The sequence below is a fragment of the Sporolactobacillus caesalpiniae genome, assembly GCF_040513385.1.
In the GTDB taxonomy this organism is placed as follows: domain Bacteria; phylum Bacillota; class Bacilli; order Bacillales; family Sporolactobacillaceae; genus Sporolactobacillus.
Genome location: NZ_JBEVCB010000001.1, coordinates 1 through 57671, shown reverse-complemented (window position 1 = coordinate 57671; position 57671 = coordinate 1). Strand labels below are relative to the sequence as shown.

The 57671-nt window shown below is 43.1% G+C and carries 42 protein-coding genes, 14 tRNA genes and 2 other annotated features (1 of these 58 running past the window's edge); of the genes, 18 read left to right on the top strand and 38 right to left on the bottom strand.

Annotated features, from left to right (window positions below; all coding sequences use genetic code 11):
- The 5 genes from ABWW58_RS00280 to ABWW58_RS00260 form a co-directional block, all read left to right on the top strand.
- Window positions 1-879: the 3' portion of a permease gene (locus ABWW58_RS00280; protein ID WP_353867308.1), read on the top strand. Its footprint begins 168 nt before the window's first position; only the last 879 of its 1047 coding nucleotides appear in the window; the start codon falls outside the window, past its left edge; it ends in the stop codon at window positions 877-879.
- Between the two features lie 12 nt (window positions 880-891).
- A complete protein-coding gene (locus tag ABWW58_RS00275) occupies window positions 892-1752 on the top strand; it encodes a TIGR03943 family putative permease subunit (RefSeq protein WP_353867307.1) in 861 nt (286 codons plus the stop codon).
- A gap of 103 nt (window positions 1753-1855) precedes the next feature.
- Window positions 1856-2326, top strand: coding sequence for an RpiB/LacA/LacB family sugar-phosphate isomerase (locus ABWW58_RS00270; protein ID WP_093673045.1), 471 nt, complete (start codon window positions 1856-1858; stop codon window positions 2324-2326).
- Between the two features lie 459 nt (window positions 2327-2785).
- On the top strand, window positions 2786-3778 hold the full coding sequence (locus ABWW58_RS00265; protein ID WP_353867306.1) for an acyltransferase family protein: 993 nt from the start codon (window positions 2786-2788) through the stop codon (window positions 3776-3778).
- 128 nt (window positions 3779-3906) lie between these two features.
- Window positions 3907-4092, top strand: coding sequence for a DUF4083 family protein (locus tag ABWW58_RS00260; protein WP_353867305.1), 186 nt, complete (start codon window positions 3907-3909; stop codon window positions 4090-4092).
- Window positions 4093-4823: 731 nt separating this feature from the next.
- On the opposite strand, the gene thrS is transcribed toward ABWW58_RS00260, so the two are convergent.
- Window positions 4824-6752: a threonine--tRNA ligase gene (gene thrS / locus ABWW58_RS00255; protein WP_353867304.1), complete on the bottom strand. Its 1929-nt coding sequence runs from the start codon at window positions 6750-6752 to the stop codon at window positions 4824-4826.
- Window positions 6753-6792: 40 nt separating this feature from the next.
- Window positions 6793-7013, bottom strand: a binding site (T-box leader).
- Between the two features lie 322 nt (window positions 7014-7335).
- Between thrS and ABWW58_RS00250 the strand changes: the two genes are divergently transcribed.
- The 3 genes from ABWW58_RS00250 to ABWW58_RS00240 all read left to right on the top strand — a co-directional run bounded on the left by ABWW58_RS00250 (window position 7336) and on the right by ABWW58_RS00240 (window position 11738).
- Entirely contained in the window at window positions 7336-9054 is a 1719-nt protein-coding gene (locus tag ABWW58_RS00250) for an IS1634 family transposase (protein WP_353867303.1), read from the top strand.
- 287 nt (window positions 9055-9341) lie between these two features.
- Window positions 9342-10529 carry a hypothetical protein gene (locus tag ABWW58_RS00245; protein ID WP_353867302.1) on the top strand — a complete coding sequence of 396 codons (1188 nt, stop codon included), beginning with the start codon at window positions 9342-9344 and terminating at the stop codon, window positions 10527-10529.
- A 24-nt stretch (window positions 10530-10553) separates the two neighbouring features.
- Entirely contained in the window at window positions 10554-11738 is a 1185-nt protein-coding gene (locus tag ABWW58_RS00240; protein ID WP_353867301.1) for a metal-dependent hydrolase family protein, read from the top strand.
- Window positions 11739-11822: 84 nt separating this feature from the next.
- Here the strand turns inward: ABWW58_RS00240 and ABWW58_RS00235 are convergent, their stop codons facing one another.
- Window positions 11823-14732 carry a PAS domain S-box protein gene (locus ABWW58_RS00235; RefSeq protein ID WP_353867300.1) on the bottom strand — a complete coding sequence of 970 codons (2910 nt, stop codon included), beginning with the start codon at window positions 14730-14732 and terminating at the stop codon, window positions 11823-11825.
- 223 nt (window positions 14733-14955) lie between these two features.
- Complete coding sequence (locus ABWW58_RS00230; protein ID WP_353867299.1) at window positions 14956-15282, bottom strand: YnfA family protein; 327 nt, start codon at window positions 15280-15282, stop codon at window positions 14956-14958.
- Between the two features lie 150 nt (window positions 15283-15432).
- On the opposite strand from ABWW58_RS00230, the gene hisC reads away from it, so the two are divergent.
- On the top strand, window positions 15433-16491 hold the full coding sequence (gene hisC, locus ABWW58_RS00225) for a histidinol-phosphate transaminase (protein ID WP_353867298.1): 1059 nt from the start codon (window positions 15433-15435) through the stop codon (window positions 16489-16491).
- Between the two features lie 1120 nt (window positions 16492-17611).
- Here hisC and ABWW58_RS00220 read toward each other — a convergent pair.
- From ABWW58_RS00220 to ABWW58_RS00180, 9 genes are all read right to left on the bottom strand, one after another.
- The gene (locus tag ABWW58_RS00220; RefSeq protein ID WP_353867297.1) at window positions 17612-18838 is read right to left on the bottom strand and encodes an aspartate aminotransferase family protein; all 1227 of its coding nucleotides are present in this window, start codon (window positions 18836-18838) and stop codon (window positions 17612-17614) included.
- Between the two features lie 40 nt (window positions 18839-18878).
- Window positions 18879-19604: a D-proline reductase (dithiol) protein PrdB gene (gene prdB / locus ABWW58_RS00215; RefSeq protein ID WP_353867296.1), complete on the bottom strand. Its 726-nt coding sequence runs from the start codon at window positions 19602-19604 to the stop codon at window positions 18879-18881.
- A 66-nt stretch (window positions 19605-19670) separates the two neighbouring features.
- On the bottom strand, window positions 19671-19859 hold the full coding sequence (locus ABWW58_RS00210; RefSeq protein ID WP_353867295.1) for a CBO2463/CBO2479 domain-containing protein: 189 nt from the start codon (window positions 19857-19859) through the stop codon (window positions 19671-19673).
- A gap of 23 nt (window positions 19860-19882) precedes the next feature.
- Window positions 19883-21598, bottom strand: coding sequence for a D-proline reductase (dithiol) proprotein PrdA (gene prdA / locus ABWW58_RS00205; RefSeq protein WP_353867294.1), 1716 nt, complete (start codon window positions 21596-21598; stop codon window positions 19883-19885).
- Between the two features lie 26 nt (window positions 21599-21624).
- On the bottom strand, window positions 21625-22911 hold the full coding sequence (gene prdC, locus ABWW58_RS00200) for a proline reductase-associated electron transfer protein PrdC (RefSeq protein ID WP_353867293.1): 1287 nt from the start codon (window positions 22909-22911) through the stop codon (window positions 21625-21627).
- On the bottom strand, window positions 22895-23938 hold the full coding sequence (locus ABWW58_RS00195; RefSeq protein WP_353867292.1) for a proline racemase family protein: 1044 nt from the start codon (window positions 23936-23938) through the stop codon (window positions 22895-22897). The genes prdC and ABWW58_RS00195 overlap by 17 nt, the downstream gene beginning before the upstream one ends.
- Window positions 23939-24744: 806 nt before the next feature.
- Window positions 24745-26493 (bottom strand): sigma-54 interaction domain-containing protein, encoded by a 1749-nt coding sequence (locus tag ABWW58_RS00190; protein WP_353867291.1) that lies wholly within the window; start codon window positions 26491-26493, stop codon window positions 24745-24747.
- A gap of 396 nt (window positions 26494-26889) precedes the next feature.
- Complete coding sequence (locus tag ABWW58_RS00185; RefSeq protein WP_353867290.1) at window positions 26890-27135, bottom strand: hypothetical protein; 246 nt, start codon at window positions 27133-27135, stop codon at window positions 26890-26892.
- Window positions 27136-27309: 174 nt separating this feature from the next.
- Window positions 27310-27750 carry a hypothetical protein gene (locus ABWW58_RS00180; RefSeq protein WP_353867289.1) on the bottom strand — a complete coding sequence of 147 codons (441 nt, stop codon included), beginning with the start codon at window positions 27748-27750 and terminating at the stop codon, window positions 27310-27312.
- Window positions 27751-27882: 132 nt separating this feature from the next.
- Between ABWW58_RS00180 and ABWW58_RS00175 the strand changes: the two genes are divergently transcribed.
- From ABWW58_RS00175 to ABWW58_RS00160, 4 genes are all read left to right on the top strand, one after another.
- Window positions 27883-28641: an ABC transporter ATP-binding protein gene (locus tag ABWW58_RS00175; protein ID WP_445783400.1), complete on the top strand. Its 759-nt coding sequence runs from the start codon at window positions 27883-27885 to the stop codon at window positions 28639-28641.
- 10 nt (window positions 28642-28651) lie between these two features.
- Entirely contained in the window at window positions 28652-30631 is a 1980-nt protein-coding gene (locus ABWW58_RS00170; RefSeq protein ID WP_353867287.1) for an FtsX-like permease family protein, read from the top strand.
- Between the two features lie 103 nt (window positions 30632-30734).
- The gene (locus tag ABWW58_RS00165) at window positions 30735-31385 is read left to right on the top strand and encodes a response regulator transcription factor (RefSeq protein ID WP_353867286.1); all 651 of its coding nucleotides are present in this window, start codon (window positions 30735-30737) and stop codon (window positions 31383-31385) included.
- Entirely contained in the window at window positions 31372-32310 is a 939-nt protein-coding gene (locus tag ABWW58_RS00160) for a sensor histidine kinase (RefSeq protein ID WP_353867285.1), read from the top strand. The genes ABWW58_RS00165 and ABWW58_RS00160 overlap by 14 nt, the downstream gene beginning before the upstream one ends.
- Before the next feature lie 159 nt (window positions 32311-32469).
- On the opposite strand, the gene ABWW58_RS00155 is transcribed toward ABWW58_RS00160, so the two are convergent.
- A complete protein-coding gene (locus ABWW58_RS00155) occupies window positions 32470-32799 on the bottom strand; it encodes a coiled-coil domain-containing protein (RefSeq protein ID WP_353867284.1) in 330 nt (109 codons plus the stop codon).
- Window positions 32800-33017: 218 nt separating this feature from the next.
- Window positions 33018-33273 (top strand) — a binding site (T-box leader).
- A 62-nt stretch (window positions 33274-33335) separates the two neighbouring features.
- On the opposite strand from ABWW58_RS00155, the gene brnQ reads away from it, so the two are divergent.
- Window positions 33336-34736: a branched-chain amino acid transport system II carrier protein gene (gene brnQ, locus ABWW58_RS00150; RefSeq protein ID WP_353867283.1), complete on the top strand. Its 1401-nt coding sequence runs from the start codon at window positions 33336-33338 to the stop codon at window positions 34734-34736.
- A gap of 51 nt (window positions 34737-34787) precedes the next feature.
- Here the strand turns inward: brnQ and ABWW58_RS00145 are convergent, their stop codons facing one another.
- Window positions 34788-35441 (bottom strand): DUF1801 domain-containing protein, encoded by a 654-nt coding sequence (locus ABWW58_RS00145; RefSeq protein ID WP_353867282.1) that lies wholly within the window; start codon window positions 35439-35441, stop codon window positions 34788-34790.
- Window positions 35442-35908: 467 nt separating this feature from the next.
- Here ABWW58_RS00145 and ABWW58_RS00140 point away from each other — a divergent pair, with 467 nt between their 5' ends.
- The gene (locus ABWW58_RS00140) at window positions 35909-37597 is read left to right on the top strand and encodes a DNA/RNA helicase domain-containing protein (protein WP_353867281.1); all 1689 of its coding nucleotides are present in this window, start codon (window positions 35909-35911) and stop codon (window positions 37595-37597) included.
- Between the two features lie 127 nt (window positions 37598-37724).
- Here the strand turns inward: ABWW58_RS00140 and ABWW58_RS00135 are convergent, their stop codons facing one another.
- Both ABWW58_RS00135 and ABWW58_RS00130 read right to left on the bottom strand, forming a co-directional pair.
- Window positions 37725-37940, bottom strand: a complete 216-nt coding sequence (locus ABWW58_RS00135; protein ID WP_353867280.1) for a hypothetical protein — start codon at window positions 37938-37940, stop codon at window positions 37725-37727.
- A 1066-nt stretch (window positions 37941-39006) separates the two neighbouring features.
- Entirely contained in the window at window positions 39007-39252 is a 246-nt protein-coding gene (locus ABWW58_RS00130; protein ID WP_353867279.1) for a hypothetical protein, read from the bottom strand.
- Between the two features lie 203 nt (window positions 39253-39455).
- Here ABWW58_RS00130 and ABWW58_RS00125 point away from each other — a divergent pair, with 203 nt between their 5' ends.
- On the top strand, window positions 39456-40229 hold the full coding sequence (locus tag ABWW58_RS00125; RefSeq protein ID WP_353867278.1) for a DUF2935 domain-containing protein: 774 nt from the start codon (window positions 39456-39458) through the stop codon (window positions 40227-40229).
- Between the two features lie 670 nt (window positions 40230-40899).
- Here the strand turns inward: ABWW58_RS00125 and ABWW58_RS00120 are convergent.
- From ABWW58_RS00120 to ABWW58_RS00095, 6 genes are all read right to left on the bottom strand, one after another.
- On the bottom strand, window positions 40900-43143 hold the full coding sequence (locus tag ABWW58_RS00120) for a glycoside hydrolase family 15 protein (RefSeq protein WP_353867277.1): 2244 nt from the start codon (window positions 43141-43143) through the stop codon (window positions 40900-40902).
- A 232-nt stretch (window positions 43144-43375) separates the two neighbouring features.
- On the bottom strand, window positions 43376-43543 hold the full coding sequence (locus ABWW58_RS00115) for a hypothetical protein (RefSeq protein ID WP_353867276.1): 168 nt from the start codon (window positions 43541-43543) through the stop codon (window positions 43376-43378).
- Between the two features lie 329 nt (window positions 43544-43872).
- A complete protein-coding gene (locus ABWW58_RS00110; protein ID WP_353867275.1) occupies window positions 43873-43974 on the bottom strand; it encodes a putative holin-like toxin in 102 nt (33 codons plus the stop codon).
- Between the two features lie 363 nt (window positions 43975-44337).
- Window positions 44338-44415 carry a putative holin-like toxin gene (locus tag ABWW58_RS00105; protein WP_353867843.1) on the bottom strand — a complete coding sequence of 26 codons (78 nt, stop codon included), beginning with the start codon at window positions 44413-44415 and terminating at the stop codon, window positions 44338-44340.
- Window positions 44416-44618: 203 nt separating this feature from the next.
- Window positions 44619-47828: a DEAD/DEAH box helicase gene (locus tag ABWW58_RS00100; RefSeq protein WP_353867274.1), complete on the bottom strand. Its 3210-nt coding sequence runs from the start codon at window positions 47826-47828 to the stop codon at window positions 44619-44621.
- Between the two features lie 256 nt (window positions 47829-48084).
- On the bottom strand, window positions 48085-49116 hold the full coding sequence (locus ABWW58_RS00095) for an acyltransferase family protein (RefSeq protein WP_353867273.1): 1032 nt from the start codon (window positions 49114-49116) through the stop codon (window positions 48085-48087).
- Window positions 49117-49446: 330 nt separating this feature from the next.
- On the opposite strand from ABWW58_RS00095, the gene ABWW58_RS00090 reads away from it, so the two are divergent.
- Together ABWW58_RS00090 and ABWW58_RS00085 are read left to right on the top strand one after the other, a co-directional pair.
- Entirely contained in the window at window positions 49447-49530 is an 84-nt protein-coding gene (locus ABWW58_RS00090) for a helix-turn-helix domain-containing protein (RefSeq protein ID WP_353867842.1), read from the top strand.
- A gap of 65 nt (window positions 49531-49595) precedes the next feature.
- Complete coding sequence (locus tag ABWW58_RS00085; RefSeq protein ID WP_353867272.1) at window positions 49596-50000, top strand: DUF1259 domain-containing protein; 405 nt, start codon at window positions 49596-49598, stop codon at window positions 49998-50000.
- Between the two features lie 378 nt (window positions 50001-50378).
- Here the strand turns inward: ABWW58_RS00085 and ABWW58_RS00080 are convergent.
- The 16 genes from ABWW58_RS00080 to ABWW58_RS00005 form a co-directional block, all read right to left on the bottom strand.
- Window positions 50379-50460: transfer RNA gene (locus ABWW58_RS00080), tRNA-Leu, on the bottom strand.
- Between the two features lie 34 nt (window positions 50461-50494).
- Window positions 50495-50568: transfer RNA gene (locus ABWW58_RS00075), tRNA-Cys, on the bottom strand.
- Window positions 50569-50574: 6 nt separating this feature from the next.
- A tRNA-Gly gene (locus ABWW58_RS00070) sits at window positions 50575-50649 on the bottom strand.
- Between the two features lie 6 nt (window positions 50650-50655).
- Window positions 50656-50727, bottom strand: a tRNA-Gln gene (locus ABWW58_RS00065).
- A 7-nt stretch (window positions 50728-50734) separates the two neighbouring features.
- Window positions 50735-50810: transfer RNA gene (locus tag ABWW58_RS00060), tRNA-His, on the bottom strand.
- A gap of 94 nt (window positions 50811-50904) precedes the next feature.
- Window positions 50905-50975 (bottom strand) — tRNA-Trp (locus ABWW58_RS00055).
- A gap of 12 nt (window positions 50976-50987) precedes the next feature.
- Window positions 50988-51069, bottom strand: a tRNA-Tyr gene (locus ABWW58_RS00050).
- Between the two features lie 56 nt (window positions 51070-51125).
- A tRNA-Thr gene (locus ABWW58_RS00045) sits at window positions 51126-51198 on the bottom strand.
- A 9-nt stretch (window positions 51199-51207) separates the two neighbouring features.
- Window positions 51208-51283 (bottom strand) — tRNA-Phe (locus tag ABWW58_RS00040).
- Window positions 51284-51349: 66 nt separating this feature from the next.
- A tRNA-Asp gene (locus ABWW58_RS00035) sits at window positions 51350-51425 on the bottom strand.
- Window positions 51426-51429: 4 nt separating this feature from the next.
- A tRNA-Met gene (locus tag ABWW58_RS00030) sits at window positions 51430-51503 on the bottom strand.
- 6 nt (window positions 51504-51509) lie between these two features.
- A tRNA-Val gene (locus ABWW58_RS00025) sits at window positions 51510-51585 on the bottom strand.
- 74 nt (window positions 51586-51659) lie between these two features.
- Window positions 51660-51731 (bottom strand) — tRNA-Glu (locus tag ABWW58_RS00020).
- A 313-nt stretch (window positions 51732-52044) separates the two neighbouring features.
- Entirely contained in the window at window positions 52045-55113 is a 3069-nt protein-coding gene (locus ABWW58_RS00015; RefSeq protein WP_353867271.1) for an EAL domain-containing protein, read from the bottom strand.
- Between the two features lie 297 nt (window positions 55114-55410).
- The gene (locus tag ABWW58_RS00010; protein ID WP_353867270.1) at window positions 55411-57102 is read right to left on the bottom strand and encodes an ABC transporter ATP-binding protein; all 1692 of its coding nucleotides are present in this window, start codon (window positions 57100-57102) and stop codon (window positions 55411-55413) included.
- 366 nt (window positions 57103-57468) lie between these two features.
- Window positions 57469-57559, bottom strand: a tRNA-Ser gene (locus ABWW58_RS00005).
- Between the last annotated feature and the right edge of the window lie 112 nt (window positions 57560-57671).

Genomic DNA, 57671 nt, shown 5'->3' with positions numbered 1-57671 from the left:
TCTCTCCCCTTTATCTTGATTGGAGTTGTTGTTTCCGTTGTGATTCAAACATTCATTAACGAAGATTTTGTTCAGCGTTTATTTTCGGGTCGCCGACTGATCGCCATGATTCCTGCGGCATTGACTGGGCTTCTTTTCCCTATTTGCGAGTGTGCCATCATTCCGGTCATCCGCAGCCTGATCAAAAAAGGACTGCCTCAGCATCTTGGTATTGTCATGATCACATCGATTCCCATTCTTAACCCAGTCGTTTTTCTATCCACTTTTTACGCCTTCCAGAATAATCCCATGATTTTATATGCCCGCATGTCGGTCGCCCTGCTCGCATCGCTTCTCATCGGCGGTGCTGTATATTTTCTGTTTCGGAATACATCAATAATAAAAGGGGCCGCACGAAATACAAATGATGTCGTCACTTGGCAAGCATTTTATGAACATGCGCATCACCATCATCAACATGATCACGATCACGAACATCCACACATACACGATCTGCTCTTGCACATGAGCAATGAATTCTTTGATACCGCCAAATACTTCATTTTTGGCGCATTAATCGCCAGTTCCTTCCAGACTTTCTTTAATCAGCATTTGCTCACCTCCATCGGCTCAAATCCGGTGCTTGGATCTGCTTCAATGATGGGACTGGCCTATCTTTTGTCTGTGTGCTCTACCTCCGACGCATTTCTTGCCTCTTCATTTACCGGCATGTTTTCACCTGGTGCGGTTACTGCTTTTCTTGTCTTTGGCGCGATGTTGGACATCAAAAATACAATGATGATGCTTGGTTCCTTCAAGTTTCGTTTTGTACTGGTTTTCTTTCTACTAACGACAACAACCGTTTATATTCTAAGCCGACTAATAGATTTTCTCATATGAGGGTGACAAACTATGGATGAACAGCGAAATGCATTTCATCACTATCTGCGAGGTATTGTGCTTGGAGGCATTGCTCTATTTCTCTTTCGACTGGCAATGTATGGCGATCTCAAATATTACTTGTCTCCGAAACTGGTGATCTATACAAATATAAGTATTGTGGCGCTCGCTTTGCTCAGTCTTGTCCATTTTATCGTGCCGCCAGAGAGCAGTCATGATTACTGCAGCGATTGCGGACATGAGCATCCTCTCCCTAAGCGCGGTTTGCACACGCTCATTTTCTTTTGTCTCTTTTTCTTTCCGTTCCTTACAGGATTTGTTTTTCCCAACCACACTTTAGGCAGCGATGTCGCGGCAAATCGTACCTTCAAACAAGCCTCACCAGTAAAAACGCAGGGGCAATCATCAAATTCCGGCAATAGTACAACACCTGCAGGCAGCTTAAGGAATCCGATTAGCCAAAAACAATTTAATTCACTTAAGAAAAAGTTGTTAAAGCAGAAGACGATAACTGTGGACGATTCGCATTACACCTATATTTTAACTATGCTTGAGCAAGATCCTCGTGCTTTCAAAGGCAAACGATTGCTGCTGACCGGATTCGTCTACCGCGACCAGCACGTTGCTTCAGATGAGATCATCACTGCGCGTTTCGATATTTCATGCTGCATAGCCGATGCATCGGTTTATGGTGTCCTGACGAAGGGAAACGTTGCTGCGCTTAAAAAAGACAGCTGGGTGCGTGTCAGCGGCACAATTGATACAGCCAAGCACGCCAGCGCGCACGTTCCGGTACTCACAAATACACAAATTAAGCCGATCAAAGAACCGGATCATCCCTATGTCTATGACAACGGTATCTTGCTCGATTAATTTTTATTTCGGGAGAATGGTCACCTTTTCATTAACTTCACTGAATCATATATTATAATAGGTAAGAATAAAAAAGATAGCTAATCCTCTGGAGGTATGAATCGTGAAAATCGCAATGGCAAGTGACCATGCCGGTTATGAACTTAAAGGTGAAATCAAAGCTTGGCTCGAAAATGAAGGACATGAAGTCATCGATTTCGGAACAGACAGCAAGGAATCATGTGACCTGTCTGATTACATTTACCCTGCATCACTTGCAGTCGCCAAAGGTGAAGCCGATCGCGGTATTTTTGTCGATGGTGTTGGTTACGGAAGCGCGTTAATTGCGAACCGCATCTACGGGTTGAACGCGGCCGTTTGCCAAGACCCGTTCTGCGCGAAGCTTGCGCGTCAGCACACAGACAGCAACGTACTCTGTATCGGTGGAAAAATTATCGGTTCCGGCATCGCACTGGAAATTGTCAATGTCTGGATGCACACGGATGTACTCAGCGGCATCGAAAAATATACGAATCGAATTAAGAAAGTACAAGCTATTTCCGAGAAACACTTGAAAAAGTTGTCCGAAATCTGAAAGCCCTTTAATCAATAAGCCAATCAAAACAGTCTCCTTCACAGGAGGCTGTTTTTTGCTCGTTTGTTCCCCATTTAATTGAAAAAAACCTACAACGTCCCCTTAAAAATGTAACTTAAATTTAATGTTTGCACACATATTGAAAACGCTTTTTAAATGTGTTATAACATATTCTGCTTCTTAATTTCTCTTCGATCCGGAACTGATCCGGAAGCAAAGGCAAGAGATAATCAAGGAGCTTTTTTTGTGTGGAATTTTTGTATAACTCCGCAGATCTGTTAAGCCAAATTTAATAGTCCTGCGTAAGAATAAACGCATAAAAGGTCGATTCATTCGTCTTAATTATTACTGTGTTACATCCTTTTTGCATTCGCATGATTGCTTCATGACAACCACAACTTAATCACGAAAGGGAACGAAAATCCTATGATAACCAGTGAAAAGGGAGAGAAGAAACTTATGACGAAAATCAGAGACAGTTATTTTGATAACGCCAAATTCTTCTTAATCTTGCTTGTTGTTTTCGGACACAGCTTGACAAATCTTAAATCCGACATGCCTGTGATTTATTCACTTTACACGTTCATCTTTATTTTCCATATGCCTGCGTTTATTCTTATTTCCGGTTTTTTCTCCAAGCACTTCAACAAACAAGGTTATGTGAAAAACGCAATTAAAAAGACGATCATTCCCTACATGATCTTTCAAATGATTTATTCTTATTTTTATTACGTGACCGGCTACACCAAAGCTTTTAAAGTCGATTTAGTATCGCCGCATTGGACCTTGTGGTTCTTGATCAGTATCCTGTTTTGGAAGCTGATGATCATACCATTTTCAAAGCTCGGGAAATTCGGTTTTCCCGTTGCGATCTTAATTGGTGTCTGCTCCGGGCTCTTTGACACAATCGGAACGGATTTTAGCGCGTCCCGTACACTCGCTTTCTTCCCTTTCTTCTATCTAGGTTACTTATTGAATAAGGAACAGTTTACGACTATTTTGACACGCACACCGGTCCGAATCGGGGGAATCGCGGTTTTAACCGGCGTCTTCCTTGCCTGCCATTTCATCTTCCCAAAGGATCTTCAAGATTGGGTGCTCTATGATTCATCCTATCAAACCTTTGGGCTAACAGCGGTGCAAGGCAGCCTCGTTCGCCTTGCTGTTTACGGTGTAGCTTTACTGACGATCTTTGCATTCATGTCACTGATTCCGAGAAAACATTTTTCATTTACAGCACTTGGGAAAAACACCTTGTATATCTATCTGCTTCATGGATTTTTCATTAAAACAATTGTTCTGTTCCCGATTTACGACAGCATTCAAGACTTGTATCAATATTCATTTTTGTTCGCCGCATCGCTGGCTCTGTGCTACCTGCTTGCTAGCCGTCCGGTACGCCTATTTACCGAACCGATTATTGAAATTAAGATGCCGCATTTGCAACACTAATAGTGGAAAAATGACCAACTAAGATGATGAAAATATCCGAGCAACATCGGAGATTTTTTATTGTGATTGTGCTAAAAAGTTGATGCTATACTTAGATATCGAACCTTTTGGGTATTGGAGGAATGGATGTGTTGTCTTTTAGTATGGGCAATATTATTTTTCAGCTGATAGTTATGCTTATACTTGTTGGGGTCACAATCTTTATCATCATTTTTTTGATTAAAAACCTGCTCGTCCATTCACCTGAACGAAGAAACAAAGAAATTCTTGAAAAGTTGGATGAGATCAGCAAGAAACTGGATCAACGAAAATAGAGCAAGTTGGAAACGCCGCACCCTTCATTTGCGGCGTTTTTCTTTTGGGAAGAATCCTCGGTCGTTAGCGTGGATAATTTACCCTTCACAGTAAATACAGACCTTGTAGCCTAAGAAAATTCATAACTGGACTCCGCTCGCGCTCTTATTTATGCATTGAGCTCTGATTTTCATGCATTGGACCTTGGTTTTCGTGCATTGATCCCTATTTTTCGTGCATTGAACTTCAGCTTTCGTGCATAGACTCCGCTCGCGCTCACTTTTATGCATTGATCTCTGATTTTCGTGCATTGGACCCGACTTTTCGTGATTGAACTTCAGCTTTCGTGCATGGACTCGACTCGCGCTCTTATTTATGCATTGATCTCTGATTTTCGTGCATTGGAGTTTGATTTTCGTGCATTGGACCCTATTTTTCGTGCATTGAACTTCAGCTTTCGTGCATGGACTCCGCTCGCGCTCTTATTCTGATTCTTCGTTAAGAATTTGAGAGTCCTCGTTACGGTTTGGGACTCCTTCGTTACGAGTTTTGGCTCATTCGTTACGAATTTCGTGCATTGAATGATCAAACTTTCGTTTATGCGCATTCCCTTTTCGTATGCTTTACCTTATCATGCTGCCTGTCCAAGAATTGTGTTATGCATCTTACGTCTGCAAGTTAATTTGATCTAAAAAAAGCAGGTGGAGCGACTCCACCTGCTTTTTTCATCTATTCAATTGATCTGTTTTGGTCAGGATTTCGGAACGGGGGTGACTCTGTTCTTGATTTCTTTCAAAATATCCGCTTTGAACACATCATAGGCGACTGTCTTGGATTCCTGTTCACCATATTTACGCACATTCACAGCATTCTTCTCGATTTCCTGATCACCGATGACGAGCATGTATGGAATCTTGTGCGTCTGTGCGTCGCGGATCTTGTAGCCCAACTTCTCACCGCGCAGATCAGCGTGAGCACGAATACCAACTTTCTTCATGTCGGTCACAAGTCTCTTGACATAGTCAATGTGTACATCGGCAACCGGAATCAGCTGCACTTGAGTCGGTGCCAGCCAAGTTGGAAACGCACCGGCAAAGTGTTCGATCAGGATCGCGAAGAAGCGGTCCAGTGAACCATAAACGGCACGGTGGATAACGACCGGACGTACCTTTTCATTATTTTCATCAATATACGTAAGGTCAAATTTCTCCGGCATCTGGTAGTCGAGTTGAATCGTGGCACATTGATGTTCACGCCCAATGGCATCCTTAATATGGAAGTCGATCTTCGGACCGTAGAATGCGCCGTCGCCTGCGTTGATCGTATACGGCTGATTGATTGCCTCAAGCACGCGTTTCAGACCCGCTTCTGCCTGCTGCCACATTTCCAAGCTGCCCATATGATCTTCAGGCATTGTTGAAAGCTCCACTGTATATTTGAACCCGAATGTTTCGTAAATCTTACCAATCAATTGGAAAATATTCTTGATTTCACTTTCAATCTGATCCGGACGAACAAAAATGTGCGCATCATCCTGGCAGAACGTACGAACACGCAGCATACCATTCAGCGCGCCGCTTAGTTCATGGCGGTGAACCTGGACGAATTCTGCAATACGAATCGGAAGGTCGCGATAGGAATGCAAGGTATCCTTATAGATCAACATGTGACCCGGACAGTTCATCGGCTTGAGTGCATAGTTCACATCATCCACTTTCGTGAAATACATGTTCTCATGATAGTGATCCCAGTGGCCTGAATTTTCCCAGAGTCTCTGATTCATCATCAATGGCGTGCGTACTTCGTCATAATCCACTTGGCGTTGTAGTTCACGCGAGAAGTTTTCCAATTCGGTACGAATGATTTGTCCGTTCGTCAGGTAGAACGGCATGCCTGGTGCTTCTTCAGAGAACATGAACAATTCCAGCTGTTTGCCAAGCTTACGATGATCACGTTTCGCAGCCTCTTCAAGAAAATGGAGATGTGCATCCAGTTCTTTCTGCTTTAAGAAGGCAACTCCGTAAATACGCTGCAGCATTTGATTGTCGCTATTGCCCCGCCAATAAGCTCCGGATACATTCATCAACTTGAACACTTTAATCTTGCCAGTTGACGGCAGATGCGGTCCGCGGCAAAGATCAACATACTCACCTTGTGAATAGATCGTAATCGTCGCGTCTTCCGGCAAATCACGGATCAATTCAAGCTTCAAATGATCATTTAATTTTGTGAAAAGATCAATGGCTTCAGCGCGGCTGACTTCCTTGCGCACGATCGGCAGATTTTCACTAACGATCTTTTTCATTTCTTTTTCGATTTTAGGAAAATCCTCTTTAGAAAGTGAATGTTCCATATCGACATCATAATAAAAACCGTTCTTAATAACAGGACCAATGCCTAATTTAACGTCAGGATAGATACGCTTTAATGCCTGGGCTAATAAGTGTGCGCTGCTGTGGCGCATGATTTCCAAGCCGTCTTCCGAATCCAGCGTAACGATTTCTACAGCCGCGTCTTCCTCAATCGGCCGGGTCAAGTCGTACAGATTGCCGTTGACCTTGCCCGCGACCGCCTTTTTCTTAAGACTTGAACTGATTGATTCTGCAACTTGTTCCGATGTAACGCCTTTTGGAAATTCCCGAACAGAATCATCGGGAAAGGTTAATGAAACAGATGACATAACTTTCACTCCTTTGAAAAATAGAAAACACCCGTCTCCAATAAGAGACGAGTGTTTAAGCTCGTGGTTCCACCCTTGCTTCCGCAACCCGCATGGGGCCACGGCACTTAATCAAATAACGGCTGTGCCGTCAGCAACTACTCTAATTTCATCGCTGAAGCTCGAAGGCGGTAAGTCGCTATACCCCGTTAGGAAGTTCGCAGCAATCCTTCCCTCTCTGGCAACGTTCAAAACGACCCATGTCCTTTTCATGGCTTGTACCTTTTATACTTTTAATGTTTTTATTGTATGCGTTTCGATCAAGAAGTGCAAGTATCCATGTGACGGTATTTATTTAGATGAATGAGTAACCATTTCTGCGTGAATTTTTATTACCTTGAAAAAAATTTATTTGATTTTTATGGTACCTGGTGTTAGTATTCCGTAGTTTTGCAGCACACCTAATTAAAGTCAGTCCGGAATCATTGATAAGATTAATGATTCCGGGTTTTTTTATTTTTATTTTATGTCATATATATGTTATGTTTTATTATGTATTATGATATAATCAGTATATACATACTGATTAATCGGAGGATAAACGATGTTCCTCAAAAAGGCGAAAAATAAAAAGACCGGCCGCACCTATTTGTCGATTGTTCATGGTTATCGTGATCAAGTGACGAAAAAAACGAAGCTCAAAACGATTGAGTCTCTCGGCTATTTAGATGAGCTTGAAAAAGAATACGAAGATCCGATTGCTTTTTTCAATGAAAAAGTCAAACAGATGAACCGCGAACAGGAAGCGGAGAAGTCGACCATGACCTTCCAGATGAGTCGCGATGAACGCCTTCAACCGTACGCGGCTAATCGTAAAAACTTCGGTTATGCCGTTCTGAGTCAGATCTACCATGAACTGGGGATCCATACGTTTCTCCAGAATCGGCAGCGCCATACGCAGGAAGCCTATGATGCCAATACCATCATGAAGCTCCTTGTCTTTTCTCGTCTGCTTTTCCCGGCCTCCAAAAAGAAAACATACGCACAAAAGGAGTCCTTCTTCGAGAAAACCAACTTTTCACTGGACGACCTTTACCGCTGTCTGTCTTTTTTGGCGCAGCGTAAAGAGGCGCTTCAGCTTTGGCTTCATGAACAGATTAAGCAGCGCTATGGGCGTCGGACAGAGCTCGTTTACTATGACGTCACGAATTATTATTTTGAAATTAATGAAGCGGATGATCTCCGTAAAAAAGGCGTCTCTAAAGAACATCGTCCCAATCCGATCGTTCAGATGGGCCTGTTTATGGATACGGATGGCATTCCGATTACCTATGGCTTGCACTCAGGAAATTTACTGGACAAGCAAACCTTTATCCCGATGCTTGGCACGATTCAGCACAATTTTTCACTAGGTCGCATCATTGTGGTTGCGGATAAAGGAATGACCACAGGAGACAACATTTGGTATACGCTTTCCGCCAAAAACGGATATATTCTCAGTTACTCGGTCCGCAGTGCGGATCGAGCTTTTAAAGACTATGTGCTCGACTCGGATGGGTACCGTCCCCAAGGGGACGGATTCAAGATCAAATCCCGGCTTTATCCACGAGAGATCTGGGTGACGACGGAGAGCGGGAAGAAAATCAAGAAACAAGTAGATGAAAAGCAAGTCATCTTTTACAGTGAGAAATACGCGCGTAAAGCTAAGGCGGACCGTGCTCCTGCTTTGGAGAAAGCCAGACGCCTGATTCAAGAGCCTTCCCGCTACAATCGTTCCACCTCCGGTGGCGCGGCTCGATTCGTGAAAAATTTACGTTTTGACCCGAAGACAGGAGAAATCAAAGAATCTGTACAAACTCGGCTGATTTTTGATGAGGAAAAACTAAAAAAGGAAGAAGAACTGGATGGCTATTATGCGATCGTCACCAGTGAATATCAGGAAACGGACGAACAGATTATCAAGCTCTATCGAGGTTTGTGGAAAATCGAAGAGAATTTCAAGGTGACCAAAAGCGATCTCGAAACACGGCCCGTTTATCTGTCGACACAAGAACATATCGAGGCGCATTTTTTGACCTGCTTTGTATCACTGGTGATTGCCCGAATTTTGGAAATCCGTCTCCACGGGACTTACTCAATCTCCACCTTGATCGAAAGTCTGAAAAAAGCATCCTGCAGTCACATTCAGGAAAATTATTACCTGTTTGACTATTATGATGACGTACTCACCGACATCGGCAAAGCATTCGGCATCGATTTTGGGAAAAAATGCCTGCCTCTCCAAGAAATCAAAAAAATTTTAGGACAGGTGAAAAAAGGCTGATTTTCCCTACAACTTTATGACAAATAGAATCAGCCATAAACCGTGTAGCCGTGCGGGTTCATGGCTGATTTTTAGTTCATTTAGCTGCAAAAGTCAGGTTGTATGCGTTTCGATCAAGAAGTGCAAGTATCCATGTGACGGTATTTATTTAGATGAATGAGTAACCATTTCTGCGTGAATTTTTATTACCTTGAAAAAAATTTATTTGATTTTTATGGTACCTGGTGTTAGTATTTACTCACACTTTACTCAAGTGAATTATTATTACATATTCAGGAGGCACAATCATGTCGTTTTTACTTTGCTTTCTGGCAGTCATGCTCTTCATGCTTATTGGGGAATGGGTGTCAACTGCGTCGAAAGCTTATATTCCATCTGTTTTCGTTTCAGCCGTTCTATTTATCCTCGGCTATTGGACCTTTATTCCTAAGGATGTTGTCACTCAAGCATCTTATAATACGGAATTCGTTCAGATTTGCATCGCACTCTTATTAGTACATCTTGGAACACTGATGAATTTGAAACAGCTTATTGCTCAGTGGAAGGCCGTTGCCATCGCTCTTCTCGGCGTCTGTGGAACCATACTTTTAACCTTGACGATCGGCTCTCTAATTTTCGATTGGCATACGGTCGTTGCCGCTGTTCCTCCGCTGACCGGCGGACTTGTTGCCGCACTCTTGATGACGGACGGACTTAAAGCTGCCGGAATCACTACCCTGGTCGCACTTCCAGTTTCCATGTTCATCACGCACAGTCTGATCGGCTACCCGATTACATCGGCCATGCTTAAGAAAGAAAGCCGTCGCCTGCTGAAGAACTTCCGTGACGGCGGCATTAAACTCGATCCCACTCGTCAGCGAATGATGATGCAAGGACCGGGAAGCGCCAGTACTAAACGCATTTTCGGTCTCTCGGATGACTATCAAACTTCTGCATTTATTTTGGTACGTGTCGCACTCGTTGCCATTCTCAGTCTTTACGTTGCTCAGCTGATGCATGGCGTGATCAACTCATTTGTCATCTGTCTGATCTTCGGTGTCATCGCGCATCAATTCGGATTTCTTGAAGACAACGCTTTGAATCGCGCGGGCGTGTTCAACTGGCTGATTTACGGTTTGCTCGCCTACGTCTTCTCGCAACTGAATCTGACAACGCCGGCAATGCTCGGTCATATAATAATTCAGATTGTTGTATTAATTATTCTTGGTATACTAGGTATGTATCTAGCATCTCTTATTCTCGCAAAACCGTTTGGAATGAGTCGGCCTATGGCATTTGCATGCTCACTCACTGCGCTGTTTGGTTTCCCTGCAGACTACATATTAACCACCGAAGTTTGCAAAAACAATTCAAGCACATCGGATGAAGAAGAATACCTTCTCGAAAATATTCTTCCGAAAATGCTCGTTGGCGGTTTCGCAACAGTCTCGATCGCTTCAGTCATCATTGCTTCAATTTTCCTTAAATTAATCTAAAACGTTAAAAGGAGCGAAACATTTATGGCAAAAACACTGTATCAGAACTTTTCACTTTTTGATGGAACGAAAGATCACTTTGAGGCTGACGCTTATTTTGTCGTCGATGATGAAACAGGAAAAATTGTGGAAGCAGGAACAGGCTCATCAGAGGCGGATCGAACCATTGATCTTGAGAACAAATTCGTCATGCCGGGCATGATTAACGCGCATACTCATATCACCTCCGATGTATCCGGAAAACTCGAACCGCTCGGATCACCGAAGCTCACGCCGATTATTGCCACCAAGATCGCACTTGATAATTTGGCAGAACTTGTGAAGCACGGGGTCACCTATATTCGCGATGTCGGTGCTGACTTTGATGTCGACATCGAACTTTCAAAACTTGAAAAAGGCGGGCACATCCTTTCCCCAGGTATCTGCGCGTCCGGACGTCCGCTCGCCATGACCGGCGGCCATTTCTGTACAATCGGCTATGAAGTGGACAGCCCTGATGAAGCCCGAAAAGCGGCGCGTCAAGCGCTGAAAAATGGCGCGGATAATATCAAATTGATGGCAACCGGCGGTGTCTCTTTCGGCGGCGAATCTCCTGACGACGTTCAGTTAACTGAAGACGAGCTGCGTGCCGCAGTTATTGAAGCGCATCATAAAGGAAGAACCGCGAACGCACACGCTCAAGGAACAGAAGGCATAAAAAACGCGGTACGGGCCGGTGTTGATTCGGTGGAACATGCGTTTTATCTCGATGACGAGGCCATTCAAATGTTTCTTGATAAAGGTACATTTATCGTTCCTACCTTAATCGCTGTTTATGGCATTTCCGATCGCGGCGCGGGACAAGTCCCTGATTTCATGCTAGATGTTGCTCGTGAAGTAAAGAAAGCTCATATGGAGAGTATCGGCAGAGCCGCCAAAGCGGGCATTAAGCTTGCAATGGGTACCGATGCCGGAACGCCGAATAACGACTTTAAGAATGACTCTGCGTTCGAACTTGAACTCATGGTTGAAGCCGGATGCACGCCGCTTCAAACGCTGCAGTCAGCAACCATCAATGGCGCGCAGCTGCTGAAGATCGACAACGAATACGGAACTCTTGAACCGGGAAAATACGCGGACTTTATTGTATTAGACAGCAATCCTTTAGACAACATTAAAGTTGTCCAGCAAGATAAGCGCGTCTTTAAAAAGGGAAAAGAAATCAAATAAACAATCAAGAGAAAAAATACAATCATAAAGCCGGAGCATGGAGCGCGTTGCCTCAAATGTTTCGGCTTTTTTGTACAGCTTGGCTCACTCTGTTACAAGAACTTCTGTAACAAACGTATCGACAATGACCGGATCAAACTGAGTTCCAGCATTTTTTTTCAAAATTTCTATGGCTTCCCGCTGCACGACTTTTTTTCGATAAGGCTGGTCGGCGACCATCGCGTCAAAAGCGCCCACGATGCTGATAATCCTAGAAGGCAATGGAATCTGGTCACCTTTTAAACCAAGAGGATATCCGGTGCCGTCGATCCGCTCATGATGGCATAGAATATACTGAGAAATGCTCATAAATTCATTGGACAGTTTTAAGATGTGATACCCCTTTTCAGGATGCAGACGAATTCGTGACCACTCCGCTTCGGTCAGATTCTCCTTTTTGAACAAGCTTTCCTCAATGGCAATCTTGCCAATGTCATGCAGAAGTCCTGCCGTTCTCAGTTCATTCAAATCATTGGCGTCCATGCCAAGCCTTTGACCGATTTCCATACATAATTTGCTGACTCGTCTCGCGTGACGCTCCTCAGAAGGCAGCTTCGCGTATAGTGTGTTCGTAATCATGTTGATCGTTCGGCTTCGCATACTATTTCCTTCGAACAGCTTATGCTGATACATGTTGTTTTCCGCTTCGGTAAAAATATAGGTCATTGTTTCTTTTTTTGATTTTCGCACAGCCCAGCCGAATGAAACAGACAGAATGGTATGATGAACACTTTTGGACGATAGCAAGCGATCGTGGATGTGGTTGATCCGCCGTTCTGTCTGCAGCTCATCATTTCTCGGCCAGATCATAACAAATTCATCGCCGCCAACTCGGGCAATGATATCGCCTTCCTTGCTCTCTTCCCTAAGGATCTGAGAGATGGCAACCAGCAAATCATCACCCGCTTGATGTCCAAACGCGTCATTCGTTAATTTTAGACCATTGACGTCAGCAAGTACCAAAGTCATTGGAAAATTCCCAAAATGTTCGAGCCGCATCAGTTCTTCATCATAGAATCGTCGATTGAACAACCCGGTCAGTTGGTCATGATAACTTAAATAAATGATACTTTCTTCCGATTTTTTTCGTTCCTCAATATTGCGTGACACACCGAAGACCTCATACTCATTTCTATTGTTAAGGCGAAGACGTATTGATGCTTCCGTCCAAACCAAATGCCCATCCGCGCAATACTGCTGCATCTCTTTGATGAATGTGTTCGAACCTTCCCCATTCTCTTGAAGCATTTTAATCTTTTCTTCGACCGTACTTCTCAATAAGTGCAGTGACTCCGGAGCGAATGTCTCTTCAAGGGTCATCCGCTCGGCGCGCTCTGGGGTGAGGTTGCGCAGACTTCTTACCGCGGGACTTATGTAGGCGAAGCGATGGCGCGTATAGTTATAAACCCAAATCACGTCAGAGGCGGATTCAGCGATCAACTGGTATTTCAATTCACTCGCTTCTCTGTCTTGCTCCGCTTTCTTCTGATCCGTTATATCATTAACGAAATATTGCACAGCCATGTGACCTTCCCACGCTACCTTAGCACCAACCGCCTGAGCCCAAATAATTGATCCGTCTTTTCGAACAACGCGAAACTCTATTTTTCCAATTGCCGCTTCGGACCTCAAACGCTCTTGATAGGCTTGAATACATCGAACTCGATCCTCACGAAAAATAACTTGTGAGATGTCCATAGTAAGGAGTTCCGTGAGAGAATAACCCGAATAATGTACCGTCATTGGGTTGGCAATCCGAATGCGATTGTCCTGTATAATGAATATCGCTTCGGCGGCATTTTCAAATATAAATTTAAATTTCTCATCGCTTGATTCCAGAGCTTCTACCATCTGCATTTTTTCAGTAATATCATTGAGAAAATTCAAACTTGCCGGCTTACCTTCCCAGTCAATGCGCACCGATTTCATCTCGATCCACCGCAATTCTCCATCTGCCGTAGTGATGCGGAAACGCGAGAATGAACCACTGCGTTCTCCCCTCATCTGTTTATAATGATTCTTCATCAGACGCTCTCTATCCTGAGGGACAACGATTTCTTCGAAGGGTGTTGAGAACAAATAGGATTCGCTGTATTTGCTGATCTCCCGCACATAGTGATTGCACATTTTAACATAGCCATTCTGTGCGATGACGATTGCTTCCGACACATTGTCGAACAGCAAATGATAGTTTTCTTTGCTTTTGGCGGCGGAATATTCCAATTGTTTCTGCTTGGTAATGTCCTGATGTACAGAAAGAATACACGGGGAATTTCGATAGTCGAAACGCACCGAATCACATTTTGACCAAAATCGTTTACCGCCGCTTGTTTTTAAGCGGACTTCATCGCCTTGGGAAACCTTTTGTGAGTCGATCCGAATAATAAATGTATCAATGTCTTTCGGATCGGCAAAAAAGCGACCGGCTTCGGTGTTGACGGCACTTGAGTCCACAGCGAATAACTTCTCTGATCCATGATTTAAATAGAGGATCGTTCCATCTAGTGAGATAATCGTGATGGGTAATGAAAAATGGTCAAGTACATGATTCAACGCATGATCGTTCGTCTCAGTTAGCCCAATAATTTTTTGCAATTCAAGGAATGAGTCTTGATCAGGTGCCATATCAATGACATTGGTCCAGAATTTATTTTTTTCGAAGGAGTACGCGCAGACTTTATAACGGTGATCCATGATCGTTGAGGTAATTTCGAAGAGTTTTGTTCCTCCATGAAGTGCGATATTCGCAAACTGTTGAACAAGATCATACTCAACTCCATGCATGATCTCAGTATACCGTTTGCCAATAATCGGTACATCCTTCATCCCGATCATTTCATTGAATAGGGTATTTGTTTGCAGAAAAACAAAATCGCATGGTTTTCCTGCCGCGTCAAAAATCAGTTCTTGATACGCAACCCCCACCGGAAGCATTTGTTTGTAAGCTTTAGTCATCATTTCAGCCCCATTACTAATAAAAGTACTCTATACTTAACACGCATTTTATCTATCTGCAGGCCATATCTGTGATTAAACTCTAATAGCATTACTAGTCTTTTAGACCTATTTCCATTGTCGTTATTACTTATATCGGAAAAAGTATGCAGATGTTAAGGAATTATCACTTATTCTACTCCTATTTCTTCATGGTCATGAATCTAAATACCTATAAGTCTTACTAATGTCTTGGTGCGAGCAGCATAACAGCAACACCTAGAATGCAAATCATGGCACCGATCCAATCATAAAGATCCGGTGCTTTGTGATCAACTCCCCAGCTCCAGAGCAATGACAGAACAATAAAAACTCCGCCGTATGCCGCATAAACTCTGCCGAATGACGGAAATACTTGAAGCGTCGCGATGACGCCGTATATAGCCAATACGATTCCGCCAATCATCCCTAGATAAATAGATCTTCCTTCTCGCAGCCATTGCCAAATCAAATAACCGCCGCCGATCTCAGCCAAGCCGGCACAAATAAATAGAAAGATAACGCGAACCATTGGTTTCTCCTTTAATATAATTTTTTTGCTTTTCTTCAATAATACTGCATAATAGTAAAGGGAAGTATGTTAATAAAAAAAAATAGAGTTTCATTCTAAAAAAGCGGATTTTCGAAAAGAAAACTGTCGATTAATTATGTGAGGTGCGCCATGAGTAACTATTGGAATCCATTTGTTCAGAAACTCGATCCTTACGTGCCCGGTGAGCAGCCTAAGGATAAAAAGTATGTCAAACTCAATACGAACGAAAATCCATATCCGCCTTCGCCAAAAGTCACTGCAGCAATTAAGGAAGCTGTTAATGATCAGCTGCGCTTGTACCCAGACCCGAATTGCGATGAATTGAGAAAAAAGATTGCCGAACATTTTGACGTTAAACCAAGCGAAGTGTTTATTGGCAATGGATCAGACGAGATTCTTGCCTTCAGTTTCATGACCTTCTTTTCAGCAGAAAATCCGGTTGCGTTTGGTGATATTACATACAGCTTTTATAAGGTGTACGCGAATTTATGCTCCTTGAGCCCGAAAATTATCCCGCTTAACGACGATTTCAGTTTGCCGGTCGAAGCGTTTTGTGAGCCTAACGGCGGTGTTGTGATTCCAAACCCTAATGCTCCGACAGGCCGTGGTTTGCACATGGATTCAATTAAACGGCTTCTTGATGCGAATTCAGAGCATGTCGTCATCATCGATGAAGCCTATATCGATTTTGGCGGCGAATCAGTCATCCCGCTTATCAAGGACTATCCGAACCTGCTCGTTGTCCGAACCCTATCCAAATATTCTTCACTAGCTGGTATCAGGGTCGGATTTGCTCTGGGTCAGAAAGCGTTGATTGATGGCCTGAACACCGTAAAGAATTCATTTAACTCCTATACAATCGACCGCTTGGCACTTGCCGGCGCATTGGCAGCGATTGACGACGACGCCTACTCCAAAGGCATGGCGCAACAAATCATCGCGACACGTGAGCAAACAATCAAGCGGCTTGAAAATATCGGGTTCACGATCATCCCGTCACAGTCCAATTTCATTTTCGCCAGTCATACGGAAGTGAACGCGGAGGTCATCTTCCACGCGCTGCGCGACCGCGGCGTTCTCGTCCGCTACTTCAACCAGCCGCGCATCTCCAATTATTTGCGGATCACAATCGGCACGGATGAGGAAATGGACAAGCTGGTCGAAGCGTTGAAGGATATTTTGAGATAAGAAAAAAATGAAACACGGACAGGAGTGAATACTCCTTGTCCGTGTTTCATTTAGACAGGTACGCATGATTATACGATCCTTACAAAAGATTGGAGCAGGAGCATGTTTTTAATAACTTCATTGGCTTTCCACCAATTTTCAACTAGTGCAAGCTGTCTTTTATGAAGGCAGCTTTTTTGATCTGTAATGAGGCATTTATACCCCTTGTGGTTGAACTAAGAAAAACCTGGAAAAAAGCGTCCGGTCCATAAACCATGCCGGATTTTGATTACGCTCCGGTTGCTCACAATCAACAGGGACGCTCCGCAGGCATCTCAATTCTGTTTCATAAGCATTCCGCTTCTTAATTAAGTAACGAGTAAAATAAGCGGAGATATTCCGGTTATTTGCCCTCCGAAACTTGTTTCGCCGGTAAATAAGGGTAATTTTTCCGCTTATTCACAGAAAAAGCCTCCATTTTCACGTTTTTCGATTCGATAAGCGGAATTTCTCCGTCTATTTAAGCAATTTTTTCATTTATTTTCTAATTCCGAAGTTGTAGCTAATCCCGGTAAAGTTGTAGCTAAATGCTCAAAAGTCGTAGCCAAATCCCGAAGTTGTAGCTAATCCACGAAAAGTTGTAGCTAAATGCTCAAAAGTCGTAGCCAAATCCCGAAGTCGTAGCAAATCCACGAAAAGTTGTAGCTAAAATGCTCAAAAGTCGTAGCCAAATCCCGAAGTTGTAGCTAATCCACGAAAAGTTGTAGCTAAATGCTCAAAGTCGTAGCTCTAATTCCGAAGTTGTAGCTAATCCCGGTAAAGTTGTAGCTAAATGCTCAAAAGTCGTAGCCAAATCCCGAAGTTGTAGCTAATCCACGAAAAGTTGTAGCTAAATGCTCAAAAGTCGTAGCCAAATCCCGAAGTCGTAGCTAATCCCGGTAAAGTTGTAGCTAAATGCTCAAAAGTCGTAGCTAAATCATCAAAAGTTGTAGCTAAATAAGCGGAAATTCTCCGTCTATTTCTCAGATTGGGCGCTACCTGATCGCCCAACCAATCAGTGCGGTGTGAAAATAAAGATAAACTTCATGAGACACTTGAAAAATAATCCAATCAAAAAATCCTATGGAGTTTACATTACTCCCTAATCGCTCATCACGTTTGTTGCAGCGATAGCGGCGTCTCGCAAAATTGCATACGCCTGATCGCAATCCTCTTTGGTTGCAATGAGTGGCGGAATCAACCGAATAATGCGGTCTCCGATGAGTGTGACCAGCATTTTCCGATCAAAACATTCGTGTTTCACATCGTGACCAATTGATGCGTCAAATTCGATACCGATCATCAGGCCCTTGCCTCTCACTTCCTTAACATGAGGGAGCGTCTTTAATTTTTCTACCAGATAACACCCAACCTTTTCGGCATTGCCGGCGAGATCCCGATCCAATAGTTCTTTAATTTCGGCGTAAGCCGCTGCGCAGCATACCGGGTTGCCGCCGAAGGTCGTTCCGTGTGATCCCATCGAGAAAGCCTTGGATACTTCCTCGGAAGCACAGATCGCAGATATCGGCATGCCGCCGCCCATCGCTTTCGCCATTGAAACAATATCCGGTTTGACGCCATAGTCCATATAGGCCATCGTTTTTCCGCTCCGGCACCATCCGCACTGCACCTCATCAAACAACAGCAGAAGTCCTTTTTCCTTGCATAACGCAGCGATACCGTCCATGAATTCCGAAGTTGCAGGTGTCACACCGCCTTCGCCCTGAATCGGCTCAAGCATAATCGCAATCGTGTCCTCCGTAACTTGTGCGCGAAAATCATCAACATTATTGAATTCGGCATAACTGAAACCGGGAACTACCGGCTTGAATCCGATCTGGCAGGCATTATCCGGCTGGCCGGTTGCGGACATCGCCCCATAGGTTCTGCCATGGAAGCTTCCTTTTGCTGTAATGATGTGATACTTATTCGGGCCATAGTTTTCGACACCGTATTTGCGCGCCATCTTGATCATCGCTTCATTCGCTTCGGTCCCTGTACTCTGGAAGAAAATTTTATCCATCTGCAAGGTTTGACAGATAAGTTCAGCAAGCAGGGCTTGAGGGACAGTGTACGGGTAGTTGAAGGTATGCATGATATCGCCCACCTGATCACGGACCGCCGCGACTACTTTCTCATTGCAGTTCCCCGCGCTGTTGACCGCAATACCGCCGTAGAAATCCAGATAAGCCTCGCCGTTTTCATCATACAGGTACATCCCTTTGGCGCTCTGAGCAACAAAATCATACCGTTCATAGGTTTCGATCATATATTTTTTTGTCAGTGCTTTAATTTCTTCAGGTGTCTTATGCACATCGGATAGTTTCATGATACCTCTCCTTCTTCCTTCAAATTAAACTCAATTATTTTCAGACATTCTGTCGATATTCATAAGGCAAGGTTTTCATTTGCCCAAATGTCGTCATTTCCTCGACCTGAACCAATGTATCTTTTAAAATAGCAGTTTGCATCGCGCTATTATTAGGTTCTCCGGCATTGGATCCAATCGGGACATGCGGCGCAGTGATACGCGGTGCCCCCTGCTGCTTGGCAATCGGCGGAAGCGCGGCGATGATGATCGTCGAGATACCGACCGCTTCGACCGCACGTTGTACAATCGTTGCGGAACGATGGCAAGTCCCGCAGCCTCCCGTAAACACCGCGATGTCAACGCCTTCTCTTTTTAAAATTTGGGCAATAGCCGGACCGGTTTCCTCTTTAAATTTATTCACGTTGCCACCCCCGCCCATGAATCCAAACAGTACCGGTGCGACTTTGCCGATAAAGCCCTCACGTTCGAGTTCGTGAAGCCGGTCAATGGGGAACATCGAGTTTATGTCCTTATTCACATCGCTGTTATCAAATCCGCCATGACTAACCATCAATTCCGAAGACGGTGTATCCGACGGGATTTCCCGATATGAATAGTCACCGGAGAGAACGAATCGTTTCTGTGATTTCAAATGCACACCGCCTGCAGTGCAAAAAGCAACGGTGCATTCGCTCAATGGTTTGTCGAGCGCCGACCACACCGGTGAAGGCGTAATCGGAACATAGATTTCCGACTTAAGTCCTCTTACTGTTGTTAATGACATTGTTTATGTCCCCCTTAAAAAGTTGATTTCGTTGTCGAAAAGGCATGCCTGAATCCCCGGATTTACTTAGACAACCTGAATATAACTGAGATAAACTTGGATCGTCTGTCCCACTTGCAGCGCATGATCCGAGATGACCGATCTTAACGGCACTTGGATGACTCCCATGCGCCCCTTCAACGTGACTTTAACATCACGTTCGGTAACTTCGAGAATGGTTCCCGGCAAAAGCTTAGGTGTCAGTTCATAATCCATACTGCTCGCACATCCTTTTCCCTTTATGACATCAATTGCGCGTTTGCGTCGATCACTTCCTGAGACCATTTGCGGTTCGCCGGTTCAATTGGAACACCGGCCATTTTCGTTTTCAACATAATCAACGCCCGCTCGGCGTCAGTCGGGCAAATGGTACTGTCGGCAAGAATCTCATTTTCAAAGCCTTCCGGGTCCTTATTGAGTTCAACCATTGCATCCATGTATTTATTACCAACAACCAATTGTCCTTGATAAGCGCAGAAGGAAACACCGACAACCTTAATACCGCGGCGGCCAATTTGCTCAATATTCTCCGCAAAGTCAATGTGGTTGTTTCCGAAGCCTTCTGTCGTAACGATGGCACCTTCAACGTCGAGTGCTTCGGCGAGTGCGCCGAGCCGAGCAGAAACATAGGATTTTTCATCATTCACTTGTGGGCTGCCGATAAAGACAACTCCTGCAAGATTGATTTCATCATCCTCCGCCATTAGATTAACGAGCGGTTCGCGGAAATAGTGGCGGGTGACTTCTTTGGTCGCCGGTCCGATGCAGGTCAACGCGTGAATGCCGCCGTCTCGGACCTCATTCGGCGAAAGCACAACAGGTACATTTCCAAGATCAACATTTCGCCGTCCGCCAATAACTCCTGCAGGTTCGCTAGGAAGCAGTACATTATCATGCATGGCCCCCTGCCCCATAATTTCTTTAACAAGAATCACACGAGGCTTGCCGGATCTTTTCCAATCACGGAATACTTTCTGATCCGTTGACGCGTCAGCCGGAGCGTCTTTTAAGACATCACGAATTTCCTGAATAATGGAATCACAGGCCTTGTGTGCCGCAAAAGGCCCACGGCGTTCCATTCCGGTATTTTCTTGGACAGTCACATTGACGCGAATCATAATATCATCAGAATCCGGGCTGCCTGGGCGGCCGAAACGAATTTTTTCATCCAAATAACCTTCGCAGGAACCAAATTCATGAACCTGAATACCTTTTTCATCAACACCGGTCAGAACAACGACGACGCCGTTCATCACATGGGTTATGCCCTCGCCAAGAATTCCCTCGACCTTTGTGGCGATCGGAATCACATCCATAATCGTGTTGGAATAACTATGACGGTCTTCGGGGCGAATAATGTCTAATTCAACATTTTTGACTAAAGGATCTGCTTTTAGCGATTCCTTGCATAACGCTTCACGAATAGTCAGTACCTTATCTTGAAATGAAGTCTCTGCTCCCACGCAAACCTGTTCAACCGGATACGCTCTCTGCGTTAAGGTACGAATGATTTTATCCTCCGCCTTTTTACGCGCGGGCGTTGCAAAAGGCAGGGTGCTCACGTTGAGTCCAGTGGGCAACTCAATCTGTCCGACAAGTTTATCAATATTAAAACGGATCACCTGCGTTTCACGGGTTGGATCTTCACCTGTAGATGGGGAAGTCGTTATTTTTTCCGATTCCGATTCATCCATTTGATTTTCCGAAATATCACTGACCAGCTCAGGAGTGAGCGGTGTCATAGAATCCGCATCCTGCTCTAGTGTCGCCCCCAATACCTGACCAATCGTGAGTCCGTGATCCGGAAGGGACAGAAGACCGGATTCTTCCAAATCAGGAAAAATTGATGGATCTTCCAAATCAGAAGCGGAGATAATCGTACCTTTTGTTCTTAAACAACAGAGGACTGCGGGATCATTCTGATGCTGCTTGGCTGTTTCAAACGTAATGGACATGTGAATTCTCCTTTATGAATAAAATTTTATTTTTGCAATTTACGAATCAGATGCAAATTCATCGCACGCATCGCATTATCTGTGACATGATGCACCGGAATGTGTAATTTCGGTGCCAGTGACATCACCGTATTGCTGCAGTCGCTGCAGTTACCGATGAGCAGTGAGCCGGCACCGGCTTTCCTCAGCCGAAGCACGCGATCTGCCTGACCGGGACAGACGCCGGGATTTCGGCATTTAAGCGATCCGCGTGCATAAACGGCATGCTTGCACACTTCGACTCCGGCAACCTTTGCTCCCATTTTTTTTGCCAACTCGCGCATGCGTGCTTCACTCGCACCGCATGCGCAAACCAATAAACCAAGGGGAGATTTCGCCTGAAGAAAAGGCATCGTCACGATAATTCCGCCGGTCGTTTTCGTTACCACATCATCCTGCGTAACGCTGTGTCCCATGAACGGACCGTCCATAATGATTTCCCCGTAGTCGCCGTCTATACCGCCGGCGGCCTCAATCAGATCACCGACACACGTGCCAATTGGTACATCCATAAACACCTGAGCCTTTGGTCCGCCGCGCAATCTGCCGGCAACTGTAATATTTTTCGAGAGAACAGGACGTCCGAGCTCCACAGCCTGCGTGACGCACGATAAGGTTTCCGTATTGATGATGATCGTATTCGCGGTGATTGCGCGAGCCTCAGGAGGAAGAAGAATGCCTAAAGTATCACGAATTAACGCGCGTTCTTCACCAATCGGATACAGATCGCGCAACGGGAATACGGTAATACGCTTATCCCTTATCACCTTTTCTAGTTGAGCTATGGCTCGCCGATGCTTCGCTTTAATCGCGATGATGCCGCTTGCCGCACCGACCGCGTCCATGGCGTAAACCAAACCACGGTATACCTCATCAGGATTCGCCTCAATTTGCGTCACATTGTGATTCAGAATCGGTTCGCATTCCGCGGCATTCGCAATTACTGTCCCGCCGCTAATCTCCTGACTCAGCTTAATTCCGGTAGGAAATCCTGCGCCGCCCATACCGACAATCCCGGCAGAACGAATGCGTTCTCTGAGCTCTCCAGGTGGAAGCGGCTTAAATAAATCACGCTCCGGCTTTTTCCCACGGATAACGATATCCTCTGAATTGACCTCAATCACCGTACCTGAAACACTTGCATGCAGATCAGCTCCTCTGCCGTCAGCAAGCGCGATGCGTTCCCCTCGCTCAACCCAATCTCCCTCTTGCACGCAGGGACTATCCGGTTTCCCAATGTGCTGTTTTAGAAGAAGCTTATAGTCTCGATTCAACGCGGTCGCTCCTTCCCTGTGTTTCTTGCAAACTAAAACCAAATTCAAATGGATCTTCATGATCAAAAAGAAGTTTATTTTCACCAGTCAGATAAGCCCGCCCGGTGATTTCCGGAATGATCGCCGCAAAGCTGCCGACCATCGTGCGCCTCACTGCTCGACCAATAAACTTTGTACCTGTGATACTCTCACTGACAAAAGACTCACCGATCATCAATTTATTTCTCGCGCAGAGCGAGGCAATCTTAGCACTTGTTCCCGTACCGCATGGGGAACGATCTACCTGATTGTCACCGAAAACAACAACATTTCTCATTGTCTTGGCTTCCTGATCCGTTTGGAAAAACTCAACCAAATCAACGGAACAGATATCACCTTGGATGGGATGGACAGCTTGAACCTGCTGATTAACCGCCGCACGGACCGCGGCCCCGGTCTCTATAAATTGACTTAAGCGACTCTGATCCATTGGAATACCGACCTTTCGCGTATCAACAAGTGCAAAAAAGTTACCGCCAAACGCAATGTCTAACTTAATCGTTCCCCATCCCGGTATCGTGATTTCAGCATCTTTTTTAAACAGGAAAGAGGGAACATTGACAATCGTTGTCTCTTTCACTTTGCCACGCTCCACCTTAACTTTCGTGTGAATCAAGCCCGCCGGCGACTCAAGCACAACATGTGTGTAGGGTTCCGTGACGGGAACAAGTCCTCGAGCAACTGCAACGGTGGCAACACCGATCGACCCATGGCCGCACATGTTAAGGTAGCCGCCGCTGTCCATGAACACGACGCCAAGATCCGCTTCCTTGCGCGTTGGTTTCATGAGAATCGCTCCGAACATATTGCGATGCCCACGGGGTTCGTCAATGATGGCGCGGCGAAGATGATCATAATTCTTCTGCAGATTTCTTTTCTTTTCCATCATGGATCCACCGTCCACTACGGGAAAACCGCTCACAATAATTCGGGTCGGTTCGCCCAAAGTGTGAGAATCAATAGCGAACAGGCTTTTGCAGTTCTCCATCTGATTGGCTCCTTTCCTGTTAGAATCACAATTTACTAGGTTTAAAAAAATGTCGTTGTATTACTCTAAGCAAGAACCGTGCCAAATGAAAAAGCACAATAAATGGACTGAATTGTATAAAAACTCGGAAAATAGTGTTCCGATTTTGATACATGTTTCAAAAACATGACACTATGTTGTTAACTTTTATTTCATGGAAGCTGTGATGAACATCAGAAAAGAATTATTTTGTAAGATATTACGACATTAAAATAATAGGAAAAACCGGGTAAAGAACGCCCGGTTCTTACATACGAAAGCTCCTTTGTAAGCGGTCCGAAAAAACGCCGCGTCCTGCGGCTCACCGGACACTAGGCCGTCCATGGCCGTCGCGACGGCGTCTTCGCCTTCGCCAGGGGCTTGGCGAAGCCAAGTTTTCTAATAAATCATTTGGATCCTTAATTAAGTAACGAGGAAAATAAGCGGAGATTTTCCGCTTATATGCATCCTGGCGCTTGTTTCACAGCTACATAAGGGTAATTTTTCCGGTTAAGCACAGAAAAACCCTCCATTTTCACGTTTTTCGATTCGATAAGCGGAATTTCTCCGTCTATTCAAGCAATTTTTTCATTAATTTTCTAATTAAGCGGAATTTTTCCGTTTATTTCTCAGATTGGGCGCTTATCTGATCGCCCCCCAACCGAATCTTATGACCTTATCGTCGTACCAGCAAGGCAAAACGCTATACTTTTTAACTTGTTAAAAAAGCACAAAGGAACCTGATATCAGATTCTTTGTGCCTTTGCTTCAAAAAAATAGACTAATGATTATGAAATGCCCAACTGATGCATTTTGTTATAAAGCGTCGTTCTAGATATCCCTAGAATCTCTGCAGCTTTGTTTTTATTTTCATTGGTATGCGCCAATACTTTCTGGATCGTTTGTTTCTGGCATTCTTTCATCGCGCGATTCAGCGAAACAAGCGGCTGATTTTCGAACGGCTGATTTTGTGAGAAGTGTTCGGTCATCCCAATTCGGTGATTGGATTCGCGAATCTGTACGGGTAAATCATCGACACTTAGCGTTTCGTCTCTTGAAAAAACAACGAGCCGCTCGATGATATTTCGCAATTCTCTAATGTTGCCCGGCCAAGAATAATCAATGAGCGCCATCATGACTTCTTTTGGAATTCTCGTGCATGACCGTCTATACTTCTCCGCAAATTCATAGAGAAACTGATGACTTAGTTCGATGATGTCCTCATTTCTCTCTCTTAACGGAGGAATGGTAATCGTGATGATATTCAATCGGTAATACAAATCTTCTCTGAATTTTCCTTGATGAACACGTTCTTTTAAATTTTTATTCGTCGCTGCAATAATGGAACAATCCGCGTGTTTGAGCTTGGTCCCTCCCACCGAGTAAAAAGTTCCTTCTTGCAGAACTCTGAGCAGCTTGACCTGCATTTCAAGAGGAAGCTCGGCAATCTCGTCTAAAAAGAGTGTTCCATCCTTCGCCAATTCAAATTTTCCTTTACTGCCAAGAGGATTTGCGCCGGAAAAAGCCCCTTTTTCATAACCAAAAAGCTCACTTTCGAACAACGCATCGGGGATCGCGCCACAGTTAATCGGAATAAAAGGAGCAGTTCCAAGCGTTCGCAAGTCATGCAACGCATTTGCGAATAGCTCCTTCCCAACCCCTGACTCACCAAGAAGCAGCACTTTCGCCTTTGCCGCGCCCACTTGTTTGATCTGATCAATCGTATTTTGCAAGGCCCCGCTCGAACCCTTAATAGATCGAAACGGATCAACAGAACGGTCCATCCGCGAGACTTGTTTCTGTAAATGATTGATTGTCTCTTTTGCATTCGTCAATTTTTTAGTCAACTGAGCCTGATACGTCACATCTTGTTCGCAGGAAACAGCGCCGATTATTTTGCCATCTAATTTCACCGGATTTGAGTTAATGAGGACAAACAGATCTTCTCTAGGCTGGTGCTGTTTATGATAAAATTGCTTGCCTGTGTTGAGAATTTTAAGATTATCAAGACGGTTTTCAGGAAAAAACTGAGTCATCGGCTTGCCCAGAATTTCTTCCTTTTTAATCGAATACAATCGCTCCGCACCGCTTGTCCAAACCACCGTATCCATATTTTTATCAATCACCGAAATCGTACTGTCCGTTGTCTCCAGTATCGTATCGTAATAGGCTTTAAGATATGTATAGGCTTGTAAAACACGCGAGGCAAGTTCGCTTGCTCTAAAATAACCGATCACTGCGCTATCGCGCATAGCGACCACATAATCACCGCACTTAATTTTTTCTTCAAGAGTCGTCCACGTATCATCACTATGAATACAGTCAGCGCGGAATTCCGTTAGCTCATTGATAGGAATACAGTACTTTTGAACCATTAAATAATTGCGCTGAGGCAGCACGAGAAATTGCGACGGTTGTTGCTGTACAATAACAACGCTGAATCGTTGACTGTGCGCAGACTCATTCCACCGTTCCTCTGTTGTCACGACAAAATCCGTACGAAGCAAATCGTTAAAATCGGGCAGCAGATGGTTCACTGATCTTCCTCCTCATATCATCCCAACAAACAGGTCACCATTACCACAAATTTAAGCATAAAAATTCAATATTGTCTAATTATTTAGAACCGCAATGCCGCAAAAAGCACATGCACTGATTCAATCAAAGCACTGACCTCTCTAAGTCAATTTGAACAGTGGATAGCAATTTTAACTAAAACCAGAAGGCGATAGTTGCGTTGTCATAAAAAATAAAAAACTTAATTAAGCGATTAAAAACATGAAGCTTCCAGTTTTCTTATTGAAGAGTCCAAATGTGAATTATATAATTATTGAAAATGACTTGATGAAGACATATATAAAACTAGAGGTATATAGGCGTGTGACAAGACAGATAGAAAAGATTAGTTCACTTGCAGAATGAAGAATGCTGTACTATACATTGATTTTCTTTTTGAGTTTTTGAACTTCCTTACGAGTTTCCCAATGTTCATCATGAACCCTTTTAATCTGTTCGGATAAATCCTCGTTCATATCATCAATTCTCCGATTCGTTTTCTTTAGTTCCTGTTTAATGTCAGCGATATCTTGTTTCATTTCATCCATGTCAACGCGCATGCCTTTGACGTTCGCGTCAACTTCTTTAATCGCCCGCATAATCATCTTCAATTCCTCAGCCATAATTCAGCACCTCCTTTAGTACTACTATATTAACAGCTGCCGAATCCTGCAAGAACGTAGTCAGCCCTTCTCACCTGTTTTTTTATTGATTATTCAAAACTCAGCTAAAGAAATAATTTCCGAAGTCTTGAAAATAAAAAGAGGCAACCCTTTTTGGCCGCCTCAAAAGTCATATCAGATTAGTTTTCTCTTAACTGTTTTAATAAATTGGTTCGTAAACAATGTATAGTTGCATGTTTTTTCATTCAAGTTCGGACTCATTCGAATAATCCGTGGTTTGGTCTTGTCACTGCTGAGTCCATGAGATTTGGCTACACAGATCCGGCCGTCAACCGAACTGATTGTCATATAAAACGGATGATGTTCACGCACCTTATGAAGATAATGCTCAACCGCCTCATCCACATCTGTTGTTACAAAATAGAAATGTTCCTTATGATCGGCTTTCCGATCCTCTTCGAGTTCAATAAAATTAAAGCGGGGAATTTCACTTCCTTGCAAGTCGCAACACCTCTCTCTTACTTTATTCTTGAAGAAGCGAAATGATTCCTGCATGTGACTACATAAATGAGCTGCCGGTACCCTATGATCGTTAATCATATCGAGTAAGATCACAGATCCATCCTCCATCATGCTTGCTTCAATCTGACAAATCTGTAAGACTGGAGGTCAGACCTGTAAGGAAGCCCTGCGCAATCCTTTGTATACTAAACACATCACCCAAAACAAGAACAGGGAGCGTGTATGATGTTGTTACAAGTCAATCACTTGCAGAAAATTTTCCAGACACGATTCAGCAAAGAAAAAACAATCGCCTTACAAGATGTGAGCTTTAGCGTCGAGGACGGGGAGTACATCGCCATTATGGGCGAAAGCGGTTCGGGGAAAACAACGCTTTTGAACACATTGGCTACACTAGATAAACCGACATCAGGATCCGTTATCCTGAATGGTCAGGATGTGACGAAAATTAAAGAAAACAAGCTGGCGGAGTTTCGCCGCGAACATCTGGGCTTTATTTTTCAAGATTTCAATCTGCTTGATACGCTGTCGGTTCGCGACAACATTTTCTTACCGCTTGTGCTTGGCCGTCAAAAAGTTCGCGTGATGGAGCAACGTTTAGAAAAGCTTGCAACAAAATTAACTATTGCCGATCTGTTGAACAAACAGCCCTTTGAACTGTCCGGCGGTCAGAAACAGCGCGTCGCCATCGCCCGCGCCTTGATCACCGAGCCGGAACTTGTCCTGGCCGACGAACCAACTGCGGCGCTTGATTTCAAGAACAGTGAAAGCTTGCTCGCTCTGCTTGAAGAGATCAACGCAACAGGTCAGACCATCTTGATGGTCACGCACTCGGCAATTGCAGCAAGTCACGCCAAACGCGTGTTGTTTATTAAAGACGGACGCATTTTCCATCAACTTTACCGCGCAAAACGAGAGGCAGCCGAGTTCATGCAAGAGATCAGCATGACGATGACCAATCTTCTCGGGACAGAGGTGAGGTAATTTGTTTTACGTGAAATTAGCCAGTCGCAATGTCCTTCAGTCAATGAGCAATTTTCTTCCCTTTGGTCTTTCAAGTGTCGTCATGTTCATTATGAATCTGATGATCGCAACGATCTTGCTCAGCCCAAGCTTAAAAAAGCTGCAAGGTTCGGGCAGCTTTGCGATGCTGCTCGGCTTAGGTTTAATCGTCTTGTCGATCTTTGCCACCATTTTCATGATTTACAGCTACCGCTTTTTACTGAAGCGGCGCACCAAAGAATTTGGGCTTTACAACATTCTCGGTTTGAAAAAACGGCACATCGTCCGCATCTCCATTTTAGAACTCATGATGATGTTCCTTGCAACCGTGATTGCAGGAACCGTTTTGGGTATCATTCTGGCTAAATTTTTCTATCTGATTTTAATTCATCTGCTTGGCGAGCATTATTTTGACTTGCAGTGGAGCCCGCTTGCGGTTGGGATCGTGACTGCGATTTTTGCGTGTATCTATCTGCTGCTGATGATCATCAGCAGCTTCTCCATCCGCCGCCAATCCAGTCTTGAATTACTTAAAAATGCGAGTAAGGGAGAAAGGGAACCAAAGTCGCGCGGCATTCTGGCTTTACTTGGCATCATTTTTTTAGCGATCGGTTATTACCTTGCCGTAACGGTAGCCTCGCCGCTCGATGCCTTGACGAAATTCTTTATCGCCGTACTGTTTGTCATTTTCGGCACGCTCTTGTTCTACATGAGTTTTACCATTTGGCTGCTCAAACGGCAGAAAAAAAACCAACACTATTACTATCAACCCAAGCACTTTATTACCGTTTCAAGTATGCTTTATCGGATGAAACAGAATGCAGTCGGACTCGCCAACATTACGATTTTAGTAACGATGACGTTCGTTACCTTGGCAACAACCGTCGGACTCTACTCCAGCATCAATGGATTTCTAGACGACTATTTCGTTCGCAACACGATCATCAATATCAATACAACGAAGCAGCAAAGCACTTCGTTCATTGATCAGGTGGCAGAAGAAGACGGAGTGCCTCTGAAGCATAAAATTGTCTACGAAATGTCGAACAGCATGATCGGAGCAATGAACAATGGGAAATTTGAGAACAAACAAAAGCTTTCCAGTCTGACCGCCGTCAACTTTATGACCGCAGACACTTATCAGCAGTTGACCGGGAACAAGGTTCACCTGAGCGGCAATGAGGCAATTGCCTTTCCGGCCGTCGGCAGCTTCAATGAAGATCAAGTGAAGTTCGGGAATCATACGTTTAAAATTAAAGACAAAATTGACGGAATCCGGAATTTTCCATCCATCAGTATGACGGCATCAAACTGGCTGATTCTGATCGTCAATTCGAAGGCAGAAATTCAACCGGTCTTAGACGCTGCATCCAAGGTGGCGGGCGGTCATTACACACTTGGTTTTGAGACAACCATTAGTGCCGATATGACGGCAAAGGACGCGAAGAAACTCAGACTGGTCATATCCGAATACCGCGTGAATGGAAATAAACCGATTCAGCGCATTGACGAAGGAAAAATGGTTAGCGGCACTGCCCCGTCCCTGCAAAGTTATGATGACATGCATCAGCAGTTTCTTGCTTTTGCCGGCGGATTCCTGTTCATCGGGCTGGTCTTGGGTTTCACCTTTATTCTCGGTACCGCATTAATCATTTACTACAAACAAATCTCTGAAGGGGAACAGGATAAACGCAGCTTCGAAATTCTTCAGGAAGTCGGTTTGAGCAAAAATGAAGTGCGACAGACGATTCGTTCACAAGTATTGCTCGTCTTCTTCCTGCCCATTGCCGTCGCCATTGTCCACTTTGGCTTCGCCTTCATCATGATTCAGAAACTGATTAGTTTATTTGGCACAACACGGTTCAGTTTACTGCTCTTAACCAGTATCGGAACAATTGCTGTCGTTGCCGTCATTTACTACATTATCTACAAACAAACGAGCCGCGCGTATTATCGGCTCGTAGAACGGTAACAAACATTAGGGTATCCTGGTTACGGGGTACCCTTTTCGTATTTGTCCCAAGCCGTAAAAATCAGTAGAATGAATGTAGCCAATCATTATGGGAGAGTCTTTGATGACAAAACTATTTATTGTAGAAGATGACGCGGCGATTGTGAAACAACTGCGATCAGCACTGACTGGCTACACGGTTGTTTCCGTACAGAACTTTCGCAGCATCCGCCAAGAAATTGAAGAAGCACTGCCGAATTTGATCTTAATGGACATTACCTTGCCCTATTTTAACGGCTTTTACTGGACGACTGAACTTCGAAAGTACTCAACGACACCAATTATCTTTCTCAGTTCGGCTAATGATGAAATGAACCAAGTCATGGCAATGAACATGGGAGCTGACGACTATGTCACAAAACCGTTTTCAGTAGAATTATTGAAGGCGAAGATCAATGCTCTGCTGCGCCGAACCTACAATTTCTCTCAAGCGCAATTGACGTTCAATGGGTTCATATTGGAGGGAACAGAATTGAAAAAAGGGCAGGACAAGGCCGATTTGACACCAACGGAAGCCAAATTGCTTCGCACATTATTCGAGCAACCCAACCAAACCGTTTCCAAAGACGTACTGCTCGCAAAGCTCTGGGAATCTGATGACTACATCGATGCCAATGCCCTGCAAGTCAACATTGCCCGTATGCGCAAAAAATTGACTGTCATCGGGTTCGATTACATCGGAACGGTGCGAGGTGTCGGCTATGTACTGGCGTGAACGAAAGCACTATCTTTTAGCAGTTTTTTTCTTCATTTTTATCATAAGTCTAACCTTTTATCTGCGCGGTTTGCCTACGCGTACCTTCTGGTCAAGCTTATTATTTGGCACAACTGTCCTCGTCATTTTCGGCAGCTATGATTATTACCGATTTCAACGTCGCCATAAAGAACGCCTCAATCAAGTCGTTCCTCAGGTCGACTTGAAACCCGATTCGCAAGCTGAAAAAGATATGCTGAAGTTGCTTGATGAACAAAAGGAATACTACGAAAATAAAATCGCTCGAATCAAACAATTTGATGAAGACTTAACCGATGTGGTGCGCATGTGGAGTCACCAGATGAAGGTACCACTGTCTGCGCTTGACTTAATGGGCCAGACGCACGATTTTACAGTTGAGGAACTGAACGAGCAAACCTTTCAACTGGAAAATTATCTGGAAATGCTGCTCCATTACCTGCGCTTGAATCATGAACAAACCGATTACCGTTTTACAAAAGTGCCGATCAAACTACTCGTTCAAGCGATCGTGCGCAAGTTTGCCCCACTGTTTATTCGAAAAGGGCTGAGTGTCACCGTCGAAGGCGACGCAACCTGGACCACCGATGAGAAATGGCTTTCGTTCGCTCTTGAGCAAATCATCAGCAACGCCGTCAAATATACCAAACAAGGCAATGTCAGCATCTACATTGCGCCGAAATCGATTCAAATCAGCGACACCGGCATAGGCATTTTAAAAGAAGATCTGCCACGCCTGTTTGAACACGGTTTTACCGGTTACAATGGGCGACGCGACAAAAAAGCTACCGGTCTAGGCTTCTTCTTGGCAAAAGAGATTGTCGACCGGCTTTCACTAAGCATTCATGTTGATTCGGAAATCGACAAAGGGACGACTGTGACGATAAAGAGAAATGATAAAGACTGAAAAGTTGTCTTTTAGTAACGTGCGATTCAGAAGTTGAGTATGCTCATTGAGGAGTTCTAATGCGGATCAAAGGATTGCGGAATAAAGTTAACCAGTTACATAACACGGTAAGGAATGCATTCAGACGTTGGAAGTATTCGCAGAAGGAAAGCGGCTGAATCACATATTGATTTTCTTTTTAAGTTTCAGAACCTCTCTGCGCGTTGCGAAATGTTCATCATGAACCAGCTTAATCTGATCGGACAGGTCCTCATACATGTCATCCATTCGCTGATTCGTTTTATTCAGCTCCTGTTTAATGTCCGTGATATCTTGTTTCATCACAACGATATCTTGCTTGATTTCGACGATGTCTTGTTTCATCACAACAATATCCTTTTTCATTTCAGTGATATCCTGCTTCATCTCATCCATCTCAATACGCATGCCTTTAACATTAGCATCAACTTCTTTAATTGCCTGCATAATCATTTTCAATTCCTCAGCCATAGTTAACACCTCCTCTAGCTCTATCATAACAGCTGCCAAATAACTTCTGCAAGAACATAGTCAGGCTTTCTTACAGATAGTTTATACAAAGTCCCGTCACTTCTTTTGCCAGTTGTGATTGGCATATATAAACGTTTCAGCGATGAAAATTTGATTTTTCCATTGACAGTTGTACAAAAAGAGTATAAAGTAAAAACACTTTCATAATTCGTAAACAAATAAATGCAATGATAGGGAGAGTAGCTTTTATTTAGCCTTTCAGCGAGCTTCGTCAGGTGCAAAGGAAGCAGGCGTAAATAAAAGTGAAGGTAGCCCTTGAGCGGTGAATGCGACATTCGAGGAATGAAGTGTTCAACGGCAGCACCCGTTACCGTGCCAGCGTCTTGCCGACGTCAATGTCGGCAGTACGTGGTGAGGCGGCAGCAGTGATGGTGCCGCAAATAAAGGTGGTAACGCGTATCCAACGTCCTTTAAAAGCATTGATGATGCTTTTAGAGGACGTTTTTATTTTATTCTTTATTAGGAGGAGTTTACTCATGAACACAGAGAATCAGCAACACAAGCTGACATTCATTAATTATTTAACCATTGGATCACTGCTTTTCGGCATGTTTTTTGGTGCCGGCAATTTAATTTTTCCGCTGCATCTCGGACAACTGGCAGGCAGCAATTGGCTTCCCGCCGCGATCGGTTTTCTGCTTTCCGGCACCCTGCTGCCGCTGCTTTCGATCATCGCCATCAGCATCACCCAGAGTGAAGGCATCTATGATATCGCCCGGCCAATCGGTCGTCATTACGCACTGATCTTTCTCATTTTGGTTCATGCTACACTCGGACCGATGTTCGCGACACCGCGCACAGCCACCGTTCCCTTTGAACTTGGCTTCGCACCTTATATTCCAGCAAGCCAAACGTGGATCTGGCTACTCGTCTACTCTGCCGCCTTTTTCACACTGACCTATTTCTTGTCACGCAGCGAATCGCGTATTATCGACGTCATCGGAAAATTACTAAATCCACTGTTCTTAATCTTGTTATTCATTATTTTCTTATTCGCTTTTCTCAGACCTATGGGGGACGTCGGGCAAGCAGCCGCAACGAGCGACTATGTGCACGCCGCGCTGACAAACGGTTTTCTTGAAGGCTATAACACGATGGACGCTCTCGCCGGACTCGCTTTCGGCGTCACCATTATTACGTCAATTAAGCTGATGGGTGTCCGTAATCCCAAGTCCATTGCTGCGGCAACCGCAAAATCCGGAATCATCTGTATTGGTTTTGAAGCACTCATTTATCTTGGCCTAATTGTGATTGGCGCCATGAGTCTGGCACACTTCAAGCTTTCGGAAAACGGCGGCATTGCTTTCGGCCAAATCGCCAATCATTACATGGGGGCAGTGGGCAGCGCAATCTTAGCCACTTTGGCCACCGTCACCTGCCTCACCACCGCGATGGGGCTGGTCACCGCCTTTGCCCAGGATTTCCATAAGCAGTTCCCGCGGATCAGTTATTTAACATTCCTGCGATTCACCTGCGCCATTTCATTCGTCATCGCCAATGTCGGCTTAACGCAAATTATCACGTGGTCGCTGCCAATCTTAATGCTTCTGTATCCGCTCGCGATCACAGTGATTTTCTTATCGATCCTATCACCATTGTTCCAAAAATCGCCGATCGTTTATCGAATCACCACGGTCTTCACCTTGATTCCGGCGTTATTTGACACGATCAACGCCCTGCCGCCGATCTTGAAGCAGACAGCACCGATTCAATCGCTGATTCACTTTGCAAGCAGCTATCTGCCACTGTTTAACCTTGGCTTTGCCTGGATACCGTTCGCGCTCATCGGCTTCGTCCTCGGCATTGCAGCGTATGCTCTGTTCCGCCGCGTTCCAGCACTACAACTGAACCCAGAGCTCAACGCAAAACGAAAATAAGTCAACGTAACAAAGGACAGCCGCTGACAAACAGGGCTGCCCTTTTTGTGTTTATTGAAAATGCTTGTGCGAGCCATCGCAATTCGGCATTCTTTTCGAGTGTCCGCACACACAATCCATTAGGCCTTTTCCTTTGAGGATTCTTGGCACATTCTTCTCAATTCGTGCCGTCCGTGTGGACGTTCGTTTCGCTTGCGCAAAAAAGAAAATGTAGGCTTTTTGCCGTCCCGGCGTCAATGCGTCAAAAGCAGTCTGCAACTCAGGCAGTTCCTCAAATTTATTTTGCAGCTCTTCAGGAATGCTGACATCTGCTCTCTTCTTAAGCTTTACTTCTAAGCCCGCTTTTTCAACATCAACCGCTTCACGGATATAAGCCTTGATCACATCTTCCTGATCCATAACTTCTTGCACTGTGGTAAAGCGAATCTGGCGCGCCGCCTGAACATTTTCCGTTTGCTGAATGAGAATCTTCTGCGCGTCCTTAAGCAGCGCCCCCTTTTGAAACAGCACCGCGCAATACTCTTTGAAGCCATGAATTAACATGACATTCTTTCCCTCAACCGTGTAACACGGATGCATCCACTTAAAATCTTCCGTCAACCCGCAATCAAGAGCAATCGCTCTGAGCCGTTCATAACATTCCGTCCACTTGCTCGGCTTCTGTAAAAATTCATCCACTTTTGGATTTAATCTGTTTTCTGCCATCAAGAAACACCTTTCACATTGATTTTCCGAACGACTAGACTGCTTTGTCCCACAATCTCTACTCTTAGGATAAACGAAATTCGTTTCCCCATCTAGCTAAGTGCCTTAGATGGCAGGACTGATTGATATAGAAGAGTGAAGCTTTAGCTGTTAAGCAAATTTTCCCGTTCATCGATATTGCCGTTTTATAATCGATTATGACATCAATTACCCGAACGTCATACACTGTACTGCCAGTGAATTCAATGTCCTATTTATATCTGGCTATTAGTATATTGAAACTATGAGATTGTTAAAAATTGTATAAGTTTCAATGTTTCTCAGCAGAATGTGTTGTAAAATAGATATAATAACATGAATTATCAAGACTTTATTAACGAACTTATTAAATCAGTAATTCACATAAGTAAAAATCTGCAATTTAATAAAAGATGCAAATAGAATTTTGATGAAAAGTAGGTATCTCTATGACAAACAATAAAATGGGCCTTTATGTCACTGAAATTGATTATGGGATTGATCAGCTAACTCAGCTGAATGCATTGCCTCAAGAAAAGCGTGATAACTTAAAATATTGGCCCGTTGATTATATCATACATAACGAAGAGCAGGTTTACATTGGACAAACAATCTCCATTGAAAAACGTACAAAACAACATGTTAAAAATAATGATGTTGGTCCTAATATGAAAAAAATCACGATCATTGGTCAAGAAAAATTTAACCGTTCTGCAAGCTATAACATTGAAACCAATTTAATAAATAACTTTTTAGGAGACACAAGATTCACAAAAATATTAAATAAGTCACAAACTGAAATGACAACTTCAAGTGATTACTATAATAAAGCATATTTTGATAAGCATGTTTTCTCGGCACTATGGAAAAAACTACAAGAAATGAACTTGGTAGAGCTATCTCTTGAAGAAATAGCCAATAGCGATATTTTCAAACTTTCTCCGTTTAAGTCGTTAAGCGATTCACAACTTGAATTAAAACAAGATATACTCAACTTTTGTCGTGAGCGAATTGATAAGCCATATTCCTCTTTGTATTTAATTAATGGTGAAGCTGGAACTGGGAAGAGCGTCGTTTTAAGTTCCATTTTTAATGCAGTGCAAACTATTGCTCGAACATCCAAACATCAAGTGATAAAAGATAAATTAGCATGTACCAATAACTATTTATTAGTTAATCATTCAGAGATGTTAAAAACATACAAAAGCCTAGCACGAAAATTATCAACATTGCGAGTTGGTGACTTTGATAAGCCAACTCCTTTCATCAATAAGATGGAGAAAAAAGCTGATCAAGGAAAATCAACTGCAGATATTGTTTTTGTAGATGAGGCTCATCTTTTGCTCACTAAAGAGGATCATTTTAATAATTTTTACCACAAGAATCAGTTAGAGGAATTAATGCATTTAGGGAAAATTATTGTAATGGTTTTCGATCCGTATCAGGTACTTAAGCTAAAGAGTCATTGGGATGATCTGCAAATTAAAAGATTTGTAAATAATAACCATGGAAGAACCTTTCAATTAACTAAACAATTTCGAATGCAAACTAGTCAGGAAGTCATCGAATGGATTAACGCATTTACACAAAAACAAATTATCAAAACACTCCCTAAGAATACTGGTAATTTTGATTTTCGTATTTTTAATAATGCTGAAGAAATGTTTAAAGCTATTGATGATAAAAATAAAATTGAGAAATTATCTCGAGTAGTAGCAACTTTTGATTATCCATACAGTACGGTTGGTCAACAAGATTATTTTATTGAAGAAGGAGAGTTTAAAAAGAAATGGAATACAACGGATTCGAGTACTACTTGGGCTGAACGGTCAGAAACAATTAACGAAGTTGGCTCTATTTATACTGTTCAAGGATTTGATCTCAACTACGTTGGAGTAATTTTAGGACCGTCTATTTATTATGATAGTGTATCGGGAAAGATTCAGGTAAACCTGAAGGAATATCAAGATTCAGAAGCCTTTAAAAGCCGTGACGACTTGTCAGATACCCAAATTGATCTTGAAAAAGGCAAGATTATTCTTAATTCAATTAATGTATTGATGAAACGTGGCGTGCATGGACTATATATTTATGCTCACGATCCAAATTTGAGAAAAAAATTATTATCCCTCAATTGAAGAAAATGGAAAAGCATCCTAAGGTAATAGCAGGATGATTTTTAATAATTTTTACAATATTCAAATTTGTGGCATGAATCAATTCAAGCATTACAACTAGCCTCTACAACAATATTATCATTCTTGATTATTCATCAAATCCAAAGTCCTTTACTTTTAGTGTACGGCAATTCTCACTAATAGTTCTTACTGTATTTTGGGGTATGCCCTTCTTGACAGTTGCATTCACGTCAAGCGATGTTTCTACATCACTGCCATTGATCGAAGTCATGTGATTGATGATTTCATCAACCAGACAGCTGACATCACGATTGACTCGGGTGTTGTCCAACTTTGCCGACATATAGAAATGCACATTCTTTGGTGTTTCTTTAACATGAGGCTTTTCTGGATACACAGGTACAGAAGTAACTGTCGGGGACGTTCATCCTCAAATGTAAAAGTATTGCTACCAAAGCTGTTTGAAGAGCCATCAAGGGGCATTTCTCTGATACTCTCGATTTCGAGCTTCTTTTTATCCTTGTAACCTGCGTTCCCGTGTTTTTATACCAAGGCCATGAAAATCCATAATTTTAAAAGGGGGTTCGACCGAGAGTGTCTTGCATAATTAATTACACCAATAAAGGAACGGTATTAGGCTAGAAAACCGTTACTGATGCGGGTTTGGGGATACCTTGGTATAATTTTTCGGGAATCCAGGTTGTAACTGCTAAACTAAAAAAGGCTCTTACGTTAACTTGGTGAAAGGCAATCCAACCCCTGAGTTTGGAAGATGTTAAAAAATTTTCATGCACCAAACAGTACTCTCTATCTCAAAAGAGCGAAACTAGCCCGCCCGTACATTAATCTTTTAGATTCATGGTCAATTTCTGTGAAATGGTATTGATAAATAACATCGTGTCTTGCTTTTCTTTCTAATTTTCATGAACCATCGGGCAATAACTGATTCTCAAATACATAGCACGCGGCTTGATTTTTTATAGCCACTTAATTTGCCTTCAAGTGAATTTGCAATACCTTTCGGCACGAATTGATGCCTTCACGTATTCTTCTAAGAAGAACAGCAAGAACACCGTTTCCGCTACTTTTGTTGATTGCTTTTAGATCAGCAACCACTTTCTCATGAAGAGTAATCTCGACATTAAAGTTATGGCTCACCTACTATTCGAAGTCAGTGATGTTCCTATTGTTTTTTCGCATAGGATCCGACACGTTGAAAAGATTATGCCGTAAGAAGTTGAGGGTGTCCGTTGTCACTGGGGCTTTTCTTTTATTCAAAGTGGTTGCCTCCAAGCGCTCTCTTCATCACTTTTCTGATCATAAATGTCAATCAGTTCACACGCCCTAAATACGAGCTCCAGTTTCTTCTTTTCTTCCTAACTGATCGTACCGAGCGAATGCATCACGGGTTAATCGCCAGTCTCCGGCTGATAAGAAAAGGACTCTTCGATAAAGAATGTATCTTTTTTATTGAGCACTCTTGCTAAATCAATTGCAAACTGTTCCACGTTTTGAAACTTTCCACTTAGTTGTTTATAAATGGTTTGTGGTTTTTCCCCAAGTAAATCTGCTAAATAGTCCTTGCGGTAGCCCTCGCCATCAATAAATTGATTCATCCGTTTCAAAATCAAATCTTTGCGCCTCTGCTCTACCATGTGTACCACTTCCCTTCAGCTTAATCATACACAATTCAAAAGTCATAAAATCACGTTTAATTAAGTACATGTTTTATTACAGACAGTGGAAAATGCAATTTTCCTTACTGCCTTATGGACAGGCTCTGTTTTATTTCAAACTCCGCATATTCAAAATTCCTCAGAATATAATCATACCCGGCTAATGAAAAGGGGGTGTAGTTATGGGATATATGGATAATTATGAACGAGATGCCTACGGGATTGTCGCATTCTGGTTGCGAAATAATTTAGAGCATGGTCAATTTTTCGATAGGGAAATCAGTCATCATGAATTGGAATTAGCCCGTGTCAACCAGAGTATGGTTCAGAATTTGGCAGGGGTATGGCAGAGGGCGGAGCAGAAGCAGGGAGATCTTACTACTCTGGTTAATGAATCGCAACAAGTAATCAGTGAATTTCAAAATTTTCTTACCCTCGGCATGGGTAAGGCTTTACGATGTGAAGTGATTGTTTCGACACCCGTAGCGCTTATGGATCATATGATACGCGAAGCTGAGGAATCCAATAATGTATTTGATTTGATGAAAAGTGGCGGTCAAGTGCTTGTATCGGATTCGGTCTTACATGAAAGTGTGTTTTGGTTGCGGCAAATGGCTGATCATCTTGCCTTTGTACAGCATTACTTAGATCCAACCAATTATGAACTACAAGATAAGGTGCGGGGAATGACCCATAAGTTTGAACGACTTTTTCTCCAAGCGAACGCGCTCAATACAATCATACGAAAACCACGCAATCAGATGTTGCCCGTTTTAAATGCTTTTAGGCAAATGGTTATTTCTGAAACCAAGGATTTAGAAAAATTCAAATTGGAATTAGATGCGCTCATCAAGCAATGTGCCGCGATTACAACTGCACCACCGGATTTATTAGAACATCTGGCCCGGGAAGCGCACCACCTCTGGAGAAACTTAGAGGAAGGGATTGTCTCATAATAATCCTCGGAGATGATCCATTGCCTGAACGGATCTAGCAACCGGTAGATCGGCGGCCTGTCTGGTTATTCAACCGCCCTGAGACGTGCAGCAGAATCATTGCATTAAATCGCGCGAACTGTGTATAATAAGATTAGATCAAGGCAAAATAAAGCCACCAGTGGTGTCAACACTGACGGCATGGCAATATCCGCGTTGAGCGGAGCGATGCAATGAATTAACTTCACATTTTAACAAATGATCCGTCCATCAAGCTATTGCGAGTAGCATATGAGACGGATTATTTTTTTCTGTCTGACAGCATCAATATAAGCACTCCAAAACGAATCCTAAGTGTTAACGTTTGAAATACTGTCATTGGCCCCACCCCCATTCACAATGGGTATCACCGCATCCGCTCCTATGCATCTTCTACTGCCTGTCTGTAAGCATATCACAGAATGTATGTACGTTCGTTTCTTCAAGTGGGCAGTTATTTTGTCAATCTCTAAAAAAATAGCCCACACCTGATTAAAGATGTGGACTACATTCAAGATTTTTTGATAACATTTAAACCCTGAAAACCATTCATTGATCTTTTCATTTGTTGCCCAAGGTCACGGAGTTACAGATACCGCCTTATCTTTCACATTCTTAATACGTTGGGCGCAAACTTCATCAACGCTAGTACCTACTTCTTGTGATGGTGGTAATAATCATTGATTCCCAGGATATAGGAACCTGATCCGAATCCGCCCATTGGAACGGATCCAGCATAATCCTGCGTGTTGTAGTCTAGCAATTCCGGAATCAGATTATAATTGTTTGTTGCTTGGCTCGTCATCCAGTTGAGGAGTGTCTTTGCCTCACTAGTTCTGCCCATTTTCGATAAGGCGCCCGCAATTCGTAAATCAATAAATCCCCATTCTCTGGAATCATAAAGGTCGCCATCTTGATCCCGCTTATAACCAGGGGTGCTCCCCGTTAGAATGCGCAGGTTCTGGTTATACGCTTTGATCATACCTGATGCCAGATTTGATTTCGAGTTGACCATGCCGAAGTTGATTGCTTCAACCGTTGACGCATCATTTTGATATGCCGGATCGCCTTTTCTCTCAAGTGACGATGCGATTGTACGGTACCCGTTCTCATGGACAACAAGCTGTTTCTTGACAGCATCTTTAATCGAAGAAGCCGCATTACTGTATTTCTTTTCAAGCTGGTTCTTGCCCATTAATTTTGCCAGGTTGGCTGCTGACTTCAACCCTTGGTATGCTGTAATATTCGTATAGGCGAATTGTTGACGCGATGGTGCTGTTTTTAAGACGTTGAACGGGGTCCAGTGTTCCTCCCAGATTGAGGAGTCCGGCTGAATCAGACCATTTTCTGGTTTAATTAATTCAATCAGCAAGTCTGCGTCCTGCTTCGTCAGTTTGTTCCAGTTCGCGAGATGATTGCTTTTCAGGAATTGTGTATCCCCCGTTGCCCGGACATATTGATCGACACTCCATAAGAACAAGCCCCAGCCGTCAAATTCAATATTCGGCCCGTTATTGTTCCAGTCTGATTCTTCCGTGCCATTGCCAAAATAGCGGCATACAGAAATCAGATAATTATTACTTAGTTTGACACCAAGCCCATAAGTTGGGGCGCTCTTATCTGTACTTTCGATGAAATTTTTTTGATAATAATTCTCTCCCGAACCATCCTCCGTCTTCTTCATCTGTGCATCAAAGAAGAACTGAAGTGCTGCACGAGCCTCCTGATAATGTCCGGACGCGATTAGTGCCTGTATCGAGTAATTTCCGTCGCGAGCCCAGGCAATACTCCATTCTCCTGGTATCAAGCTGGCTAATACCTGTCCATGAGATGCTCCTGTCTCGCGACTTTGAGACATCTTCAAAACTGCCGTAGACTGCCGGTATACCTGTTGTTCTTGTGCTGAAAGACCCGACGGCATTTTCTCGGTTCTGTGCCACTTGTTCCACCAGTCTTCTTCCTGCTTCAGTAAAGCCTCAGGAGTACTGCTTAAAGAAGCCTGTGCATTGGCAAGAACATCGCGGCTTAAGTGACTTTCATTACCATCTTCATTCAACCCGATAATCACACCGTACCATTTCGACTTTCCGACGCTCAGCTGAGTCGTCCGGTTTTCAAATCCTGTGGTAATATCGTTTCCCTGGCTGACAATCTGATCATTCAGTTTGCCGTTATTTGTGGCATCAGCCCAGGGATTACTCTCCGATCCGCTTAAACCGGTTTCGTAATGTTGCCCCGTCAGATTCAGGTTTCTATAGATCGCAAGACTACCATTCTTGCTGTTAAATTCTTTAATGTACTTGCCTTTTTGATTATATGTGGTTTGTTCGTTTGCCGTTCCATAGTCTGTCCCGAGATGCATATTTTGGTTAGAGAAGACAGAAACATTTTTATCCGTGTTCGAATTATTGGTCACGCGCACCAACATCACTAATAGAGAAGACTGATAGTGATTTTTTCCGGAAAAAGGAGTGAAGTAATAACTGTCAAATTCTAGGCCGTCATTATGTTGCGTCGATTTAACAATATTGGTACCGTTTACATACTCAGCCTTGTCAACAGGTACACTGTTCAACCAGGTAGATTTGCCTCCGTTCACCCCATAACCGAAATAAGCATCCCACATGAAATTCGGTGTCGTACTGTTTTCATCTAAATGGCTGTAAATATGTCGCTGATAACGAGTCATTTTCCCCTGACTAACCGAGTAAATAGCAGCTGCCAGACCGTTGGAAGTTGTCAGCTGGTTCCAAGAATTATGCCCTTTATAGTTAGAATCACTCGTCACACCACTTGCATGAGCCATTGGTACTTGAAAGGCCCAAAGAGACACTGAAAGAATCACTGTCATTAGAATAGCAAAGATACGTTTTACCGATCGCTTTTTAGACTGCAATCGAATTCCCCCTTTTCCCATCTATTATTTAAAAGAAGTAGAATGTTTTCAAACCCCGAAAAGACTGAACCTCCTCAGAGAATACCTACCTACATAACAAGACAAGCAAACTACATGCCAATTTTTGTGTATCGTATAAAAGAGCTGAAATAACAGGATTTTTCCACTAATAAAAAAAAATACATGATACACTTAGATGTGTATCATGTATTTTGTGCATCGTTTTTTCTCTTCATGTATTAACTATTTGGGCAAAATAATACACTTTGACATTTGAAAGATCGATATGAATCATGTCATACAGAACCTTATTCGCCTGTTTCACAATCGGATACATGTTCTCCGATCTAACGCTAAATAGTCCATCGTGTTCTAAATAGTTCTGATTTTTTTCTTCCATTAATACCTCCGAATATTCGGAATCTCTGCTTCAGGTGCAGCATGTTTGTTTATTTCTTCAATCGGACTGACAAAACCTTGCCTTCATTCCATATCAACAACGCTGCTTCCCATCTTGAGATGTCGCTTCGTTTTGTTTGGTGTATTCATCTGTAGTCGAATTTTTTTGCTGTGAGCCAAAAATAATAACCTTTTTCAGTTATAATCGCTTTTCAGGGTACTACTCTATCCGTTTGTTTCTGCTCATTGCCGCTTCACCCAGCATCTCGTGGGACAGCGAGCGGATGCAGTGCTTCTATATCGTTTTTAGGCGATCCGCTTTAGCTCCTGCTATGAGCATATGAGGCGGATTATTTCTTTCTGTCTGTCTGACAGCATCAAGATAAGCACTCCAAAACTAATCATAAGTGTCATCGCTTCAAATACTGTCATTGGCCGCACCCCCTTTCACAAGGGTGTCACCGCATCCGCTCCTATGCATCATCTATTGTCTGTCTATAATTATATCACGGAATGTATGTTCGTTTTATGAAATGATCAATTATTATGTCAATCTTTTTGGACATTGTTTTTTAGAGAATCCATTATTTCATCACTTTCCAAACACAACCGAATGATTGCATTAACTTGCGCGAACTGTGTATAATAACATTAGATCAAGGCAAAATAAATCCGCCAGTGCTATGAACACTGACGGCATGGCAATATCCGCGTAGAGCGGATGCAGTGCCTGTCTAGCTAAATCGTATCTTTTGACCGATCCGCTTCAGCTCCTGCTAGAGCATATGAGGCGGATTATTTCTTTCTGTCTGACAGCATCAAGATCAGCACTCCAAAACTAATCATAAGTGTTAACGTTTGAAATACTGTCATTGGCTCCACCCCCTTTCACAAGGGTGTCACCGCATCCGCTCCTATGCATCTTCTACTTCCTGTCTGTAAGTATATTACAGAATATACGTTCGTTTATTCGATTGGTTAGTTATTATTTCATTCTTTTTTCGGATTTTCTCGGCCGCTTCATTCAGCCTCGCACCTTGACCCTGCATCATGCTTCGAGATTTTTTCTACCCCGCTCAGATATTCAGAATCTCTTTAATTTCTTGTTCCGACATTCGTGACAGTGATTGATCGCCGGATTCGACGACGGATTCAATGAGATCCTTTTTCTTTTGCTGCAGCTCGTGAATTTTTTCCTCAATCGTACCTTGAGTGAGCATGCGAACCACCTGCACGATATGGCGCTGACCAATGCGGTGCGCTCTGCCGATTGCCTGATCTTCAACTGCCGGATTCCACCACAAATCATAAAGGATGACCGTATCGGCACCGGTCAGGTTCAGTCCTGTGTTTCCCGCTTTCAGTGACAGCAAGAATACAGAATTCTCCCCTTGGTTGAACTGGTCGACCATGTCCACGCGTGCTTTTGCCGATGTCTGCCCATCCAGGTAAAAGAAGTTCAAACCCTTCTCTTCTAAAGCCTGTCGTATGATGGCCAGCATGCTGGTAAATTGTGAAAAAATAAGGATACGTCGGCCGTTATCAAGATAATCTGAGATCATCTCAAGGAGCTGTTCCAGCTTACCTGAGGATCCATGATAGTCTTCCACAAAAAGACCGGGATGGCAGCAGATTTGCCGGAGACGGGTGAGTCCGGCAAGAATCTTGATCCGACTTTTTTGGAATCCTTCCTTTTCAAGTGAATCCTTTGTTTCCTTCTGAATTTTTTCAAGGTATGCCAGATAAAGCCCTTTCTGATCCTTTGTCAGCTCGGAGCTTTGAATCGTCTCAATTTTGTCCGGAAGTTCCGACAAAACATCCTTCTTCACGCGGCGAAGCAAGAACGGCCGGATCATTCGTGCAATCTTTCCTTCATCCATTTTTTTAAAATCTGAAAGCTTTGGAAAGAATCCGGGTAAAAGCGTCTGGAAAATCGACCAGAGCTCATCAATCGAATTCTCAATCGGCGTTCCGCTCAATGCAAACCGATTTCGGGCACTTATTTTTCGGACGGATTTAGCCGTCTTTGTATTAAAATTTTTGATGGTCTGGGCTTCATCAAGGATCAACGTGCTGAAGCTCTGATCTTCATATGCCTCTATGTCCTGACGCAGCGTATGGTAAGACGTAATCCAGACATCCGGGCTGCGCTCTTGCTGAAACAAAGCCTGACGTTCCTGCACCGTGCCGGATGCAACAACAGCCTCTAGGTCAGGTGCGAATTTTGCCAATTCATTCTTCCAGTTGTAGATCAGCGAAGCCGGCGTGACGATCAATGCCGGCTGAACCTCGGATCGTGTCTCTTTTTCCGATAAAAGAAAGGCGATACCCTGCACCGTCTTGCCCAGACCCATCTCATCGGCCAAAATACCACCAAGGCCGTAATTTCCCAATGTTTTCAGCCACTGATACCCGTAATATTGATAGTCTCTGAGCTCGGCGTGGAGTGAATTAGGTACGTCAAACTCAATCAATTCCGGATTCTTCAGACGGTTCAAAAAGCGACGAAAGTTCTTGCCAAAACCGACGGATGCATGGTTTTCACCCAGTATCGAGTCAAGCTGACCGCCGCGATAGACGGGGATTTTCAGTTGATTATCCTGAAGCTCTTTCTTTGATACGTTCAGTTCATCCAGCATCTGCTTAACGGGCGTAAATTCCTCATCCTCTAAAGAAACAAAAGTACCGTTCGGAAGGCGATAGTAACGCTTCTTTTCAACCAGTGATTGAAGAATGTTCTGGATCTCGTCTTCCTCGATCCCGTCGAGTTGAAAGCGGACATCCAGCCAATTTTCTCCGGAATCCATCTCAATTTTTGCAAATGGCATCTTCTGCTCCGGCATCAGGAATGATCTGACCGGGCCAGTCAGCAAAATTTCCGCAACACTTTCCAGCTCTGGGAGTGCCTCATATAAAAAGGTATAGATGTCGTCCTCTCCCTCGGCGTAGAGCCGTTTCCCACTGATTTTGAGTGTAGAGGATTCAAGGATATCCATAATCGTTTGTTCTTTCTCAGCATCACGAATAAAGATTTGATCCTCCGATCCGGCATCCTTATCCTGTTCAAAAGGTTTCACAACTGCATCGCCATAATGATACTCAAGCTGAACAATCAATTGATCATCCGCGCGATCAACCAGCAATTTCGCATGCAGCGGATGCCATGCAATACGCTCGGAAACCGTGTCAGCAATTGCCAGTTTGCTAATTCTTTTCAATCCTGGTGCGACTTTGGAAAGAAATGGCTCAATCTGATCTTTTCCAATCGGCAGCGCAGTGGTTCCCGAGCGATTGACAATCGAGAAAAGTTCACCAATCACCTTTTGCTGATCGGAAGACAGAGAATAAAATGCCCCATCTTTTAAAAGATAGCCATATTGATCTAAATAGTTGGATTCGCCTAGACCGGATAGATCCACCTCATAATCGCCTTGGGAACGTTCATTCAAACGAAACGCAAACGGAATCTCATTCTCATGTACCGTAATCTGACTCCCGCCTAGAAAACCGTTGTCAAAAGTTAAGAAACAGGATTTGAGCAGGCCCAGGAGCTCAGGAAACAGCATCGGCGGAATAATGAATTTGCGCTCATCGGAAGCCGAGTAGCTTCCGGTATAAGCGTTCTGCATCATCCTGTAATTCCGATAGCTCATCTGCCGCCCGAGCAGCTCAATCACCGCTTGATCTTCAGGCGCAAATCCATGCTCTGATGGGAGAAACGAGAACTTCTTCGTAAACGTATACGGCTCTTGGTCTATCACCGCTTGGATAAAATCTCGAATATTTTTTACAACGTACAGTCTTTTGGCACCGCTTCTCATCTGCAACGCCAACCATGACGAGTGAATGCTGAGCGTCCACTCCGTTTGCATCACTTGTTTTCGGTTCGCATGCTGCCGATCATGTTCCTTCTGCTGTACGCGTGAAAACGTATCAATCAATTCGCCTGCTAACGCCTTTTCGGACCGAGCAGCCGCGTAATATCTTGGCGAGTTCCACCCACCTTCTTGATCTTCTTTTATTTCTAGAAGAAGAGCTGCCACATGCTTACAGGGGGAAGTAAATTGTTCGGCCGCCGGACAGTCACAGTGATAGTATAACGATCGTCCTTCAAAGTGCACGCCAACCCGATAATCCTCTGTCCCCTCAATGATCGCTTTCCAAGAGTCTGTATCCGGATCAAAATAAAGGTCTTCAACTCGTCCATCGAGATAATAGTTATAGCCGCGTTGATAGATTGTCGGGGAAAAATAGTTTTTGATTATTTTTTCTGTTAACTGAACCATGAGTACCTACACACCTATTCGCTTCATTTATCGAGTTCCCGTCGTTTCTTCTGAACACAAAACTAATGATGCACAAGACACCCGACTGGAATAGTCGGAGCGCTTCACAAGCATTGATTTTTATAAAACGTTTGCAGACCCTTCTCAAAAACGTATCAACTAACATAACTCTAACAAAATTATATACAGACTGATAGGTGCACAGTTTTTTAATAATGGCATTTGCTAGACTTAAAAGGATTCATTCCTATCAAGATTAGCTGCTTGCAAACTGTCTTGGACGATGGTGCATCATAAAATCTCTAAATTGTTTCCAGATCAACATAACTAAAATCGGGATGCATAAGCCCATCAGGCATTTGAGCAGCCAATGATCAGGCAGTCCCATGACGCCCGGCAAGTCAAAAAGCGCACGATGCCAAAACATAATCAGCACCGTGTGACGTCCCCAAAGCACAAGCCAATGAAATAATTTAAGTTTACTTATTATTTGTGAAACTAATATAACTCCAAGGCATAGAACAAGCGGAGCAATCAAAGTCAGCCCTGTATGATTTAAACTGTCCGATTTCAAATATAATGTGAAATTGATTTTCTGAGTAAACTGATCATGGATGAGAAGCATATAAAAGATGCCGATGGCCGAAAGGGTCATGTATTTATGAGAAATGGTCTGAAGCAATTTGAACCCATAATATCCGGCCAGCATATAAGTGGTGGTAATCAATACAACCTGGACATCCCATGGGAAATAAGGGTGTCCTAAGAACGCTGGTTGCTGATGAATTGTTCCAATGGCGAACAGAGTCAAACTGATGATCCATTGCAAGACAACAGAACGCACCCAAGTAATTAAAATGATGACAACGATCAATGTGAGAATATAGACATTGATGAACCAAAAAATGCTTAAATAATTATTTAAGGTTCGTCCGCCGTAAAGCAGCCGTACAAAATAGAATGCCGTGTACGACCAGTCCTGATTGCGGACAAAGTGACTGAGCATAATTAATAAGCTGCCCATTAGAAGATAGGAAACGATTAAAGGCTTGCAGCGACGAGATAAAAATTGACGAATCGCTTTCCAATTACGAGCAAGCGGTTTTAAAAAAAAGCCGCCGATAATAAAAAACAACGGCATATGCCACCAATAAATGGCATCATAAACGAGATCAAAAGAACGTATATCCCGCTCGGAATCAATGGCATGCCCGAACACAACTGCAATGATTCCCAGCGCCTTTGCTATATCTACCCATGTAATCCGCTGCTTAGTAGTTGACCCCATGTGAACGATCACCTTTCATCCTATATGCATTTCCATCTTGAGTTGAACATCAACTAAAATGGAAACTATTACTGAAAAAACGCCTCGCAAATGATTAGTCTAGCACGATTTATTTATTTTGAAAGATGGTTTCACAAAGTTTAATCTAAATGTAAAAATGATGTTTGACTCTTCGTTTTATACGAGGAGACCAGCCTGATTCAACTCGGCCATTCATTGCCGAGTTGAATCAGCGTCCTATGCCTCCATTTTTTTGTTAGGAAACCGGTTCAATCATAGTGAAAACGCGAACGTTCGTGCTCTGATTGAGCTGTGAAAAGATGTGAAACGATGACCCTAAAAGGACTTAACGTACGGATCTATCCCAATAAAAAACAAAAACTACTCATCCAATGTAACTTTGGCTACAAATGATTGGATCCTGACTATTTGTTCTATTTCTCTTTGCTCCCCGCATATATTAAGGCGAGGTGATCCCTATGGCCGATACAGAAGATATTTGCAAACAATTTGCAGCCGTATTTAACGCACAACCTAGGTTTGAAAATGGCGTTTGCTCCGTTCCACTCCACCGTTCTTTCAATGTAACCATTCAGGGCAAAAAAAGTTCAAGCATTGTTCCCGCCAGTGTGACCTTCGAATCGCTTGATGAGTCTGGTAATGCGATTAATCTGGCTGAAATAGCCCTTCTTGAAGAAGAAGTACCTAATTTCATATGGGCACTGGCACAGAACGGAATGATCATAAGCGCCCTGCATAATCACTGGATTTTCACACAACCGAATCTCCTGTATGTGCACGCACAATCAATGGAACCGCCTTTGAATTTTGCAAATAAAATCCGAAACTGTTTTACTTATTTAAGCAGTGCTCCGGTTTCATAATGAGTCGAGCAGCGGATCATTTGACTATTATCTTTATTGGGATAAGCTTGCACATCGTATTAGGATCGTCCCTTTTATAAGTGAATTCTCTGCTCTTATCCTCGAATCGCAGGACATGTTCGTTGCTATCGGTATCCCACGTCACTAACCGGTAATTCCCCAAAGATTTGCTTAGAATGAAGAGCACCTTCATATAGTCTTCACCCAGAAGTATTGACGGCCTTGATCCATTCACTTCTACCGCCGCATTTAGTACAGAGCCTTTATTCTCCTATCGTTTTCGGTCTTCCCCAAAAACAAAAATGCCCAGAAACGTTGATTTAACAACATTTCTGAGCAACTTCTGATTTCTTATCGGTGCCCGATAAGACCTAGATATACCGGTGGTCGGGGTCGAACCGACACTCCCGAAGGAACATGATTTTGAGTCATGCGCGTCTGCCAATTCCGCCACACCGGCACAATAAAAAATAATGGCAGTAGAAGTAAGTAAATGGAGGCGACACCCGGAATCGAACCGGGGATAAGGGTTTTGCAGACCCGTGCCTTACCGCTTGGCTATGCCGCCATATAATGGAGCGGAAGACGGGATTCAAACCCGCGACCCCCACCATGGCAAGGTGATGTTCTATCACTGAACTACTTCCGCATTTAATTGGCCCAGCTGGATTCGAACCAGCGCATCACGGCACCAAAAGCCGTTGCCTTACCGCTTGGCCATGGGCCAAAATTTATGGGGCGGATAGTGGGGATCGAACCCACGCATGCCGGAACCACAATCCGGTGTGTTAACCACTTCACCATAACCGCCATAATATTGATATTGCTTAAAACTCCGGAAAAATGTCTGTCAAATTTCTTCGTCAGCTTATTTTCCCCTGCTTTAAACATTATTTTAAAGCAACAGGGGTAGTAGGAATTGAACCCACACTGGAGGTTTTGGAGACCTCTGTTCTACCTTTAAACTATACCCCTATACTATGTAAATGGAGGGAGAAGGATTCGAACCTTCGAACCCGTAGGGAACGGATTTACAGTCCGTCGCGTTTAGCCTCTTCGCTATCCCTCCATAATAGTTAAAATAAGGAATAGATACTGGGCATCTATTGATTATAATAAAAATGATGCCGATCAGAGGACTTGAACCCCCAACCTACTGATTACAAGTCAGTTGCTCTACCAATTGAGCTAGATCGGCACGAACAAATGGTGGCTCGAGGCGGAATCGAACCACCGACACGAGGATTTTCAGTCCTCTGCTCTACCGACTGAGCTACCGAGCCATTATGTAAAAACAAAAAGATAATGCATTATGTGTTCAGCCAATTGCTGAAATAAACAAAATAAAATGGCGGATCCGAGCGGATTTGAACCGCCGATCTCCTGCGTGACAGGCAGGCATGTTAACCCCTACACCACGGATCCACAATTGCGGGGGCAGGATTTGAACCTACGACCTTCGGGTTATGAGCCCGACGAGCTACCAGACTGCTCCACCCCGCGATAATATGGTGGAGGATATAGGGCTCGAACCTATGACCCTCTGCTTGTAAGGCAGACGCTCTCCCAGCTGAGCTAATCCTCCATATAATTTTGTACAAGCCATTAAAAACACCACTATATTCTACTACATGGCTTATAAAAAATCAAGTAAAACAATGACCCGTACGGGATTCGAACCCATGAACCCACCGTGAAAGGGTGGTGTCTTAACCGCTTGACGAACGGGCCAAAAGCAATTGTCGTAACATCTTGCCGCCGACTTTTAAAATATTATCATCAATCGAAACAAATTGCAAGTGTTTTTTTGAATTTATTTTTTAAAACAAGAACTCTTTCAGTATAACCGATTTTGAAAATAAATAAAACAAAAAGAAACATGCGTAGCGGTAACACTTTTCAGGTACTCCGCCACATGAGTATTCGGCTACCTCGGTCCGCAGGATCTTCTCTGCGTCAAATTGTTAGGGGATGAGGCCCCAATCCACCATCTCTATTCTCTGTCACTCACAGGAGCGTAAACATTCCCTCTCGTACCATCCGGTCAAGGGGTTAGAATCTTCTCTACGTCAGTCGCCACCATTGGACGATAGTAATAATAGCCCTGAATTTCATCACAATCCCATTTCTTCAGGAATTCAAGCTGCTCCTGATTTTCCACACCTTCCGCAATCAGTTTCAGGTTCAAATTCTTAGCAAGGTTAATGATTGCCTTGGTGATCCCTGTTCCTTTTACACTCTGATCAATATCCTGAACGAACTGCATGTCCATTTTTAAGCGATCGATAGGTAAACGTTTTAACCGACCAAGCGATGAATATTTCGTTCCGAAGTCGTCAATGGATATAGAAACACCTAGCTCTTTTAACTGATTTAATACTTGAACGATATAATCAAAATCTCGAGCAGCCGCACTCTCTGTTACTTCAAGTTCTAGAAGTATAGGGTTAATGCCCGTTTCATGCAACACTCTCTTTATTTGCTTAACAAGTAGAGGGTTTCGCAGCTGAACAACCGATAAATTGACTGCCATTCGAACAGCAGGAAGTCCTTGATCCATCCATTTTTTTAATTGCATGCAAGCGGTCTTCAGCACCCACTCGCCAATTTGATTGATTAAACCTGTCTGCTCAGCCAATCCGATAAATACTGCCGGCGAGATCACCCCCAATTCTGTATGATTCCATCGGAGCAACGCCTCAAGACCTATAACACGTTCTGTTTGTACAGAGACCTGGGGCTGATACTGCACGACGAGCTCATTTCTATTTAGCGCGTAGAAAAGGCTGCTCATCAGTCGCATCTTCATTTGCAATTTTTCCTTCATCGCTTCGGTACAAATCGCATACTGATTTTTTCCCTTGCTCTTCGCTGCGTACATCGCCGTGTCAGCGTTTTTGGCCAACACTTCGGTCGTTTCCCCATCCTCTGAATAGAATGCGATCCCCGCGCTTGCAGTGACAAATACTTCTTGATCCTGAAGCATGAATGGTGATTCGAATAAAGCCATTATTTTCTCTACAATTGAAGTTGCTTCCGCACGATCGGACAGATGGTCGAGCAGGATTAGGAATTCATCCCCACCAAATCGTGAGACCGTGTCAGCAGGTTTCACGCAGCGTGTCAATTGTTCACTAACTTGACGAATGAGTAAATCACCAACTTCGTGCCCCAGAGTATCATTGACATCTTTAAAAGAATCCAGATCCAGGAACACAATCGCAACATGATTGCCATGCTGCTTGGCATACTCCATCGCTAGACTCGTACGTTCATTAAAGAGTACACGGTTAGGAAGCTTCGTAAGGCTGTCAAAATAGGCCATAAAGTGAATTCTTTTTTCCGCATTGACCTTAACTAGAGCATCAGCTAATATATTGGTCACAAGTTCTAGCAGACTCATCCGACCGGAATTCCAACCGTTCTCAGATTCAAGTGACTCAAGCGTTAAACGTCCAATAGCCACATTTTGAACGCTGATCGGGACTGACAGTACAGATTGAATGTGGCGTTCCTCAAGCTCTTCGCGGATTGCTTTTGCTTCCTTAGGTAATTTTTCTCGGTCCGAAATATGAATAATACTGTTTATACCAAAATGCTTTTTCCATTCCGCAGAAAAAGAATCATTTCCATAAACAATTTGTTCGCTATCCTTTTTGTACCAGCAGAAACGATTCCTTGTTTCATTAAAAGCATACTCTGATTTGTTGATGCGCAAAGAAACATACTCAACTTGGAAAAATTGCCCAACAAGTTTAAGCATTGCTGCTATTTTTTTACCAATATTAATTTGATTAACGGTAACAAAATTGGATGATATTTCCGAAGCAATTGTTTGAACACGCATTTGCTCCGCATTCTGTCTTAATCGATGAATATAAATTCGATTCACATAGAAAGCAAAGATAACCGCCACAATTAAAATCGTGAGCCTGCTAAGATAGACATCACTTTTCAAAGTAAGGTGCAAACTCCGTGCAGAAATCCACACATAAATTTCTGTAATAATGGTCGACACTGTTATTGAAGCAAGCATCAAACGCTGGTTAAATACAAGTGACCCAATTATAGTCACGAATGGAAGGGCAAAGATGACCGAGCTCGAATGACCAACCAACTTAACTACAAAGATCGGTATGACTAAGCTTGCCATTAGTGTATAGATCGCTTCCATGTCATTCCTTTTTGTTTTCATTCGTGTACAAACGTTCAGAACGATACCCATCAGGATCAAAAAAACACCTGACCCAAGGCTTGATAACAACCTTTCATTTTTTGATAGAATATGTTGGCAGACAAAATAAATAATGCCGCACACAATCAGAACAACTGTCGTCAGATCATACATCTTTGAGCGATTTGATTCATTAAGGATTAATTCTGTTTCATCGACAACCCGCTTATTCATCAGTCGATACTTTCTAATGCAGTAGCTGATCGCACTAAGCAAGAGGATGAACAGAATTGGCGCTAATTGCGGCATATGTATCAGCTTAAATGTATTATTAATCAGATCTGTAAATGATCCTAAAACGATGACAATTGCGAAAGCAGTAAAGATAATCTTTGCCTGACGTCTATTTTCAACGGTCTTCGCTGTCTTCTTCCAGTGCCAAAGTATCATCAATAGAGCAAGTGAAGTAAGTGAGAAGTAAAAATAAAAGAAAATGTCCCAGCCGTTATTTACAGCAATATTCGTCCATCCTTGGCCATTATTCACAAACTGATACTGAATTTGAGCCGTTTTCTCCGATAGCCCATACACAGAATCAATCAGAGCTGCCGGTAGATAAAGAAGCGGATAGATCCAGATCTTCTTCAAAATCCGCTTATTTTCTGTCAGGACAACCCCAAAGTGTAACAAGACGGCATATATGCTGCCCCATCCAATTGCTGAAAATCGTCTCCAGAACAAACAGGTCTCATCATCCGGTGCATTAATCGCAATCGAAAATCCAAATGACCAAATACATAAACAAATACATGAGACAAAAAATATACGATTTAATTTTTCTCTTGGATTTTTAGAAATTACGTAAATGCCAAAAACCAAGCTGATAATGCATATTATTAAAAATATAAGCGAAAAAAAATCCGGATGTAACGTCTCCATGCTTAAACCTTCCTTTGTTAACCATCCAAAACATTAATATCTATTTTACTATCAAGCTTCTCATTATGCTTCGAATAAAGTAAAACTTCACTTTTTGTTGAATCAATAATTTTCATAGAATTAAATTAACTAGAACAGTGTAAAACAGTCCATGTCTTTAGTATCGGAACATACCGAACATAGATCAACTTTTTTCGAATAATTTTCGAAAAATATACAAATAAAAGAAGTATTTTTTCTTTCTTACAAAAAAAACACACGCAGCATTTGAATTCTGCGTGTGGCCGTACAATGAAATTATTGATTATTCAAACCCGTACGGTACAATTCATGAAAATATGGATTACTCTTTATTAGCTTAGGAAAATCTCCATGTCCCATGATTTCGCCGTTTTTAAAGACAATAATCCTTTTGAAATTCTTTATGAAGCTTAAGCGGTGCGCAATGACGATCACTGTTTTGTCATGCAGCAGTTCCATTACATGAGTCATCACAAACTCTTCGGTAAGGTTGTCCATTGCAGAGGTCGCTTCGTCAAGAATGACAACGCTAGCCTCAGAAAACCAAAGTCTCGCCAGTGCCAATCTCTGCCTCTCTCCGCCGGAAAGTACATGACCTCTTTCACCAAGCTTAGTATCAAGCCCTTTGTATAGATTATGATAGAGATTTTCGAGTCCGACTTTTTTCAGTACTTCTATTATTTTCTCGTCACTGGAAACATTTTCAAAAACGATGTTCTCTCTTAATGTCCCGTCAAAAACAGGTGAGTCCTGTGGAACAAAGGCTATGTGATCGTAGTAACTGCAGAGATTAATAGAAGAAAGGTTACAACCGTCGACAAGAATCTCACCTTCATCCGGTTTTAACAGCCCTGTTACTAATTTTGCGATGGTTGATTTTCCGGATCCACTCTCACCAACAATAGCAACGTTTTCACCTTCTGTGATGGATAAATCTAAACCGTCAAAGATGGTTCTGTTTGTATAATAGAATCGAATTCGGTTAAAGGTGATATTCCCTTTAACACATGTGATCCTATGACCATGCGTCAGCTGCTCGTCGTCAGGTGAATCGAGAAATTCTTCATATCGCTTAAATGCTGTTTTGTCCAGCTTGTATTGTACGAAAAGCACATTAAACACAGCAATCGGAGTATAGGCATGATCAACCAGTGTTATTAACGCAACAATGGCGCCAATGCTTAAAGAGCCAGTGACCCAACCATAAACAATAATCGCGATTTTAACAATTATGATCATAAGGAAGAATATCGCAAAGAACGCTTCATGAATAAGCGTCATTTTGACCTTTGCTGCAACGATCTGATTCCTTGCATCATATGCTTTCGCTCGTTCATAACCAAAACGTTTGTTAAGCCGAAACACGACCATCTCCATAAAGCCGCGAACTAGAAAATGATTGAGCGTTTCCTCGCTCGTGAGGATGCGTTCCTTGATTCGATATAATACTTTTAAAAGTAAATTCGTAATGATAAATACAAAGACATAGCCGAGCAGTATCGCCAGCATGATCGCTTTGTTCATTGCATATATGAAAATCATGCTGAACATGATCGATGGGATAATATCCCTGATAAGGGTAAAGGCATAATCAAACACGACACCTTTTCCCGCCGACGCGCCATTCTCTATTCTTTGAATCAGCTTGCCTGTTCCTATGGTCTGATACGCTTGATAATCTATTCTACTGATTTTACGAAGGGCAATTAGCTTCAAATCAAGATAGATGCCATGTTCCAACTTGCGACCAGGGTACTCGTCCACATAATTTAAAACACATAACAGAATGAGCACCGTTCCATAAATAGCAAGAACTCCGACGGATAAAGAACCATCATTGAATCGGTCGATCACTGTCTGAAAGTAGGTTGCGCTGTAGTTGTTCAGAAAAGCCAATAGGATACCTAACGAAAGATAGATACCGATCATCAGCTTATTATTTTTAATTAATTCTTTTAAATGTTTCATAACTGTACTCCCCTATTTTTTATTTTCGGGTTTCAGTACAGTTGAGTTCGTCAGCTAATAATAATATGCTCAGCACAATTTGCCGACAAATTAGTCAACTGTACTGAGCAGTTATCTCGTGTAATACGCATCTCAGCTTCCCGTCCTCTCAAAATCAGCTAACCTTACCATGAAATTATAGCGCATTAAAATAAAAAAAATCATATGCAGGTTAGATTAAACCCTGTATATGACTTTCATCGACGGATATTTTTTCTTCCTCTTTCTCTCATCTTGCATAGACGATCAGGCGACAGTAAAACACCCGGAAATGCCTCTAAATGGCTACTTCCGGGTGTTTGCGTATGGGTAATGATTATGTATCAACGGAGAGCGAGGGATTCGAACCCTCGAGACGGCTCAATAACCGTCTACACGATTTCCAATCGTGCTCCTTCGGCCACTCGGACAGCTCTCCAAAAAGGCTTCATGGCATTTTATCATTCAGATCACTTTGCTCCACCACGATATAAACACTATGGAGTGATCTACCGACAAATACCATGAAGCACAATCAATATTAATATATT

Excerpts from the sequence above, each read along its gene's own strand:
- ABWW58_RS00275 (WP_353867307.1), top strand. The coding sequence starts at position 892 with ATGGATGAACAGCGAAATGCATTTCATCACTATCTGCGAGGTATTGTG.
- ABWW58_RS00265 (WP_353867306.1), top strand. The coding sequence starts at position 2,786 with ATGACGAAAATCAGAGACAGTTATTTTGATAACGCCAAATTCTTCTTA.
- thrS (WP_353867304.1), bottom strand. The coding sequence starts at position 6,752 with ATGTCATCTGTTTCATTAACCTTTCCCGATGATTCTGTTCGGGAATTT.
- ABWW58_RS00250 (WP_353867303.1), top strand. The coding sequence starts at position 7,336 with ATGTTCCTCAAAAAGGCGAAAAATAAAAAGACCGGCCGCACCTATTTG.
- ABWW58_RS00245 (WP_353867302.1), top strand. The coding sequence starts at position 9,342 with ATGTCGTTTTTACTTTGCTTTCTGGCAGTCATGCTCTTCATGCTTATT.
- ABWW58_RS00240 (WP_353867301.1), top strand. The coding sequence starts at position 10,554 with ATGGCAAAAACACTGTATCAGAACTTTTCACTTTTTGATGGAACGAAA.
- ABWW58_RS00235 (WP_353867300.1), bottom strand. The coding sequence starts at position 14,732 with ATGACTAAAGCTTACAAACAAATGCTTCCGGTGGGGGTTGCGTATCAA.
- ABWW58_RS00230 (WP_353867299.1), bottom strand. The coding sequence starts at position 15,282 with ATGGTTCGCGTTATCTTTCTATTTATTTGTGCCGGCTTGGCTGAGATC.
- hisC (WP_353867298.1), top strand. The coding sequence starts at position 15,433 with ATGAGTAACTATTGGAATCCATTTGTTCAGAAACTCGATCCTTACGTG.
- ABWW58_RS00220 (WP_353867297.1), bottom strand. The coding sequence starts at position 18,838 with ATGAAACTATCCGATGTGCATAAGACACCTGAAGAAATTAAAGCACTG.
- prdB (WP_353867296.1), bottom strand. The coding sequence starts at position 19,604 with ATGTCATTAACAACAGTAAGAGGACTTAAGTCGGAAATCTATGTTCCG.
- ABWW58_RS00210 (WP_353867295.1), bottom strand. The coding sequence starts at position 19,859 with ATGGATTATGAACTGACACCTAAGCTTTTGCCGGGAACCATTCTCGAA.
- prdA (WP_353867294.1), bottom strand. The coding sequence starts at position 21,598 with ATGTCCATTACGTTTGAAACAGCCAAGCAGCATCAGAATGATCCCGCA.
- ABWW58_RS00195 (WP_353867292.1), bottom strand. The coding sequence starts at position 23,938 with ATGGAGAACTGCAAAAGCCTGTTCGCTATTGATTCTCACACTTTGGGC.
- ABWW58_RS00185 (WP_353867290.1), bottom strand. The coding sequence starts at position 27,135 with ATGGCTGAGGAATTGAAGATGATTATGCGGGCGATTAAAGAAGTTGAC.
- ABWW58_RS00175 (WP_445783400.1), top strand. The coding sequence starts at position 27,883 with ATGTTGTTACAAGTCAATCACTTGCAGAAAATTTTCCAGACACGATTC.
- ABWW58_RS00165 (WP_353867286.1), top strand. The coding sequence starts at position 30,735 with ATGACAAAACTATTTATTGTAGAAGATGACGCGGCGATTGTGAAACAA.
- ABWW58_RS00160 (WP_353867285.1), top strand. The coding sequence starts at position 31,372 with ATGTACTGGCGTGAACGAAAGCACTATCTTTTAGCAGTTTTTTTCTTC.
- ABWW58_RS00155 (WP_353867284.1), bottom strand. The coding sequence starts at position 32,799 with ATGGCTGAGGAATTGAAAATGATTATGCAGGCAATTAAAGAAGTTGAT.
- brnQ (WP_353867283.1), top strand. The coding sequence starts at position 33,336 with ATGAACACAGAGAATCAGCAACACAAGCTGACATTCATTAATTATTTA.
- ABWW58_RS00145 (WP_353867282.1), bottom strand. The coding sequence starts at position 35,441 with ATGGCAGAAAACAGATTAAATCCAAAAGTGGATGAATTTTTACAGAAG.
- ABWW58_RS00140 (WP_353867281.1), top strand. The coding sequence starts at position 35,909 with ATGACAAACAATAAAATGGGCCTTTATGTCACTGAAATTGATTATGGG.
- ABWW58_RS00135 (WP_353867280.1), bottom strand. The coding sequence starts at position 37,940 with ATGTCGGCAAAGTTGGACAACACCCGAGTCAATCGTGATGTCAGCTGT.
- ABWW58_RS00130 (WP_353867279.1), bottom strand. The coding sequence starts at position 39,252 with ATGGTAGAGCAGAGGCGCAAAGATTTGATTTTGAAACGGATGAATCAA.
- ABWW58_RS00125 (WP_353867278.1), top strand. The coding sequence starts at position 39,456 with ATGGGATATATGGATAATTATGAACGAGATGCCTACGGGATTGTCGCA.
- ABWW58_RS00115 (WP_353867276.1), bottom strand. The coding sequence starts at position 43,543 with ATGGAAGAAAAAAATCAGAACTATTTAGAACACGATGGACTATTTAGC.
- ABWW58_RS00110 (WP_353867275.1), bottom strand. The coding sequence starts at position 43,974 with ATGACAGTATTTGAAGCGATGACACTTATGATTAGTTTTGGAGTGCTT.
- ABWW58_RS00105 (WP_353867843.1), bottom strand. The coding sequence starts at position 44,415 with ATGACAGTATTTCAAACGTTAACACTTATGATTAGTTTTGGAGTGCTG.
- ABWW58_RS00100 (WP_353867274.1), bottom strand. The coding sequence starts at position 47,828 with ATGGTTCAGTTAACAGAAAAAATAATCAAAAACTATTTTTCCCCGACA.
- ABWW58_RS00095 (WP_353867273.1), bottom strand. The coding sequence starts at position 49,116 with ATGGGGTCAACTACTAAGCAGCGGATTACATGGGTAGATATAGCAAAG.
- ABWW58_RS00090 (WP_353867842.1), top strand. The coding sequence starts at position 49,447 with ATGACCCTAAAAGGACTTAACGTACGGATCTATCCCAATAAAAAACAA.
- ABWW58_RS00085 (WP_353867272.1), top strand. The coding sequence starts at position 49,596 with ATGGCCGATACAGAAGATATTTGCAAACAATTTGCAGCCGTATTTAAC.
- ABWW58_RS00015 (WP_353867271.1), bottom strand. The coding sequence starts at position 55,113 with ATGGAGACGTTACATCCGGATTTTTTTTCGCTTATATTTTTAATAATA.
- ABWW58_RS00010 (WP_353867270.1), bottom strand. The coding sequence starts at position 57,102 with ATGAAACATTTAAAAGAATTAATTAAAAATAATAAGCTGATGATCGGT.